Source organism: Nocardiopsis alba DSM 43377, assembly GCF_000341225.1.
Taxonomy (GTDB): domain Bacteria; phylum Actinomycetota; class Actinomycetes; order Streptosporangiales; family Streptosporangiaceae; genus Nocardiopsis; species Nocardiopsis alba.
The window spans coordinates 1-57,289 of the sequence record NZ_ANAC01000031.1 but is presented as its reverse complement, the minus strand read 5'-3'; the positions used below and the strand labels follow the sequence as shown (position 1 = coordinate 57,289).

The window sequence follows — 57,289 nt, the reverse complement described above, 5'->3', positions numbered from 1 at the left end:
CTCAACCGGTCCCTGGCGGACAAGCGGATCTTCCCGGCCGTGGACGTGGACGCCTCCAGCACCCGTAAGGAGGAGATCCTGATGTCGGCCGAGGAGCTGAACGTCGTCTGGAAGCTCCGCCGGGTGCTGCACGCCCTGGACACCCAGCAGGCGATCGAGCTGCTCCTGGACAAGATGAAGGAGTCCAAGAGCAACGCCGAGTTCCTGATGCAGATCCAGAAGACCACGGTGGGCCCCGAGCGCTGATCGGCGCCGCGGCCCCGCCGTGACGGCGGTGTGAACGAACGCGACGGCCCCTTCCCGGGAACGGGAGGGGGCCGTTCCGTATGCGGGGGCTTCGGAGGCGGCGGGGTTTCGAGCGGATATCACCAATGTGTTGCGGATCACATAAAGGGGATGGTGGGGCGGCCCTCGGCGATTTAGGGTCGCGCCACCCGAGTGCACCACCCGTACCAGGGAGCCGTCTGGAATGGACAACCTCGCCCTGCTCAGCCTCCTCGCGCTCACCCCGATCCTCGTGGTCGGTGTCCTCCTCGTCGGGTTCCGCCTGCCCGCCATGTACGCCATGCCCGCCGGGTACGTCGTCGTGGTCGGGATCGCGGTCCTGTTCTGGGGGACCGAATGGAGGGCCGTCGCGGCCTCCACCGTCCAAGGCCTGATCCTCGCCGCGGGCCTGCTCTACATCATCTTCGGCGCCCTGCTCCTGCTCGCCACCCTCAGCGGGAGCGGCGCCATCGCCACCATCCGGGCGACCTTCACCGACATCACCCCCGACCGTCGCATCCAGGCGATCATCATCGGCTGGCTCTTCGGGAGCTTCATCGAAGGGGCCTCCGGCTTCGGTACCCCCGCCGCCGTCGTCGCCCCGCTGATGCTGGCCCTCGGCTTCCCCGCCATGGCCGCCGTGATGGTGGGGCTGGTCATCCAGAGCACCCCGGTCAGCTTCGGAGCCGTGGGGACCCCCGTCCTGGTCGGCGTCTCCGGAGGACTGGAGGGGTCGGAGGCGGTCGCCGAACGGGCCTCCGTCCTCGGCCTCACCCTGCCCGGGTACGTGGACGTCATCGGCCTCCAGACGGTGCTGTTGCACGCCGTGCCCGGAACGCTCGTCCCGCTCTTCATCTGCTGCATGCTCTGTGGCTTCTACGGAGGGGAACGGCGCTTCTCCGACGGGCTCGGCGTCTGGAGGTTCGCCCTCTTCAGCGCCTTCGCCATGACGATCCCCTCGGTCCTGTACAACCACTTCCTCGGCGTCGAGTTCACCAGCCTCCTGGGCGGACTCACCGGACTGGTCATCGTGGTGTTCGCCGCTCGCAGGGGTTTCCTCATGCCGAAGCGGACCTGGGACTTCCCGCCGCGCGAGCGTTGGCTCGACCGCTGGACCGGACGGCTCGAATCCGGCACGGGCGTGGAGGAGACCGCCGGGCGCGGGATGGGACTGTTCCGCGCCTGGGCGCCCTATCTGCTCATCGTCGTCGTACTGGTCTCCACCCGCATGATCACCCCGCTGGAGGAGTGGTTGACCGGCGTGAAGGTGGGTGCCACCGACATCTTCGGGACCTCCGTCGGCCAGACCGTCGAACCCCTCTACTCGCCCGGCGGCGCCTTCATCCTCGTCTGTCTGATCACCTACGGTCTGCATCGGATGCGGCGCCGGGAGATCCTCGTCTCCTGGAAGGTCGCGGGCTCCCAACTGGCGGGGGCCGCCGTGGCCCTGTTGTTCGCGGTCCCCTTGGTCCGGGTCTTCATCAACACCGGCCCCGGGTTCGGCGACACCTCCCTGGAGAGCATGCCGCTGACCCTCGCCGTCGGAGCGGCCGAACTGGGCGGCGCGAACTGGCCGCTCCTGGCCCCGTGGATCGGGGCGCTGGGCGCGTTCGTCGCGGGCAGCAACACCGTCTCCAACCTGATGTTCTCCCTCTTCCAGTTCTCCACCGCCGAGCACATCGGGGTGACCCCCGAGACGGTCGTCGCCACCCAGGCGGTCGGCGGCGCGGCGGGCAACATGATCACCGTGCACAACGTGGTCGCCGCCTCCGCCGTGGTGGGCCTGGCCGGACGCGAGGGCGACCTCATCCGTCAGACGATCATCCCGATGACCTACTACGTGCTCCTCGCGGGAGCGGTGAGCCAGGTCTTCGTCTACGGGTTCGGACCCAACGTCGGGACGGTCGCGCTGGCCCTCGTCCTCGCGGCCCTGGTCGGCCTGGTCCTGTTCATCCGACGTCGGGACGCGGCCCCATCGCGGGCCGCGACGAGGGGCGACGGGGAGGTGCCGGAGGGGAGCCGGGAATAGGTACTGGTCCCGGCATGGTTGTCGGTCTGGCAAACTGGTATCGGGACACGGCCGTCCGCCCGTGAGGGAGAGCAGGCCGGTCCGTTACCTGGATCGCCGCGACACCGGTTCGCGCATGGCCACGACACCGCCCCACCCCTCCGACGGTGGTGCGGTCGTCATGCGTCCGGCGGTCGCGCTCACACAAGGAGACACACATGCAGGCCGACATTCACCCGGAGTACGTCGCCACCGAGGTGACCTGCACCTGCGGGGCCCACTTCATCACGCGCAGCACGCTCACCGGGGGCAAGATCCGCGCCGAGGTGTGCTCCGAGTGCCACCCGTTCTACACCGGCAAGCAGAAGATCCTCGACACCGGTGGTCGGGTCGCCCGCTTCGAGAAGCGCTTCGGCAAGCGCAAGTAGCGCCGCCCTCCCGTCCGGCGGGGCTCCCGCGAGGGACCCCACCGGACGGGACGCACCCCTATCGGGGAGATCGACGCACAGGGCAGACGAGAAGACGGGAATGGGAACGTGAAGCTGGACGACCTACTTGGGGAGTACTACGAGCTGGAACAGCAGCTCGCCGACCCCGAGGTGCACGCCAACCCGGCCGAGGCGCGCAGGCTGGGCAAGCGTTACTCACAGCTCACCCCGATCATCCAGACCTACCGTCAGCTCAAAGAGGTCGAGAACGACATCGACGCCGCGCGTGAGCTCGCGGCCGAGGACTCCTCCTTCGCCGAGGAGGCCGACCGGCTGACCGTCGAGGCCGAGCAGCTCACCGAACGCCTGCGCTTCCTGCTCATCCCGCGCGACCCCGCCGACGACAAGAACCTCATCATGGAGGTCAAGGCCGGCGAGGGCGGCGAGGAGTCCGCCCTGTTCGCCGGGGACCTGGTCCGGATGTACCTGCGCTACGCCGAGCGCCAGGGATGGAAGACCGAGGTCATCGACTCCACCCTCTCCGACCTGGGCGGGTACAAGGACGTCACGATCGCCTTCAAGAACAAGGGCACCCCCGAGCCCGGCTCGGGCGTGTGGCCCCAGCTCAAGTTCGAGGGCGGCGTGCACCGCGTCCAGCGCGTCCCGGTCACCGAGTCGCAGGGCCGCATCCACACCTCCGCGGCCGGCGTGCTCGTCGTGCCCGAGGCCGAGGAGATCGAGATCGAGGTCCACGAGAAGGATCTGCGCATCGACGTCTACCGCTCCTCCGGCCCCGGCGGACAGAGCGTCAACACCACCGACTCCGCGGTCCGGATCACCCACGTGCCGACCGGCATCGTGGCCTCCTGCCAGAACGAGAAGAGCCAGCTCCAGAACAAGGAGCAGGCCATGCGCATCCTCCGGGCCCGTCTCTACGCCGAGGCCCAGGCCAGCGCCGACGCCGAGGCCTCCGCCGAGCGTAAGAGCCAGGTCCGCACCGTGGACCGCTCCGAGCGCGTGCGCACCTACAATTTCCCGGAGAACCGCATCTCCGACCACCGGGTCGGATACAAGGCCTACAACCTCGACCAGGTCCTCGACGGGGAACTGGACGGGGTCATCAAGGCCCTGGTGGACGCGGACACCAAGGAGAGGCTCGAAGCGGCCCAGTCATCATGAACTTCCTACTCGACGAGGTCGCCCGCGCCACGCTCCGGCTCGCGGAGGCGGGCGTGGCCTCACCCCGCACGGACGCCGAGGAGCTCGCGGCGTTCGTGCACGGTGTTCGTCGAGGGGAACTCCACGCGGTGGCCGACGCCGACTTCGACGCCCGTTATTGGGAGTGCGTCTCCCGCCGTGAGGCCCGCGAGCCCCTTCAGCACATCACCGGACGCGCCTACTTCCGCTATCTCGAGCTCCAGGTGGGGCCGGGGGTGTTCGTGCCCCGGCCCGAGACCGAGATCATGGTGGACTGGGCCATCGAGACCCTGCGCGCCATGGACGTGGCCGACCCCCTGGTCGTGGACCTGGGCGCGGGTTCGGGGGCCATCGCGATCTCCATCGCCCAGGAGGTGCCGCGTTCACGCGTGCACACCGTGGAGATCGACCCCGAGGCGCTGAGCTGGACCCGGCGCAACATCGAGTCCGCCGGGCACGGCGACCGGGTGACCGCCCACCAGGGGGACATGCGCGCCGCGCTGCCCGAGCTCGACGGCCGGGTCGACCTGCTCATCAGCAACCCTCCCTACGTGCCCACCCGGGAGGCCGACACCATCCCCCCCGAGGTGCGGGACTACGATCCGGCCCCCGCGCTGTGGTCGGGTGAGGACGGTCTGGACATGATCCGCGACCTGGAGGCGGTCGGTCGCCGGCTCCTGCGTCCCGGCGGATCCATGGCGATCGAACACCACGACGGCCAGGGCATCGACATCCCCCGGCTGTTCCCCGAGGACAAGGGCTGGCGTGACGTCCTCAACCGTAAGGATCTGGCCAGACGCGACCGGTTCGTGGTCATGCGTCGGGCCGACGAGGACGACTGACGGCCCTCGTGTCGCCCTCGGACCACCACCCACATCCCCATCGTCGAACCGACACCCGAGGCCGGTCGACCCGTTCGAGATCGAGGTGAACACAGGGTGAGCCGTATCTACGATTGCGCGGACGAGTCCGCGCGCAAGGACGGCATCGCCGACGCCGCGTCCGCGGTGCGTCGAGGCGAACTCGTGGTACTGCCCACGGACACCGTGTACGGCATCGGCAGCGACGCCTTCAGCCCGAAGGCCGTCGCGCGGTTGCTGGAGACCAAGGGACGAGGGCGGGACATGCCGCCGCCGGTGCTGGTGGGCTCGATCCGGGCCGCCACCGCCCTCATCGACGACCTGGGCAACCACGGCCGTGACCTGATGGAGGAGTTCTGGCCCGGCCCGCTCACCCTGGTGTGCACCGCCACCCCCAGCCTGTCCTGGGATCTGGGCGACACCAAGGGCACCGTGGCCGTGCGCATGCCGATGGATCCGGTGGCCTTGGAGCTGCTCAAGGAGACCGGGCCCATGGCGGTCAGCAGCGCCAACAAGTCCGGGGAGCCGGCCGCCACCACCGCCGGCGAGGCGATCGAACAGCTCGGTGACGAGGACGTCGCGGTCTACCTGGACGGTGGGAGCAACGAGAGCACCGTTCCCTCGACCATCGTCGACCTGACCTACGCGGTTCCCAGGGTCCTGCGCTCCGGCGCCGTGTCGATCGAGCAACTGCGCGCCGTGTGCGGCACCGTCATCGGTGAGCTGCGCAAGGGGCGCACCAAGCCCAAGAAGGACGAGGGGGCCGAGGAGGCCGCCGAGTCCGGGACCGAGGAACAGACCGAGGAGAGCGGCGCGGAGACCTCCCGGGGTCCCGCTTCCGAAACGGAGGCCGAGGGGCCTCGAGGAGACCGCTCAGAGAGCTAGAGGGGCCGGCCCGTGCGGGAGTACGCGCTCACCTTCGTCATCGCCGCCGCGGTGACCTACCTGCTCGTGCCGTTGGTCCGCCGGTTGGCGATCGCCTTCGGCGCGGCACCCCCGGTACGTGAACGTGATGTGCACACCGAGCCCATCCCCAGGTTGGGCGGTCTGGCCATCTATGGAGGCTTCGCGGCCGCGCTGTTGATCTCCGCGCAGCTTCCGCACCTACAGAACGTGTTCGTCGCCAAGACCTGGATCGGTCTGTTGTTGGCCGGCGGGCTCATCACCGTCATCGGGGTCGTCGACGACCGGTGGGGGATGGACCCGCTGAGCAAGCTGGCCGGTCAGGTCGCGGCCGCTGGCATCCTCGTCTGGCAGGGCGTGCAGCTCCTGTGGCTGCCACTGCCGGGCACCCAGTTGTCGTTGGGCCCCTGGCTCGGCGCGATGGTCTCGATCCTGCTCATCGTGGTGACGATCAACGCCGTCAACTTCGCCGACGGGCTGGACGGGTTGGCCGCGGGGATCGTCGGCATCTCCTCCCTGGCCTTCTTCGCGTACTACTACGTGGTCGCGGTCGAGCAGGGGTTCGTGCGTCAGTCCTATCCGGCGATGATCGCGATCATCCTGGCCGGGACCTGTGTCGGTTTCCTCTTCCACAACTTCCACCCGGCCCGTGTGTTCATGGGCGACACCGGGTCGATGCTGTTGGGACTGTTGCTGACCTCCATCACGATCACGGTGACCGGCCAGTTCGACGCGAACACGGCCCGCGAGGAGTTCAACTCCTCCGGTCTGGTCGTCTTCCTGCCCATCGCGCTGCCCCTGCTGGTGATCGCGCTGCCGCTGGCCGACCTGGTCCTGGCGGTCCTGCGCCGGACCCTGGCGGGCAAGTCCCCGTTCGCCCCGGACCGCGGTCACCTGCACCACCGTCTGTTGGACATGGGACACACCCACGCTCGCGCGGTGCTGTTGATGTACCTGTGGGCGGGCATCGTCGCCTTCGCCGCGGTGGCGCTGTCGATCTTCGATTCGGCGTTCATCGTCCTGACGGTGACGGTCCTGGTCGCCACGTGTGCGGTCGGTCTCATCGCGCTGCCCCGACTGCGCCGTCGCGGGCTGCTCCCCTGGGACCGGGAGAAGGGGACGGAACGCTCGAAAGATCACCATCCGTCAACCGATGGATAAATGCCCGATCACGTTGACGACGGAGGTCCCGAGAGGGGGTCCGTATGTGCGCAGGTGTGAAGGCCGGAAAGAGTGTGTGCAAAGTGACACAAGGCCCGAAGCCGTACGAGGGCGGGGCTTTCGCAGGGCGTTAAGGCCGCGTTAAGGAGACCCTGGATTTGGTACCGAAAACCTTGTGATAGCTTTCACGAGCAGGTACCCACTGAACCCCACGGAGCTTCGTCATGCAGGAACACGACGCCCGGATCCTCCGCGGCGCCGCGCTTCCGAGCGCCGCGTGCGGGGTCCTGGCCATCGCGGTCTCGGCCCTTTTCGCGGGTATGGCCGGAGCTCTCGGGTCGGCCCTGGCGGTGGTCATCATCCTCGCCTGTTTCGGTCTGGGGCAGTGGGCGGTCATGATGGTCACCCGGCGGAACAAGGACCTGTTCCTCGCCGCGAACATGCTCGGTTTCGTCGTGAAGATGGCGCTGCTGGGCATTCTGCTGGTGACACTGGGCCGTAGCCCCCTCATCGCCGATCTCAGCAGCAACTCCTTCGTCTACAGCGCGTTGGCGGTGGTGCTGGTCTGGCTGGGTGGGCAGACCTGGGCCACCTCCCGGGCGAAGATCCTCCACGTGGACCCGAGTGAGAGCTCGGAGAGCACGTGATGGGGTGCCCCGCCGCGACCCGTCGAAATGGGCGTAATAACCTGTTCCACGGCAGGCGAACGGCCACCTTCCAGCCAAGCCCCACATGCTATATTCCGGAGCGAGATGAGCAGCGAACCAGCCGAGAAGAAGGGCTCCAGCGCGCCTCCCATGCCGCGAGAGTCCGATGGCTGGGCACTCTTCTCGACTCTGCTCTCGGGTGTGCTCGTGTGGAGCGCGATCGGCTGGGGCGCGGACAGGCTCCTGGGTTTCCAGGCACTCTTCCTGCCCATCGGGGCGGTTCTCGGCATGGCCGGCGCGATCTATCTGATCGTCACCAGGACACGCCACCTCTGAGCCCCCCGCAGTCCCGCGTCGCCCATCTCGCGACGACGCTAGCAGTAACAACCATCAACGAGGCTTTCTTGCGTCACGACGAAAGGATTCGCCGTGAGTGCTGACGTGCGCATTCTCGCGGCCGAACCGGGTTGCCATCTCTTCGGCGACAACGGTTGCGGGTTCCAGGCACCCACCATCAAGATGTTCTTCCCCGAACCTTGGTTCGATGGGATCCCTGGTAGTGCGGGCATCGACCTGTACCTGGTTCTGTTGCTCGTCGCGGTCGGTGCCGTCCTGCTTCTGTGGTCGTGGTTCAGCAAGAAGCTGAGCCTCGTCCCCGGCCGCAGGCAGAGTGTCGGCGAGATGCTGATCCTGTTCATCCGGGACAACATCACCCGCCCGACCATGGGCGCCAAGGGCGACAGCTTCATCCCGTTCCTCACGGCCGTATTCACGCTCATCCTGGCCATGAACTTCACCGGGCTCATCCCCGGCATGATCCCGGTCAACAGCAACCTCGCCTTCACGGCGATGTTCGCTCTCACGATCTACGTGATGACGATCGTCATCGGTGTCCGCAACCAGGGCGGCTGGGGCTACTTCAGCAACCAGCTCTTCCCGCCGGGGATGCCGAAGATCTTCTACATCATCGTCACCCCGATCGAGCTTCTCTCGGTCTTCCTCATCCGCCCGGCGACGCACGCTCTGCGTCTGTTCGCGACCATGTTCGCGGGCAGCCTGCTGCTGGCCGTGTTCGCCTACGGCGGCTGGTACATGCTGAACCTGACGGCGGAGCCGATGCTCGCCGCGGTCTCGGTCCTCTTCTCCGGCGCCGCGCTGATCGGTTACGTCCTCTTCTTCCTCTTCGAGATCCTGATCATGCTGATCCAGGCCTTCGTGTTCACACTGCTCGCGAGCCTCTACATCAGCCAGTCGCTCGAGGCGGCCCACTAGACCCCCTCCCCGTCCCCCCGATCCCGTGATCGGACCGGGCTCGAGGAGTGCTTCAAACCCGTCCACACCGGCGCACTGACCAATTGCGAACCGCAACGCCGGACGTCGAGTAAAGGGAAACACCATGGACATCGCCGCTATCTCCGGCAGCATCAACACCGTCGGCTACGGCATCAGCGTCATCGGCGCCGGTATCGGTGTCGGTATCATCTTCGGTCTCGGCATGCAGGCCATCGCCCGTCAGCCCGAGGCCCGCGGCCCGCTCCAGACCAACATCTACCTGGGTATGGCCCTGGTCGAGGCCCTCGCCATCCTGGGCTTCGTCCTCGCCTTCGCCGTCAACTAAACAGCCATCGCCAACCGTTTTCCGATGGCTACTGACGACGTGAAGGAGGGCTGACCATGTTGCACGAGTTGGCAGCCGAACCAAACATTCTGCGGATCGACTGGGTGAAGTTCACCTTCGGTGTGATCGCGCTCGCCGTGGTCTACTTCTTTGTGGCCCGCAAGGCGGTCCCCAAGGTGATGAAGGTCCTCGACGAGCGTCATGACGCCATCGAGGGCGGCATCGAGCGGGCGAAGAACGCCGAGTCCGAGGCCGAGGAGATCCGCCAGCAGTACCGCGAGAAGCTCGAAGAGGCCCACCGCGAGTACGCGCAGGAGATCGAGAAGGCCAAGGAGCAGCGCGCGGCGATCATCGCCGAGGCTCGCGACGAGGCCCAGGTCGAGGCCAAGCGGATCATCGACGCCGCCAAGGCCCAGATCGAGGCCGACCGCCAGCAGGCGGTGGCCCAGCTCCGCGCCGAGATCGGCACCCTGTCCACCGAGCTCGCGAGCCGCATCGTCGGTGAGACGCTCAGTGACGGCGCCGCCCAGACCCGGGTGGTGGACCGGTTCCTCGAGGAGCTGGAGCAGGACGAGAGCGCGAAGCAAGCCGAGGTGCGCTGATGCGTGGTATCAGCCGCAGCTCCCTGGCCGAGGTGACCCGGCGCCTGGACACGAACGTCCTGGCGTCGGCCGACGCCGCGCAGCACGCGCTCTCGCTCGGTGGCGAACTCTTCGAGGTCGTCACCCTGCTCGGCGGCGAGCACACGCTCCGCCGCTGGCTCGCGGACCAGGCCAACTCCTCCGAGGACAAGACCGCCCTGATCGGTCGCATCCTCGAGGGCAAGGTGTCGCCGTCCACGGTCATCGTGGTCAGCGACGTCGTGGCCCAGCCGTGGTCCACCGCGCGTGACATGCAGGACGCCCTGGAGCGGATGGCGGTCTACGCGACCGTCGCCTCCGTCGAGGGCGGCCGGCTGGACGAGCTCGAGGACGAACTGTTCCGCTTCCAGCGGATCGTCGTCGCCGAGCCGGACCTGCGCGCGGCTCTGACCCGTGACGGTGTCGACCACTCGCACCGGCGCTCGCTGGTCGAGAACCTGCTCTCGGGCAAGGTGAACGCCGCGACGTCGGCCCTGGTCGCCCAGGCGGTCACCAACCCGCGGGGACGTACCCTGGAGCAGGCGCTCGACAACTTCGGCCAGTTGGTGGCCGAGCGCGCGCAGCGCTACATCGCCGTGGTACGCACCGCACACGCTCTGAGCGAGGACCGGCAGGAGCGCCTGCGCGCCCTGTTGAGCCGAAAGTACGGCCGTGACATCCACCTGAACATCGAGGTCGCCCCGGAAATCCTGGGTGGACTCTCCATCCAGGTGGGCGACGAGGTCATCGACGGCACCATCGCCGGGCGCATCGCCGAGGTCCAGCGTCGTCTGGCCGGTTGAACACGCGAATAAACGCAAGGCAAGCACGCACGGCGCCGGCCCGGCGCCATTTGAGAGCAAGGACAACGTAGAGATGGCGGAGCTGACGATCCGGCCGGACGAGATCCGGGACGCGCTACAGCGCTTCGTCCAGTCGTACGAGCCTGATGCCACCCGCGCGGAAGAGGTCGGAACCGTCACCTACTCCGGTGACGGCATCGCCCGCGTCGGTGGCCTTCCCTCGGCGATGGCGAACGAGCTGCTGAAGTTCGAGGACGGCACCCTGGGACTGGCCCAGAACCTTGAGGTCGGCGAGATCGGTGCCGTGGTGCTGGGCGACTTCGACGGCATCGAGGAGGGGCAGAAGGTGCGTCGCACCGGCCAGCTCCTCTCCGTGCCGGTGGGTGACGACTTCCTCGGCCGTGTGGTGGACCCCCTGGGTGCCCCCATCGACGGCAAGGGCGAGATCGCCTCGACCGGCCGCCGCGAGCTGGAGCTCCAGGCGGCGACCGTGATGGAGCGCCAGCCGGTCCACGAGCCCCTTCAGACCGGTATCAAGGCGATCGACACCATGACGCCGATCGGCCGCGGTCAGCGACAGCTGATCATCGGTGACCGGCAGACCGGTAAGACCGCGCTCGGTATCGACTCGATCATCAACCAGAAGGCCAACTGGGAGAGCGGCGACCCCGACAAGCAGGTGCGCTGCATCTACGTCGCGATCGGCCAGAAGGGCTCGACCATCGCCGGTGTGCGTGGCGCCCTCGAAGAGGCCGGCGCGATGGAGTACACCACCATCGTGGCCGCCCCGGCGTCCGACCCGGCGGGCTTCAAGTACCTGGCCCCCTACACCGGTTCGGCCCTGGGCCAGCACTGGATGTACGAGGGCAAGCACGTCCTCATCGTCTTCGACGACCTGACCAAGCAGGCCGAGGCCTACCGCGCGGTCTCCCTCCTTCTGCGCCGCCCGCCGGGCCGTGAGGCCTACCCGGGTGACGTCTTCTACCTCCACTCCCGGCTCCTGGAGCGCTGCGCGAAGCTCTCCGACGAGCTGGGCAAGGGCTCGATGACCGCTCTGCCGATCATCGAGACCAAGGCGGGCGACGTCTCGGCGTACATCCCCACCAACGTCATCTCCATCACCGACGGTCAGGTCTTCCTGAACTCGGACCTGTTCAACCAGGGCCAGCGTCCGGCGATCGACGTCGGTGTCTCCGTCTCCCGTGTGGGTGGCGCGGCGCAGACCAAGGCCACCAAGAAGGTGTCCGGAACCCTGCGTCTGGGCCTGGCCCAGTACCGCGAGCTGGAGGCCTTCTCCGCCTTCGGTTCGGACCTGGACGCCGTCTCCAAGCAGCAGCTGGAGCGCGGTGCCCGGATGATGGAGCTGCTCAAGCAGGGGCAGTACTCGCCGTTCGCCATGGAGAAGACCGTCGTCTCGATCTGGGCCGGTACCACCGGCAAGGTCGACGAGGTCCCGGTCGAGGACGTGCGTCGCTTCGAGGAGGACTTCCTGGCCTACCTCGAGCGCGAGCACAAGGGTGTTCTCGACACCATCCGTGAGACCGGCAAGTTCGAGAGCGAGACCCAGCAGACCCTCGAGACCGCCATCGAGAAGTTCAAGCAGAGCTTCCAGACCTCCGCCGGTACCCTCCTGGGCACCGAGGCCGAGGCCGAGGCACTCTCCGAGGAGAAGGTCGGCCAGGAGACCATCAAGGTCGCCAAGGGCGGGAAGTAACCCATGGGTGCACAGCTTCGCGTCTATCGCCGGAGGATCCGCTCGACGAAGTCGACAGCGAAGATCACCCGCGCGATGGAGCTCATCGCCGCCACGCGTATCACCAAGGCGCAGCGTGCGGCCGAGGCTGCCGGACCCTACGCGCGGGAGATCACGCGGGCCGTCTCGGCCCTGGCCAGCCGGGTGAGCGATCACCCTCTGCTGACCGAGGCCGAGAACCCCACCCGCGCGGCCGTCCTGGTCATCACCAGTGACAAGGGCCTGGCGGGCGCCTTCTCGACCAACGTCCTGAAGGAGGCCGAGTCCCTCACCCGGCTCCTCAAGGAGCAGGGCAAGGAGGTCGTCACCTACATGGTGGGTCGTAAGGGGGTGAACTTCTACAGGTTCCGCGACCGTGAGGTCGAGGCCACGTGGGAGAACATCACCGAGCGTCCGACCTACGCGCACGCTCAGGAGATCGGTTCCGCGCTGATGGAGCGGTTCTCCAAGGACACCGCCGAGGGCGGTGTCGACGAGATCCACGTGATCTCCACCGAGTTCGTCTCGATGCTGACCCAGCGCGCCTCGGCCGTTCGTGCCCTGCCGCTGGAGGTGGAAGAGGTGGACGCCGCGGAGCTGGAAGAGGCTCACGGCGGCCAGGCTCTGCCGTTGTACGAGTTCGAGCCCTCCGCGGAGGACGTCCTGGACCGGCTGCTCCCGCAGTACGTCACCAACAGGATCTACTTCGCCCTCCTCGAGTCCGCCGCCTCCCAGCAGGCGTCCCGTCGCGCGGCGATGAAGGCCGCGACCGACAACGCCGAGGAACTCGCCAAGAAGCTGACGCGTCTGGCCAACCAGGCACGTCAGGCCGAGATCACCAACGAGATCAGTGAGATTGTCGGCGGTGCCGACGCGCTCGCTGCTTCCAGCGCGGGAAGTGAGTAACAGAAGTGACTGCGACAGTTGAAGGGACGACCGGCGCCGGCACCGCCACCGGTCGGATCGCCCGGGTCACCGGGCCGGTCGTCGACGTGGAGTTCCCCGTCGGCTCCATGCCTGCCATCTACAACGCCCTGCACACCGACGTGAAGGTCGGCGGCAAGGAGAAGGTCATCACCCTGGAGGTCGCCCAGCACCTGGGTGACAACCTGGTGCGCGCCATCTCCCTCGCCCCGCAGGACGGCCTGGTCCGTGGCGCCGAGGTGCGCGACACCGGCTCCCCGATCAGCGTCCCCGTCGGCGACGTCGTCAAGGGCCACGTGTTCAACACCCTGGGCCAGCCCCTGGACGTGGACGCGGCCGAGCTCGGCGCGACCGAGTACTGGCCGATCCACCGCAAGGCCCCGTCCTTCGACCAGCTCGAGTCCAAGACCGAGATGATGGTCACGGGCATCAAGGTCATCGACCTGCTCACGCCGTACGTGCGTGGTGGCAAGATCGGCCTGTTCGGTGGCGCGGGTGTGGGCAAGACGGTGCTCATTCAGGAGATGATCACCCGTATCGCCCGTAACTTCGGTGGTGTGTCCGTGTTCGCCGGTGTCGGTGAGCGCACCCGTGAGGGTACGGACCTCTTCCTGGAGATGGACGAGATGGAGGTCCTCCAGGACACCGCTCTCGTCTTCGGCCAGATGGACGAGCCCCCGGGCACCCGTCTGCGCGTGGCGCTGTCCGCTCTGACGATGGCGGAGTACTTCCGCGACGTTCAGAACCAGGACGTGCTCCTGTTCATCGACAACATCTTCCGTTTCACCCAGGCGGGTTCCGAGGTCTCCACGCTGCTGGGCCGTATGCCCTCCGCCGTGGGTTACCAGCCCAACCTGGCCGACGAGATGGGTCTCCTCCAGGAGCGGATCACCTCGACGCGTGGTCACTCGATCACCTCGATGCAGGCGATCTACGTCCCCGCGGACGACTACACCGACCCGGCTCCGGCGACCACCTTCGCCCACCTGGACGCGACGACCGAGCTCTCCCGCCCGATCTCGCAGAAGGGCATCTACCCGGCGGTCGACCCGCTGGCCTCCACCTCCCGGATCCTCGACCCGCAGTACGTGGGCGAGGAGCACTACCAGGTGGCTCAGCGCGTCAAGGAGATCCTGCAGCGCAACAACGACCTGCAGGACCAGATCGCGATCCTCGGTATGGACGAGCTGTCCGAAGAGGACAAGATCATCGTCAACCGGGCCCGCCGGATCGAGCGTTTCCTCTCGCAGAACATGTTCGTCGCCGAGAAGTTCACCGGCAACCCGGGCGTGTTCGTGCCGCTGGAGGAGACCATCGCGTCCTTCAAGGCGCTCTGCGAGGGTGAGTACGACCACCTGCCCGAGCAGGCCTTCCTCGACGTCGGCAACATCGATATGGCCGTCGAGAAGGCCAAGAAGCTGCAGGAAGGCTAGGACTGCGCGTCAGTGTCCCCCCATCGTGAGGTGGAGGGCGACGGGCGGGGCTAGTTCCCAGACGGGGCCGGGTATCGGTTCGTACTCGGCCCCGTCGAACCCACCCGCTAGCCGAGGAGTTTGTGGCAGTGTCGAAGAAGCTTTTCGTCGAGATCGTCTCTCCCGAACGTGAGATTTGGGCGGGCGAGGGCGACATGGTCATCGCGAAGACCGTCGAGGGTGAGATCGGTGTCATGCCCGGGCACGTCCCGGTGCTGTCGCTGCTCGCCGAGGACGCGGTCGTCCGCGTGCTGGGGGCCCGTGAGACCGGAGAGGTCAGGGCCGCCGCCCACGGCGGGTTCGTCTCGGTTTCGGGTGAGGGTCGGATCTCCATCCTCGCCGAGACCGCCGAGCTCGCCGAGGACATCGATGTGAACCGTGCGCGTCAGGCTCTGACGAGCGCGACCGAGGCGGGCGACAGCGCCGCCATCGGGCGCGCCCGCAGCCGTCTGCGCGCCGCAGGCGAGGAAGTCGCCTAACGAACGGGAAGGCGGAACGAGTGGTGGAACTCCTGCCGGGAGCACCGTGGTCGGGATCCCTGTGGTGGGTGATCCTCGCGCTCGTCGCCGCCCTCTCACTGGCGCTCGTCGTCGGTGTGCTGCGACGTCTGGTCCTGGTGCGCAGCGGCGGCGCCATCGAGTGTTACCTGCGGACTCGCGGGGCCAAAGGCCGCCGAGGGGCCTGGCGTGTCGGCTTCGGCCGATACGGCACGGACGACCTCGGCTGGTTCCCCGTCCTCTCGCTCAGACCGCGGCCGACAGTACGACTGTCGCGCCGCGGTCTCGTCGTTGTCGGACGTCGTGAGCCCGGCCCCGGCGACGCGCCCCTCACCCCCGATCTGACCATCCTGGAGATCGGCTGGTACGCCGAGGACGGAAGCGACCCAGAGGAGCCGGTCTACGAGGTCGCCATGGGCGAACGCCAGCTCACCGGCTTCCTGTCCTGGACCGAGTCCATGCCTCCGGGCACTCAGTGGGAGGCCTGAGAAGGTTCACAGTCGTGGACTCATGTGTTTCGATGGCCCCATGAGTACCATCGTCGCTTTCTCAGTGTCCCCACTCGGTACCGGTGAGTCCGTGGCCCCCGCGGTCGCGCGCGCGGTCAAGGTCGTGAGGGACAGCGGGCTGCCCAACGAGACCACTTCCATGTTCACCTCGGTCGAGGGGGAGTGGGACGAGGTCATGGACGTGGTCAAGCGCGCCGTGGAGGCCGCCGGTGAGGGGGCCGGGCGTGTGAGTCTGACCCTCAAGGCCGACATCCGTGAGGGCGTCACCGACGGCCTGCGCGGCAAGGTCGAGGCGGTCGAACGCGAACTCGGAGACCAGGCCTGATCCGCTCCCGGCGGCCGACGTCCTAGCGTTCGCCGCCGGGCCTCCAGAGCACCTCGTCGCCCTCGCGCGCGATGTACCGGCCGAGGATGAACAGCAGGTCGGAGAGCCGATTGAGGTATTGCGCGGTGAGCGGGTTGACGCTGTCACCGTGTTCCTCGATGGCCGCCCAGACGGAGCGTTCGGCCCGACGGACCACGATACGGGCCGTGTGCATCAACGCCACGGTGGGGGAGCCGCCGGGCAGGATGAAGCTGCGCAGCGTCGGCAGGTCCGCGTTGTAGGTGTCGCAGGCCTCCTCCAACCGGGTGACGTACTCCGGAAGCACGCGCAGGGGCGGGAACTCGGGGTCCGCGACGATGGGGGTGGACAGGTCCGCCCCCAGGTCGAAGAGTTCGTTCTGCACGCGGCCCAGGAGGGCGCGGACGTCCTCGGGGAGTTCTCCCATGGCCAGGGCGACGCCGATGGCCGCGTTGGCCTCCTCCGCGTCGGCGTAGCCGATGAGTCTGGTGTCGTTCTTGGAGGTCCTGCTCATGTCGCCGAGCGCCGTCGTGCCGGCGTCACCGGTGCGGGTGTAGATCTTCGACAGCACGACCGGCTTGTCCGTGTCCCGTTTGGTCATGGGGATCAGCCTATGCCCCGGGGGCCGTCCGTTCTCGGAGTGGTGCGTTCCGTCACGGAGGATCACCGTTCGATATCGGATGGTGTTGGTGATGTGTATCACTGATACAGTGAGAGACAAGGGAGCTACGGACAGTAGTTCTCCATGGTGTTCGCGCCGCGACACCCCCGGGCGGAACAGAGGGGGCCGCCCGGGTGGACGGGCGCGGGGGGAGACACCGTACAGGGCGGGTGGCGTGGAACCGGGGGGTTCACGCCACCCGCCCCTCAGTGTGCCGGTGGGCCGGTCGTCCGTCTCGAACGAGAGGACGTGCCGGACGCCGCTCCTCCTACCTCACCCAGGCATCGCCCAGACGGGGCAGATCCACGACGGGCTGCGAGAGCGGGGTGACGCCGTTGACCGGCAGGGTGTTCTCGGCGAGGAACTCGATGCCGTGGGCACCCGCCGCGGACAGCTCGGCGACGGAGTCCATGTTGATGTTCTCCAGGGTGTCCTCGGCCGTGTGGTAGTACGGGTCGAACAGCTCGCCCTCGGTACCGCCGTACCATTCGACCTGCTCGGCGGTCTTGGTGCCGTCGGCCCCGCTGAACAGACCGCCGGAGGGGATACCGGCCTGCATGAAGGCCAGGTAGTCACTGCGTCCGCTCAGTACGCCCGGCTCGCTGACCTGGCCCTGGGAGGCGAAGTAGTCCTCGAAGATCTTGGCGATGGCGCCGGAGCCGGAGGGCGCTCCGCCGGAACCGGGCAGTTCCATCCTGCCGTCGAGGACGAAACGGCCGTAGTTGTGCGAGCCGATCATGTCGAAGTTCAGGTAGAGCGCGATGTCGTCGAGTCGATCCTCGTCGAGGCTCGCGACGTACTCGTTGGAGCCGACCAGGCCGGACTCCTCGGTGCCCCAGAAGGCGAAGCGGACCTTGTTGTTCGGGTCCTCCTGCTGGGCCAGCTGGACGGCGCTCTCCAGGACGAAGGCCGAGCCGCTGCCGTTGTCGTTGATCCCGGGGCCCTCTTCGACACTGTCGAGGTGGGCGCCTACGACAACCACGTTGTCGTCGCTGCCACCGGGGGTGTCGGCGAGGATGCTGTAGGAACGCTCGGTGGTCAGGCTGGTGTCCACCTCGATGTCCAGACGCAGCTCGTCGGCCTGGTCGGCCAGTTCCTCACCGAGGGCGGGGGTGAGCCCGAGGGCGGGGATCTCGGAGCCGGGCTCGACGGTGCCCATGAGCAGCTCGTCCTCGTTGTTGTAGATGAGGGCGGCCGAGGCTCCGGCGTCGGCGGCGTTCTGCACCTTCTCACCGAAGGCGCAGCTTCCGCGCTTCATCAGCGCGATCCGGCCTTCGGGGAAGTCGGCGAACTGCTCGGGGGCGCAACCGCTGTCGTCGGTGTCGGTGGAGACGAGGACGATCTCGCCGTCGCGGACGGAGCCGGAGGCGGAGTAGGACATGGTCTCGAAGTGCTCCCCCTCCCGGTACGGGTTCTCGTCGGGGGCCACACGGGACAGGACGGTGGGGCTCTCGGCCCGCCAGGCCTCGTACTCGTACTCGTGACGGTAGGGCTCGTAGCCGGCCCGCTCCAGACGGTTCTCGACGTACTGGGCGGCGACGTCGTAGCCGGGGGTGCCGCTGGCCCGGTTGCCCCCGTTGTAGGAGGCGATGGTGTCGAGGTTCAGCAGATGGGCCTCGATCGCCTCGGCCGTCACCCGCTCGGAGAGCGGGATCTCGTCGGCGTGGGCCGGGCCGCCGGCGAGGGTGCCGGCGGCCAGTACCAGGGCGGTGAGTCCCGCCGTGGTGGTACGTCGACGTCTGGGGGACGAGCCGGTGAGGGAAGGTCCGGGGTGGCTCGGACGCACGATGCTTCCTCCGCTGAGAAGGGTCCATCTCGCCATGGCGGGGGAATGGACGCAGGGGTGGACGAGGTACCGGAGAAGCCTCGCATTCACCGCGGAGGGCGGCAAGGGAGTCCGAGGGACATTGCCACAATCAGCCACAGGTCTTACGTGGTGATGCACACTGTGATTGGATATTAGGTCCGGAATGGACGGATCGTCTTGATCTTCGAGTCCGATTCCGAGTGCCGGTCGTGAGGACTACTTCTCACCCTGGTAGCGGCGAGGCCGATACTTGATCCCCACCCCGCCCATCAACGCGAGACCGCGGATGTGCACGATCGGAGCCTCCGGATCCACGACGCTGGGCGGAGCTCCCTCCTCGATCCCGAAGCCGCCCATGATCGGCAGCCCGTGCACGCGGATCTGGATGTCGTCGGGCACGATGATCCCGACCCCGCCCATGGTCGCGCAGATCCAGATGGTGGTCTCACGATGGGTGAACCGGGCCTCGCGCAGGTCGATGTCGACGCCGCCCATCACCGCGGAGGTGTAGAAGTTCTTCGGAAGAACCCAGTCCCCGGAACGGTCGGCGCCGCCCACGAAGGCCACGGCCAACGAACTGGTGGAGGAGCCGTTCACGACCCGTCCCGCCCCGTACACGGGGCGCGGCGAACGGAAGTCGGCGGGGACGGGGGCGGAACCGGAGGCGGAGGTGGTGTCCGGCAGATCCTTGGTGAGCGGCACCAGCTCACCGAGGGTCTTGGCCCGGTAGACCGCGTCGAGGCGCTCTCCGTGCTCGTCGGGGTCCAGGCGGCCTTCGGCCAGTCCCTCGCGCAGACGGTGCGCGACGGCGTCGCGGTCGGCGTCGGAGGCCCGGATCAGGTGGTTCGGGTCATCGCTGGGGGTGATCTCGCTCATCGGCTTCATCATATGACGATTCTTCCGTGGAAAACGGCCTGGAGAACCCCGGGAAATCCCTGAGAGTGCCCTGATTTCGGGGTTTCCTAACGCTCCGGAAGCAGTCCGCGTCGGAGAGCCCGGGTCACGGCCGAGGTGCGGTCTCCCACACCCAGTTTCTCGTAGATGCGCATCAGATGCGTCTTCACCGTGGTGGCGCTGATGTGCAGGGTGCGCCCGATCACCGCGTTGGTGTGCCCGTCGGCGGCCAGGCGCAGCACCTCCACCTCCCGAGGGGAGAGCGAGGGGCCCTCCGGTTCGGAACGTCGACGCACCCCGGTCAGCAGCTTCCCCGCCAGGTGTCCGCTGAGCACGGTCTCGCCGCGCGCCGCCGACCGGACCGCCTCCGCCAACTCCCCCCGAGGGGTGTCCTTGAGCAGGTAGCCCGTGGCGCCGGCCTCGACCGCGCGCAGGATGTCGGTGTCGGTGTCGTAGGTGGTGAGGACGAGCACATGGACACCGGGGTGCGCGGCGCGGATCCGTTCGGTGGCCTCGACGCCGTCGCCGCCGGGCATCCTCAGGTCCATCAGGATCACGTCCGGGGCCAGCTCGGCGGCGCGGACCACGGCCTCGGGTCCGGAACCGGCGTCTCCGACGATGTCCAGGTCCGGCTCGGTGCTGAGCATGCCTCGGATGCCCTCGCGGACCACGGGGTGGTCGTCCACCAACAGGACTCTGATCATGATGTCGAGGTCTCCTCGCTCGGAATGGTCAGACGGACGGTGGTGCCCTGCCCGGGAACGCTTTCGAGGTCGAGCGTCCCACCGACCGACTCGGCCCGGTGCCGCATGTTCGCGAGCCCGTTGCCGTGGCCGGGGAGGGCGGTGTCGAAGCCGCGTCCGTTGTCGGAGACGCTCAGGGAGACACCGACGTCGGTGTAGGCCAGACAGACCCCGGTCCGGTCCGCGTCCGCGTGCTTGCGGACGTTGGCCAGGGCCTCCTGCGCCGTGCGCAGCAGACACACCTGGAGGTCGTTGGGGAGCTCCTCGGGGGTCCCCGTCACGGTGGGGGTCACCTCGATGCCCAGCTCCCTGCCCAGCCGCCCGCAGATCCGGGTCAGGGCCGAGCCCAGGTCGCCGCCCTCCACCCCGACCGCCTGACGGGCGGCCACCATCGCCCGCGCCTCCGCCAGGTTCTCCGCCGCGGTCTCGCGCATGAGCACCAGGTGACGGCGGGCGGTGTCGGGGTCGGTGTCCATCTCCGACTCGACCGCCTGGGCCAGGGTGATGATGCTGGTGAACCCTTGGGCGAGGGTGTCGTGCATCTCCCGGGCCAGACGTTCCCGTTCGGCCATCGCCCCCGCCTGTTCTGAGAGGCGGGTGGCCTCCTCTCGGCTGTGCTGGAGCTGTTCGATGAGGGAATAGCGCTCATAGCTCTGCTCCACGATCCGCTCGAACCAGCTCCCGAACCAGAACGCGAAGGCCAGCAACGTGCCGTTGATCAGGAGGGAGATCCCGACGTCCCCCCATTCCTGTCGGCCGAGCAGACCGGACCACAGGGTCGGGACGATCAGGATCATCCCCACGGTGGGCACGGCGAGCATGCTCCCCAGGGTCATGAAGGCCAACGGGGAGAGCGCGATGAGGAGGAAGGTCAGGGCCGGGTTCAGGATCACCGCCGGCAGGGTCGGCAGGAGCAGCAGGAGCGCCACAGGAAAGGGACCGACCCAGGAGGGCTCGGCCCCGCCGGTCTGGAAGTACCGCCGGACCAGGGCGTAGTGGAGGGCGATGACGGCGAGCATGAGCCCCGCGGTCGCCCACCGCCACCGTTCCGGACCGGTCAGCAGAGCCAGCACCGTCATGGCGAGCATCGTCCCGGTGAAGTACAGGTCCCACCAGAGGCCCACGTCCCAGGCGTGCCGTTCCGGAGGGGCCGAGAGCGGGTCGTGTTCCCCCTCCCGGTCTGGCACGGTGCCGTGTTCCGGGGCCTGTGCGGTCATGGTGGTCAGCCGTCCTTCCGGGTCTTCCAACGGAACGTCGCCAGGGTCACGACCAAGCCCACCACACACCAGGCGCCCAGCGCGATGGCGACCATGTGGAGGTCCCAGGCCCCGTTGCGTTCCATCTCGGCCATGGCGTCGGGGAAGAAACCGGCGCGCATGCCCTGGGCCATCCACAGCAGCGGGAAGAGGGAGGCGCCGGTCAGCACCCAGTCCGGCAGGGCCATGACAGGGACGAAGATGCCCGAGGTGAACTGAAGGACGAGGAAGGGCACGACGACCACGGCGGAGGCGGCCTGGGCCGAGCGGGCCAGCGAGCTGACGGCGATCCCCAGAAGGGCGCAGCCGACGGTGCCGAGAGCGAACACCCAGACGATGGTCGCCCACGAGGAGGCGTCGGTGGGCAGGGAGGCGTCGAAGAACAGCGCCGCGACGCCCAGCAGCAGGATCAGCTGCCCCGACGCGAGGAACATGATGAGGACGGTCTTGCCGATGAAGTAGGAGCTCGGCGGCATCGGGGTACCGCGCACACGACGCAGCGCCCCGTGGTCGCGTTCGGCGGCGATCGCGGTGCCCAGCGTCTGGAAGCTCACCGACATCAGCCCCATGGCGATGATCCCGGGCAGGTAGTAGTCGACGGCGGGCATCCCCATGTCGAACATGCCGTCGAAGATCGCCGCGAACATGATCAGGATGAGTGTCGGCAGGGAGAAGGTGAAGACCACGCTCTCCCACTCGCGGCCGAAGGATCGGATCTCCATCCATCCCCGGGACAGGCCGATGCGAAGCGCTCCCACGGGACGGCCGCGCGGAATGTCGGCCACCGTCCCCTCGGTGCGGGGGACGGCGGTGGTCTCGGTCGTGGGGGTGCTCATACCGCGGTCTCCTCGGGCACGTGGGCGTCCTCGATCATCCCGAGGTAGATCTCCTCGAGGGTGGGGCGGTGCACGCTCAGCTCCGGGATCTCCCCGGGGAAGCGCGCGCTCAGCTCGGCGACGGTCCGGGTGGGCTCCTCGGTCCGGACCTCCCGACGCGCACCCTCCTCCGACCAGGCCACCGTGGCCTGCGCGGAGGCGCGCCCGCCCAGGGAGGCGGGGGTGTCCAGGGCCCTGATCCGGCCGGCGGCGATCACGCACACCCGGTCGGCGAGGAACTCGGCCTCCTCCAGATAATGGGTGGTGAGGACGATGGTGGTGCCCTCTCGGGCCAGCCCCTGGATCAGCTCCCAGAACTCGCGTCGGGCCCGGGGGTCGAAACCGGTGGTGGGCTCGTCGAGGAAGAGCAGTTCGGGACGGCCGATGATGCCGAGGGCCACGTCCAGGCGGCGGCGCTGACCTCCGGAGAGGGAGTCCGGCATGGCCTTGGCCTTCTCGGCCAGTCCGACCATCTCCACGACCTCGTCCGGGTCGTGGGCGAGCGGGTAGTAGCCCGCGAAGTGTCGCACCACGTCGCGCACCGGCAGCTTGGGGACCATGGTCTCCTTCTGCCACACGATCCCGATCCGGGCGCGCCAGTCCGCGCCGGCCGTGCCGGGGTCCCGGCCCAGGACCCGGGCGGAGCCTCCGGTCCGGGTACGGAAGCCCTCCAGGATCTCGACCGTGGTGGTCTTGCCCGCTCCGTTGGGACCGAGGAAGGAGAAGACCTCTCCTCGGGGGACGCTCAGATCGATGCCGGCGACCGCGTCGTTGTCGCCGTAGCGTTTGGTGAGGCCTTCGACCTCGATGACTGTTCCGCTCATGCCCCCAGGATTCCGGGCCCGGGGCACGGTGGGTATCCGTCGGGGAGACCGACCGTTGTCCTCCGATCGGAGGACGCCCGGGGGCGTGCGGACACGTCGGGGTCGCACACCCCCGCCGAAGGGGTCGGGGTCAGAACAGTCGGAGCGTGTCGGGCTCGATGCCGCGCAGTTCGTCGTAGTCCAGGACGACGCACGCGATACCGCGGTCCTCGGCCAGGACCCGGGCCTGCGGCTTGATCTCCTGGGCGGCGAACACGCCCGTCACGGGGGCCAGGGAGGGGTCCCGGTTGAGGAGTTCGAGGTAACGGGTGAGCTGTTCGACCCCGTCGATCTCACCGCGACGCTTGAGCTCGACGGCGACGGTCCTGTTCTCGCCGTCACGGCACAGGATGTCGACCGGGCCGATCGCCGTGGGGTATTCGCGCCGAATGAGCGTGTAGCCCTCGCCGAGCGTGGTGATGTGCTCGGCCAACAGCTCCTGGAGGTGGGCCTCGACCCCGTCCTTCTGGAGGCCGGGGTCCTTGCCGAGCTCGTGCGAGGAGTCGTGCATGATCTCCTCCATCGTCAGCACGAGCTTCTCACCGGACTTGCTGTGGGTGACCGTCCAGACGTCGGGTCCGTCCTGGACGATCTCCTCGCGCAGCTTGCACGGGGGGTTCATCCAGTTCAGGGGTTTGAAGGCCCGGTCGTCGGCGTGGATGGACACGCTTCCGTCGGCCTTGATGAGGATCAGACGGGGGGCCATGGGCAGGTGGGCGGTGAGCCGGCCGGCATAGTCGACGCTGCACCGCGCGATGACGAGACGCACGGGAGGTCACGTTACCTCCTCCGGTGGGATCCCGGCGACGGTTCCCCGGACAGAGACGATCTAGGCTGACCGGATGCTCGTGCGGAATCGTTGGGTGGTCCTGTCCATCGGCATGGTCGCGCAGGTGGCCGGGGTCTCGGCGATCTTCGGGATCCCGGTCGTCCTGCCGAGCCTGCGCGAGGACTTCGGGGTGAGCACGGCCCAGGCGGGGATCCTCGCCGGACTTCCGTCGTTCGGGCTGCTGCTCACCCTCCTCCTCTGGGGCGTGGTGATCGATCGGGTGGGCGAACGCACCACCATGGTGATCAGCCTGGTGTCGACGACGGTCACGCTCGCACTGTTGTGGGTCGCGCCCGGCCTGTGGGGGGTGGCGGCGATTCTGACGCTCCTGGGCGCGGTCGGCGGCCCGGTCAACGCGGCCAGCGGTCGTCTGGTCCTCACCTGGTTCTCGGTGGAGGAACGCGGGCTGGCGATGGGGATCCGCCAGTCGGGGCTTCCCCTGGGGGTGGGACTGGCGGCGCTGGTCCTGCCCCGGGCGGCCGAGGCGTGGGGGTTCGTGGGGGCGATGTCGCTTCCCGGGATCCTCGCGCTCCTCGCCGTCCCGCTCGTGGCCGCGGTGCCCGCGTCACCGCCGCGACCGCCCGCGACCATGACGGACCGAGGACCGACGCGAGAGGGGCCCGAGGCGTCTTCGGAGACGGAGACCGGTTCTCCCTACCGTCGGTGGCCGATCTGGCGTGTGCACGGTGTGAGCATGCTCCTGGGCGTCCCTCAGATCACCCTCATGACCTACGCCGCGCTCTACCTGGTGCAGGAACAGGGCTGGAGTCCTCCCGCCGCCGGTGTGATGGTCGCGGTCGCACAGGTGCCCGGTGCGGTGGGCCGTCTGGTCCTGGGCGCGGTCTCCGACCGCGACGGGGAGAGGATGCGTCCCGTCCGTCTCCTCGCGATCGTCGCCACCGTCGCCCTGCTCCTGCTGACGCTTCTGCCCGCATCGTTGCCCTGGAGCGCCCTGGTGCTGCTCCCGCTCTGCCTGGTCCTGACGATGTGGCACAACGGGCTCACCTTCACCTCGGTGGCGGAGATCGCGGGCACCTCTTGGGCCGGGCGGGCCCTGGCGGTCCAGAACTGGCTCCAGGCGGTCAGTACCACCCTCACCCCTCTGCTCATGGCGGTGGTGATCACGTTCGCCGGTCTTCCCTGGGTGTTCGCGGTGAGCGCGTTGTTCGCGGCCGCCGCGGTCGCCGTCGTCCCCGTCGGGCGCCGGAACGGAAGGGGGAACGTGTGATCCGACGGCGGTGGAGTCCCGGTCCCCGTGCGCGACGTGGGGGGACCGGGCGTCTAAGGTGGGGCTCATGGTGCAGGAATTTGACAAGGTCGGCGTCGTTGGACTGGGCACGATGGGTGCGGGCATCGCTGAGGTGTTCGCCCGAGCGGGCTTCAACGTCGTCGGGGTCGAGATCGACCAGGCCGCCCTCGACCGCGGCCGGGGCCACGTGGACAAGTCCCTCACACGGGCGGTCGACAAGGGCAAGATCACCGAGGACGAGCGCGCCGCTATCGACGCCCGCCTCACGTTCAGCACGTCCCGGGAGGACCTCTCGGACGTGGACTTCGTCGTCGAGGCCGTCCCCGAACGCATGGACATCAAGCGTGACGTGTTCGGCGACCTCGACCGGATCTGCGCTCCCGGCACGATCCTGGCGACCAACACCTCGTCGCTGTCGGTCACCGAGATCGCCGCGCTGACCGACCGTCCCGAGAAGGTCGTCGGTCTGCACTTCTTCAACCCGGCCCCGGTCATGAAGCTGGCCGAGGTCGTCACCACCGTCTCCACCAGCGCCGAGACCGTCGATGTCGTCACCGAGGTGGCCAAGCGCGTCGGTAAGACGCCCATCACCATCGCCGACCGCGGCGGGTTCGTGGCCAACGCCCTCCTGGTGCCCTACATCAACGACGCGATCCGCCTCTACGAGCGCCGGATCGCCACCCGCGAGGAGATCGACGAGGCGGTCAAGAAGGCCGCCGGTCTCCCGATGGGCCCGCTCACCCTGGCCGACCTGGTCGGGCTCGACGTGTGCCTGGCCGTCATGGACGTGCTCTGGAACGAGTTCCACGACCCGCGTTACTCGGCCTCCCCGCTGCTGCGCCGGATGGTCGCCGCCGGCCGCCTGGGGCGCAAGACCGGTGGCGGTTTCTACACCTCCGCCGACGACGCCCCCGAGCCGCTCCCCACCGGCCGTCTCGCGGAGATGGTGCGCGAGGAGGAGTCCCTCGACCTCGGCGAGATGCTCATCGCCCCGCAGATCGACGACGCCCTGCGCATGATCGGCGACGGGTACGCCTCCGCCAAGGACGTCGACACCGCCATGCGGTTCGGTTGCGGCTACCCGAAGGGCCCCTCCGAGTTGCTGGAGGAGCGCGGCGCCGAATCCGTGATCACCACACTGGTCGCCATGTCGGAGTACGGCCTCACCACGATCGCCGTGCCCGCCCCGCTGCTCATGGACATGCTGCCCGACGTCGACGAGTCCGACTCGCACGGCGGCGGAGGCTGCGCCTGCCAGGGACACTAGGTCCTCGGACCGGACCCGGGCGCCGGTGGGACGCGATCCCGCCGGCGCCCGATCGATGTCCGGAGGACCACACTGGCCGGGGCCGCCGAGGTCACGCTCCCGGCGGCCGGGGCGCGGCGGTGGGCACTGGTGCTCCTCTCCTACCCTTGAAGGGTGAGTCCGCGCCGTAACAGTTCACGCCGTAAGTCCGCCCGAGGCCGCAAAGACGCCTCCGGTCCCGCCGACGAGGACGCCCTCATGCTGCGCATAACCGGGGGCCAGCGTCGAGAGACCGGGCCCGACGGCGAGTACGTCATACGCAGCATCCCCGGCGCGGCCGCCACCAAGACCTATCGTTGCCCGGGCTGTGCCCAGGAGATCCCCACCGGGATGGCGCACGTGGTCGCCTGGCGCCCCTACGGCGACGGCGAGGACCGACGGCACTGGCACTCCTCCTGCTGGGAACGGCGCTCGCGACGTTCGCCCCGGGCACCCCGTCACTGATCCCCGCACTGAAGAGAAGAGCCATGGAGATCCGAGCCACCACGGTGCTGCCCGCCGAGCGCCGCCCCATCACACTGCACACCGCCGACGGGCTGGAGCTGGTCGGTGAGCTGGCGATGCCCGAGGGCGGGCGCCCCGACGCCACCCTCGTGTGCCTGCACCCGCTGCCCACGGCCGAGGGCATGATGGACAGCCACGTTCTGCGCAAGGCCTCGTTCCGTCTGCCGGCCCTGGCCAACGTCGCGGTACTGCGCTTCAACACCCGAGGCACGACCTCACGTCACGGCACCAGCCAGGGCGAGTTCGGCGAGGGCGAGACCGAGCGGTTCGACGTCCACGCCGCCATCGAGTTCACCGAGTTCGAGGAACTTCCGAACCCGTGGCTGCTGGGCTGGTCCTTCGGAACCGAACTGGCGCTCAAGTGGGGTTGCGACCCCCAGGTGATGGGCGCCCTCCTGCTGTCTCCGCCGCTGCACCGTGCCGGAGAGGCCGACATGAAGGTCTGGGCGGACTCGGGCAAGCCGGTGGTGGCGCTGGTGCCCGAACACGACGACTACCTCAAGCCCGACGAGGCCCGGTGGCGTTTCGCGCCCCTCACCCAGGCGGAGATCATCGCGGTCGACGGGGCCAAGCACCTGTGGGTGGGGGAGCCGTACGTGCGTCGGGTCCTCGACGAGATCGTCCGTCGGGTCAACCCGAAGGCCTACCCGCTGCCCACCGAGTGGGACGGCCCTTGGGAGAAGGACGTCGTCTGACCCTTCCCGGAGCCCGGGCACCCTCGACGAGGGTCTCCCCGACCCGGTACGCCGAAGGGCCCGGCACCCCACGCGGGGTGCCGGGCCCTTCGATGTGTCGGAGGGACACCGCCGGGGCGGCCGTGCCTACTCCTGCCACCAGTCCTCGTCGTCGGAGCCCTTGCCCGAGTGCGCGGGCTGCTTCGGCTCCTCGGCGGCCGGGGCCGGAGCGGCGGGGGCCGCCGGAGCGGACTCCTGCTGGATGGCCGCGGGGGCGGCCGGGGCGGCCGCGGCCGGAGCGGCACCGCCACCGAGCAGCTGACGGAGCTGCTGAAGGTGCGACTGGATGCTGTCGCGCTGGCGGTTGAGCTCGTCGACCTCCTTGTTGGCGGCGGTCATGATCCGGTTGGCCTCGGACTTGGCGTCGTTGAGCTGGTGCTCGGCCTTGGACTTGGCGTCGGCCTCGATCTGGGCGGCGTTCTTCTTGGCGTTGCCCAGGAGCTGCTTGGCGTGGTTCTCGGCCTCGCGGCGGGTCTGCTCGGCCTGCTGGCTGGCCTTGGTGGCGCGGTCCTCGGCGCTGCGGGCCCGCTCCTCGGCCTCGTTGACCATCTGCTGGGTGGCGGCCTGAGCGGCGGCCAGACGCTCGGCGTCCTGACGCTCGACCTCGGCACGGCGGTCGGCCAGCTGGAGCTCGAACTGGTCCTCGGCCTCGGTGCGGCGGGCCTCGGACTCGGCGTAGGCGCGCTCGGCGTTCTTGCGCAGCTCCTCGGCCTGGCTCTTGGCGGCCTGGATGGTCTCGTCGCGCTCGCGCTTGGCGGCGGCACGGGCCTGGGCGCACTCGCGCTCGGTGGTGGTGCGCAGCTTGGCGATCTCGCCCTCGAAGGTCGCGCGCTTCTCGGCGATCTCGTGGTCGACGGCGGAGCGCTTCTTCTGCACCTCGCGCTCGGTGGTGGAGGCCAGCTCGTCGGCCTCACGGCGGGCGGTGGTGGTGATCTCCTCCGCCTCGGACTCGGCGGACTGACGCTGCTCGTCGGCCTCGCGCTGGGCGAGGGTGCGCACCTCGGTGGCCTCGGACTCGGCGGCGGCGCGCATCTCGGCGGCCTCGATCTTGGCGGCCGAGCGGATGTCGTTGGCGTCGATCTGGGCGCTCTGGACCAGCTCGTTGGCCTGCTCCTCGGCCAGACGCAGCAGCTCCTCGATCCGCGAGCCCAGGCCGGAGTAGGAGGGGCGCTCGCGCTCCTGGAGCTGACGGTCCTTGGCCGCGAGCTCGGAGTTGAGCTTCTCGACCTTCTTGTTGGCCTGCTTGACCTCGTTGCGGAGGCCGGCCGCGTAGTCGTCTACCTGGGTGCGGTCATAGCCACGCAGCACCACGTCGAATTCTTGAGGGGTGTTGTCTTCGTCGAAGATGTTGTTGAGCTGGGTGTCAATGTTGTTTGACGACATGTGGCGGAATCCTGAACGGGTGCGAGACGGCTACTTGCGAACTGCCGGAGGCGGCGGGAGGGCGGCTGCACGCCCCTGGTGGACGGGCGGGTGAGTCCGGGACGTGAGAGCCGGGATACGGGCGGTCGATACGACGGTAGGACCCTGATCGCCTCCAATGGGTCGCCCCCGTGTGATGACATCGGTGGGCGCGACCGACCCGGTTCACGACCGGACCGCGGGACACGGATCGACGCCGGAGGAAAGACATCCGGCGGCTAGCCGACTTTATCAAGCACAGGCCCCTGGGGGAGGGGGTTTCGGGTAACTTCCGGTGGGGTCGAAGGTCAACCACGCCTATAGTGTGCAAGATGTGATCCGTCCGGAATGATCTCGTGACGTGGAGAGACCGTTCGACGGCTCAGCGTGTCCTCAATGTGCGCTCTGTACCAATTCGGTGAGGACACCCCCACAGTCCTTCGGGTGGAGGAAGACGATCCGGGAACCGGCGGTCCCCGTACGGGGCTCGGAGTCCAGTACCCGGACCCCGCGCTCACCGATCCCGGCGGCGCTCGCGGCGACGTCGCCCGTGCCGAAGGCCAGGTGGTGCACGCCCTCGCCGTTCCGGGCCAGGAACTTCGCCACCGGAGAGTCCTCCCGGGTCGGTTCCAGGAGTTGCAGATACGTGGCGCCGCCGTCGTCGGTGCCGTTGATCCGGAGCATCGCCTCCCGCACGCCCTGCTCCTCGTTCACCTCTTCGTGCTCCACCTCGAAGCCGTACGTGCTCCGATAGAACTCGATCGAGGCGTCGAGGTCCCGGCAGGCGATGCCGACGTGGTCCAGTCGTGTCAGGCCGGAGAACGGGCCGGTGGGGCTGGGTGCGTTGCTCACGGGGCGAACCTCCCGAACGTCGATGAGGGCTGTGTGGGTATCGTTGCAGACCAGGTGCGTCACCCATCACTTGGAGGCCAGTTAAGATGCCCGGTTCCGTCATCGTCGGTGGGGCACGGACCCCCACCGGCCGACTCCTCGGCTCCCTCGCCGGGTTCTCCGCCGCAGACCTGGGCGGTTTCGCGATCAAGGCCGCCCTGGAGCGCGCCGGTATCAGTGGTGATCAGGTCGGCTACGTCGTCATGGGGCAGGTGCTCCAGGCCGGCGCGGGCCAGATCCCCTCACGCCAGGCCGCGGTCAAGGCCGGCATCCCCATGGACGTCCCGTCGGTGACCATCAACAAGGTGTGCCTGTCCGGTCTGGACGCCATCGCCCTGGCCGACCAGCTCATCGCCGCCGGTGAGTTCGACATCGTGGTCGCGGGCGGCATGGAGTCCATGACCAACGCCCCGCACCTGCTCCCCAAGTCCCGCAAGGGCTACAAGTACGGCTCCATCGAGGTCATCGACGCGACCGCGCACGACGGCCTCACCGACGCCTTCGAAGGCGACTCCATGGGCGCCTCCACCGAGCGGCACAACGGGAAGCTCGGCATCCTGCGTCCCGAACAGGACGCCTTCGCCGCCCGTTCCCACCAGCGCGCCGCCGCCGCGGCGGAGAAGGGCCTCTTCGACGAGGAGATCGTCCCCGTCGAGATCCCCCAACGCAAGGGCGACCCGATCGTGTTCTCGCGCGACGAGGGTGTCCGCCCGGACACCACGGAGGAGAGCCTGGGCCGGCTCCGCCCCGCCTTCGACCGTGAGGGCACCATCACGGCGGGCTCCTCCTCGCAGATCTCCGACGGTGCCGCCGCGGTGGTCGTGATGAGCCGGGCCAAGGCCGAGGAGCTGGGCGTGCCCGTCCTCGCCGAGATCGGCGCGCACGGGAACGTCGCCGGCCCGGACAACTCGCTGCACTCCCAGCCCTCCAACGCCATCAAGCACGCCCTGACCAAGGCGGGCCGCTCGGTGGAGGACCTGGACCTCATCGAGATCAACGAGGCGTTCGCCGCGGTCGGCATCCAGTCCACCAAGGACCTGGGCGTCTCCGAGGAGATCGTCAACGTCAACGGCGGCGCCATCGCGATCGGTCACCCGATCGGCGCCTCGGGGGCTCGCATCGCCCTGCACCTGATCCACGAACTGCGCCGTCGTGGCGGCGGCCTCGGTGCCGCGGCCCTGTGCGGCGGCGGTGGCCAGGGCGACGCCCTGCTGTTCTCGGTGCCCGCCGAGTAGCCGCCGAACACCCGAGTACGACCCCGGCCGCCCGGGCAGAGGCGGCCGGGACCGAGCAGCACCCACCAACCGAGAAGAACACCGTGCCTCCGGGAGACCCCCGGAGGGGCACGACGCACCTGAACCCACGGGGCGGGGGCCATGAGCCCCCGCCCCGAGCGGTCGAGTCGAGGAGTCACATGAACGCCCCCGAGTTGGTCGAACGGGTCCACGGCGGTGACCGCAGGGCGCTGGCCCGCGCGATCACCCTGGTGGAGAACGGCGCCGAGGAGTTGCGTCCCATCATGGCGGGGCTGGCGCCCCACACCGGTCGGGCCCGGGTGGTGGGCTTCACCGGTTCCCCGGGGGTGGGCAAGTCCACCACCACCAACGCCGTGGTGCGTGCGGTGCGCGCCCAGGGCAGGACGGTCGCCGTGCTCGCGGTGGACCCCTCCTCGCCCTTCACCGGCGGCGCCCTGCTGGGCGACCGGGTCCGTATGCAGGAGCACGCCACCGACCCGGGCGTCTACATCCGTTCCATGGCCAACCGCGGTCACCTGGGCGGGCTGTCGTGGGCGACCCCGCACGCGCTCCGGGTCCTGGACGCGGCCGGGTTCGACGTCATCCTGGTGGAGACCGTGGGCGTGGGCCAGGCGGAGGTCGACATCGCGGGCCAGGCGGACACCACGGTGGTCCTGTGCGCGCCGGGTATGGGCGACTCGGTCCAGGCGGCCAAGGCCGGTGTCCTGGAGGTGGCGGACGTGTTCGCGATCAACAAGGCCGACCGGGACGGGGCCAGGGTGACCCTGCGCGAACTCCGCCAGATGATCGCGATGAAGGACCGTACCGACGAGGAGTGGAAGCCGCCGATCGTCATGACGGTGGCCGCCGAGGACAAGGGCGTCGACGAGCTGTGGGAGCGGATCGACGGACACTTCGCCCACCTGGAGTCCTCCGGGGAGCTCGCCGCGCGCCGGAGCGCCCGAGCCCGTGACGAGGTCCAGGCGATCGTGCTGGACCTGCTGCGCTCCCGTCTGGGCGGGGTGGAGACCGACGGCGGTCTGGACTCCCTGGCCCGCGAGGTGGCCTCCGGAGAGCGCGACCCCTACGGCGCGGCCGACCTGTTGCTCAAGGAGCTGGGCGCGACCTCCGGCCTCTGAGGGGGCCGGGACACAAGGCGGACGGGGCGGACCGTCGCACGTCGGTCCACCCCGCCCCGGCGGCGGTGCTCCCCGGATCAGAGCACCGACGCCGTTCTCTCCCGTCCGCCCCGAAGGCCGGACGGAGGTCTTTCCTACCGGCCCAACGCCGCGTCGATCGCGGTGATGAGGTTTCCGTCGGCGTCGTCGCCGTCGATGGACCAGATCATGACGCCGCCGAGGCCGTTGTCCATGGCCCACGTGGTCTTCTGGTCCATGGAGATCTCGTCGTCGTAGGTCCAGAAGGTCTCGCCGTCGTAGAGCCAGGCGGTGCCCAGGTCGTCGTCACGGTGCACCTCGAAACCGGACAGCTCCTTGAGCGCCTTCCAGTCCTCGGTCCCGTCGGCGTAGAGGCCGGGGGCGGGGCCCGAGGCGGACTGGAAGAGTCCGTCTCCGGCGGGTCCGGGTTCGACGCCGGTCCATCCCTGTCCGTAGAAGGGCACGCCCAGGACGATCTTCTCCGGGTCGACGCCGCGCTCCAGGTAGGCCTCCACGTTGGTGAGGGTGGAGATCACCTCGCCCGGGTCGTTCGGGTCGGGCAGCAGGTTGGACTGGTGGTTGGTGGTCGTCTCCCAGGTGCCGTGGTAGTCGTAGCCCTGGACCGTGATGAAGTCGAAGTCCGGCATGATCTCGTCCAGCTCGTAGCCGCTGTCCAGACGCCAGGCGCCGGCGGGCATGAACGAGCTGAGTTCGAAGTGACGGCCGGTCTCCTCGCCGAGGGCGTCGAGCTGCTCGCGGAACTCCCGGACCAGGGCGGTGAAGTTCTCCCTGTCCTCGGGGCGCACCGTGTTGTGCGGGTTGCCCTCGGAGCCGGGCCACTCCCAGTCCAGGTCGATGCCGTCGAAGATCCCGTAGGCCGCGCCCTCGCCGCCGGCGCCGTCGATGACGGGCAGGTCGCCGCGCAGGTACAGGTCGACGCAGGAGGAGACCATGCGTTCGCGGGACTCGGGGGTGAGCGCCGCGTCGGAGAAGTGCTCCGACCAGTTCCAGCCGCCCAGGGAGATGCTGACGACCAGCTCCGGGTAGAGCTCCTTCAACTTCCTGAGCTGGTTGAAGTTGCCGCGCAGCGGCTGGCCGGGGCCGTCGGGGGCTCCGTCGACGCTCTCGGAGGCGGGGACGACGCGACCGTAGTCGGCGAGCGCGTCGCCGTCCTCGGGGTCGTTGGTCATGAAGCACTCACCGTCGGAGCCCACGTTGCCGAAGGCGTAGTTGATGTGGGTGAGCTTGTCCGCGCTGCCCGAGTCGATGAGGTCGCGGACGTGGTAGTCGCGCTCCTTCACCCCCCATTGGGTGAAGTAGGCGACGCTGAGCTCGTCGTGCTCGGGGCCCTGGGAAGAGGTGCCCGCGCAGTTCGCGCCGTTGATGGAGCAGTCGAGCAGGTGGGTGTTGCCGCCCTCGTGGACGCCGTTGAAGCCGAAGACGTAGCTCCCTCCGGCGGGGACGACGGCGCCCCAGCGCGGCGGCGTGACGGTGTAGCCCTCCTCGGCGGTGCCCTCGACGGTGGCGTTCCACAGTTCGTGCACCCGGCCGCCCTCGGGCAGTTCGAATTCGAGGGTCCAGTCGGTGAGGTCCGCGCCGGAGGCGTTGTGGACGGTGATCTCTCCGCTGTAGCCGGTGTTCCAGCGGGCGGACTCGACGTAGGTCACGGTGAGGTCGCCGGTGTCGACCGTCTCGGCCGCGACGGGAGGGGCGGCCAGGGCGAGCGGTGCCGCCAGCACTGCCGCGGCGGGTACCGCGAGGGTCTTCCTGAGTCGTCGTGCGCTCACGTCGGGGGTCTCCTGGAGGGGGCGGAGTCAGGCGCCGGGCCCGGGGGTGGGCCCTACTGACGTGGGGGGATAAATTTTTAGGAAACTTAACTAATAATTACCGGCGGCGTCAACGCCCCGTGAGGAAGTTTCTGGGGGAGCGGCCGAGGCCGCCGGGCGGACGACGGATCTTTCGAGTTGACGGACCAGACCAGTGCCCGCGGGGACATTGTCCCCTTGTGGCCACGGCGACCCATTGACTCCTCGCTTCGGGGGAGATAAAAGGCCCCGGCCGTGCGGCCGGGGCCCGTAACGGTGCGAGAAGGCTCTAACGGAGCGCCGCGTCCACCGCCGTGATGAGGCTGCCGGAGGCGTCGTCGCCGTCGATGGACCAGATCATGACGCCGCCGAGGCCGTTGTCCACGGCCCACGTGGTCTTCTGACCCATGGAGACCTCGTCATCGTAGGTCCAGAGGGTGTTCCCGTCGTAGAGCCAGGCGGTGCCCAGGTCGTCGTCACGGTACAGATCGAACCCGGGCAGGTCCTTGATCACCTTCCAGTCCTCGATGCCGTCCTCGTAACTCCCCGGGGCCGGACCCGTCGAGGGCTGGAAGAGGCCGTCTCCCTCCGGGCCGGGCGCGACGCCGGTCCACCCGCGGCCGTAGAAGGGCAGCCCGAGCACCATGTCCGAGGGGTCCACCCCGCGGTCGAGGTAGGCCTGGACGGTGGTCTCGGTGGAGAAGACGTTCGCCCCGGTGTCCCTCGGGTCCGGCAGCAGGTTGGACTGGTGGTTGGTCGTGTCCTCCCAGGCTCCGTGGTAGTCGTAGCCCTGGACCGTGATGAAGTCGAAGTCCGGCATGAGTCGGTCCATCTCGAAGCCCAGGTCGATCTTCTCGGGGTCGGCCGGCAGGAAGGCGGTCAGCTCGAACCCGCGCCCGGTCTCGGCCTCCAGGGCGTCGAGCTGCTCGCGGAACTCCCGGACCAGGGCGGTGAAGTTCTCCTTGTCCTCGGGGCGCACGGTGTTGTGCTCGTGCCCCTCGGAGCCGGGCCATTCCCAGTCCAGGTCGATGCCGTCGAAGATCCCCGCCGCGGAGCCGGGGCCGCCGGCGCCGTCGAAGATCGGCAGGTTGCCGCGCAGGTACAGGTCGATGCAGGAGGAGACCATGCGTTCACGGGACTCGGGGGTGAGCGCCGCGTCGGAGAAGTGCTCCGACCAGGTCCAGCCGCCGAGGGAGAGGTTGACCTTCAGGTCGGGGTGGATCTCCTTCAACTTCCTGAGCTGGTTGAAGTTGCCGCGCAGGTCCTGACTCCACTGGTCGGCGACCCCGTCCACGCTCTCGGCGGCGGTGAAGGAGCGGCCGTAGTCGGCCCAGGCGTCGCCCTGGCCGGCCTGGTTGGCCATGAAGCACTCGCCACCCGCGTTGACGTTGCCGAACGCGTAGTTGATGTGGGTGAGCTTCTCGGCGCTGCCCGAGGTCTCCAGATCGTTCACGAGGTAGCCGCGATCGTAGATCCCCCACTGGGTGAAGTAGGCGACCCGCAGGTCCTCGGCCGGCAGGGAGGGCCCGCCGTCGTCCGCCTCCGTTGTGACCTGGACGGCGCCGCTCTCGGGCCCCCGGTTGCCGGAGGTGTCATAGGCGCGGACGGTGAAGGAGTAGGAGGTCTCCGGGTTCAGGCCCGCCACGGTGGCGGAGAGGGTGTCGGCGTCGACGGCGCGGACCACCCCGCCCTCGGAGAGGATCTCGTACCCGGCCACGGCGACGTCGTCGGTGGCCTCGCCCCACGAGAGCGACACACTGGTCGCCGTGGTCCCGGTGACGGTCAGGCCCTCGGGTGCGGTGGGCGGTTCCCCGTCGGGTTCGCCGGAGCCGCCGGAGCAGGGTGAGCCGTCGATCAGACAGTTCTCGGGGGTCGTCTCTCCTCCGGAGTGGACGCCGTTCCAGCCGATCGAGTAACCGCTTCCGGCGGGGACGACGGCGCCCCACGAGGGCGGCCTGAGGGTGTGGACGCCGCCGGAGACGGACAGGGTCGCGTTCCAGGCGGTGGTGATGGAGGTGCCCGCGGGGAGGGTGAACTCCACGGTCCAGTCGTCGAGAGCGGCCGCGGAGGCGTTCTCGATGGTCAGCTGTCCGGCGTAACCGTTGTCCCAGCGGCTGGTCTCGACGTAGGTCACGGTGACGTCGGAGGACTCGGCCGCGGCCGGGGTGGGTGCCAGTGCGAGGGGGAGGGCGAGGGCGGCGGCCGCCAGGACCGCGAGCCGTCGTCGGAGGGGTCGTGCTCTCATGTCGATGTTCTCCTGCGCTGTGGGGGAGAAAGGGGGGATGGTGGCCGAGCCGAAGGGCCGGGCCGTGAGAGAACGGGGCGACGGAGGAGGGGAGGGGCACGGGCGTGCGCGGAGGAGGGGGAAGAGTGCATCATCGCGCCTGTGACGTGGGCCATTAAATTATTAGGAAACTTAACTATCCGTTTTTGGGTCGTCAATGAGCCCAAGGCGACTTTCTTCGTGTTCCCGGCTCGGAACCCGGGGAGCGACCGGCTTTGTCGAGTTGGCGGACCGGACCACCCGTTTCCGAGGCCGCGTCCCCTTGTGGCCACGTTCGGGCCGTTGACGAGGGGGAGCGTCCGGGGTAGGGCGGAACGGCGGGTTCCGGGGGTGGGAGGAAGGCCTAGAGTGACGGCGTGGGAAACCCTTTGAACCTTCCGTTCGACCCGATCGAACGCGCTCATGACAACTGGAGCCAGAGATGGGGGGCCTCGCCCGCGATGGCGGCGGTCACCTCCCTCATGAGGGCGCAGCAGATCCTCATCGGGGAACTGGACGGCGCGCTCAAGCCCTTCGGTCTGACCTTCGCCCGCTACGAGGCGCTGGTCCTGCTCACCTTCAGCAACTCCGGAGCCCTTCCGCTCGGCAAGATCGGCGAGCGGCTCATGGTGCATCCGACCAGCGTCACCAACACCATCGACCGGTTGGAGGGGCAGGGGCTGGTGCTCCGCCGCCCCAACCCCAGCGACGGTCGCGGTGTGCTCGCGGAGATCACCGAGTCGGGGCGCCGGGTCACCGAGGAGGCCACCCGGGCCCTGCTCGACATGGAGTTCGGGTTGGGCTGCTACTCCGACGAGGAGCTCTGGAACATGCACGAGATGTTCGTGCGGCTCCGGGTGGACTTCGGTGACTTCCCGGCGCCGGTCGCCGAGGGGGCGCGTCCGTCCTGACGGTGCGTCACCGTCCCCGGCCATGGCGGTCACGGCGGCGGGGGCGGCGCCCCGCGCTGCTGTACATCATTAGTTGGACGTCCTACTATCTTGGTATGGCGACAACCACAGGCGACCCCACCGGCGGTGGCGGAGCACAGGAGATCGAGGCCGGCCGCGATCGCTGGCAGCGCCGCTACGACTCCGCCCGCAAACGTGACGCCGACTTCACGACCCTGTCCGGACGGACCCTCGAACCCGTCTACGGGCCCCGCCCGGGCGCCGAGGTGCCCGGTTTCGAGCGGATCGGCTGGCCCGGTGAGTACCCCTACACCCGAGGGCTCTACCCCACCGGTTACCGAGGCCGTGCCTGGACCATCCGCCAGTTCGCCGGCTTCGGTAACGCGCAGCAGACCAACGAGCGTTACAAGATGATCCTCGCCTCCGGCGGCGGCGGACTCTCGGTGGCCTTCGACATGCCCACCCTCATGGGCCACGACTCCGACTCCCCGCACGCCCTCGGCGAGGTCGGCCACTGTGGCGTGGCGATCGACTCGGTCGCCGACATGGACCTGCTCTTCGACGGGATCCCGCTCGGCGAGACCACCACCTCCATGACCATCAGTGGACCGGCCATCCCCGCCTTCTGCATGTACCTGGTGGCCGCCGAACGCCAGGGCGTCGACATCGGCACCCTCAACGGCACGCTCCAGACCGACATCTTCAAGGAGTACATCGCTCAGAAGGAGTGGCTGTACCCGCCGGAACCCCATCTGCGCCTCATCGGCGACCTGATGGAGTACTGCGCCGAGAACATCCCCGCCTTCAAGCCGCTCTCCGTCTCCGGCTACCACATCCGCGAGGCCGGGGCCACCGCCGCCCAGGAACTGGCCTACACGCTGGCCGACGGGTTCGGCTACGTCGAACTCGGCCTGTCCCGAGGGCTGGACATCGACCGGTTCGCCCCGGGGCTGTCCTTCTTCTTCGACGCCCACATCGACTTCTTCGAGGAGATCGCCAAGTTCCGCGCCGCCCGCCGTATCTGGGCCCGCTGGATCCGCGACGTCTACGGAGCGAAGACCGAGAAGGCCCAGTGGCTGCGGTTCCACACCCAGACCGCCGGGGTCTCCCTCACGGCCCAGCAGCCCTACAACAACGTGGTGCGCACCGCCGTCGAGGCTCTCGCAGCGGTCCTGGGCGGCACCAACTCTCTGCACACCAACGCCCTCGACGAGACGCTCGCCCTGCCCACCGAACAGTCCGCCGAGATCGCCCTGCGCACCCAGCAGGTCCTCATGGAGGAGACCGGGGTCGTCAACGTCGCCGATCCCCTCGGCGGCTCCTGGTACCTGGAGGCCCTCACCGACGAGATCGAGGCCGAGGCCGAGCGCATCTTCGAACACATCCGGTACATGGGCGGCGGTGACGACGTCGAACACCCCATCGGCCCGATGACCTCCGGCATCCTCGCCGGTATCGACAACGGCTACTTCAGCTCCGAGATCGCCGAGTCCGCCTTCCAGTACCAGCAGGCCCTGGAGAAGGGCGACAAGCGCATCGTCGGCGTCAACTGCCACACCAACACCGTCTCCGGTGAACTCGACATCCTCAAGATCAGCCACGAGGTCGAGCACGAGCAGAAGCGCGTCCTCGCCGAACGCAAGGCCGGACGTGACCGCGAGGCGGTCGACGGCGCCCTCGCCCGCCTCCTCGAAGGGGTTCGGGCCGGCGACGGCAACCTCATCCCGCTCATCATGGACGCGGCCCGCGCCGAGGCCACCCTGGGCGAGATCTGCGGCACCATGGGCGAGGAGTTCGGTACCTATACCGAGGATCCCCGCTTCTAGCGCCGGTCGGTCCGGGGAGGTACGGGGTCTCCGTACCTCCCCGGAATACGGCAGGATAGAGGTATGCAGCCTTCGGACTTTTCACCGAACAGTGCGGTCGACCTCGCGGCGCGTAAGGCGGCCTTGGAACGCGAGGCCAAGCAGCGTGCCGACGAGTCGGCCGGTCGCACGAACCCCTACGCCGTCAACGTCGACGAGGCCAACTTCCAACAGGTCCTGGAGCAATCGCTGTCCGCTCCGGTCGTGCTGGCGGTCCTGGCCGGCTGGTCCGAGCAGTCCAAGCAGGTCGAGACCGCCCTCGACCGGCTCTCCAAGAGCTCCGGTGGCAACTGGATCCTGGGCAAGATCGACAGCGAGGCCAGCCCACAGCTGGTCCAGGCGCTCCGTGTCCAGGGAGCCCCGACCATCATCATCGCCATCCAGGGTCAGGTCATGCCCCTGATGCAGGGGCCCGCCACCGAGGAGCAGCTCCGCGACGGACTCTCCCAGGTCTTCGGGGCCCTCGCCCAGCAGGGCATGCTGCCCCCCGGCCACCCCGGCACGGTCGACGGCGACCCCTCGGCCCTGCCGGAGGAGGACGAGCAGGTCCCCGAGCCTCAGGCCGACCCGATCGCCGCGCGGGCCAGGGAGTTCCTGGACCAAGGGGACTTCGAGGGCGCGGCCGGCGTCTTCGAGAAGGCTCTGGAAGAGGACCCGAAGAACGCCGAGATCAAGGCTCAGATCGCCCAGATCCGGCTGATCGGTCGTCTTCAGAACGTGGACGGGCCCGCCGTGCGTGAGGAGGCGGAGAAGGACCCCGCGAACGTGGACGCCCAGATCACCGTCGCCGACATCGACCTGTACGGCGGTGACTACGAGGCGGCGTTCGACCGTCTGATCGCCACGGTCAAGCGCACCACCGACGATGATCGGAACAAGGTCCGAGAGCACCTGCTCTCCCTGTTCGACCTCCTTCCCCCGGGCGACCCGAGGGTCGGCGCGGCCCGCCGCAGGCTGACCTCGGCTCTGTTCTGACGGGAGCGTAGGTCCGATCGTTCACGACCCCTCGGGGTGAGAGCCTTCCTCACCCCGAGGGGTCGATCCGTCCGCGCGGCCGACCGAGATGTTGGTGGATGGAAACCCGCTGGTTATCTGCTGTCTTTCCTGCCCAAGAGTGATAAATCGTCACGTATTTACTGTTTTGAAGACGGGTGGGGTGGTGGTCGCCTCACCGGGTAGGAGAGCAACGACAGCGGCCCGCGGCAGGCGCGGTCCGCGTGGTGATCGGGCAGGTGTCCCATGGTGACGAACGACGGGAACGGCCCCGTGGTCACGATCTCGGCCACCTATGGGGCGGGCGGAAGCGTGATCGGTCCGGCCGTGGCGGCCGCCTTGGAGCTCCCCTTCCTCGATCGGGCGATCCCGACGGTCGTGGCCTCGCGGATCGGTTGTTCCTTCGCCGAGGCGCTCAAGCGCGACGACCGTTCCGCGGGCGGCTTCGAACGTCTTCTCGCCGGCGCGGCCCGGCTGCCCACGGTCACCTTCGGCAGCGTCGACACCCCGTACGTGGGGGCCACGGACGCCGAAGGGCGACTCCTCTACGACCACGAGTTCGTGGAGCAGACCGAGCGCGTCATCCAGGACGTCGCCCGCACGGGCGGCGTGATCCTCGGCCGGGCGGCCGCGGTGGTCCTGGCCGAGCGCCCGGGTGCTCTGCACGTCCGCCTGGACGGTGACCGCGAGGCCCGGTTGCTCCAGGCCCGACGGCTGTGGGAGGACGGGAACGGGGAGGGCCTCTCGGTCGGTGCCCGGGAGGAGGGGCCTCCCACGGAACGCCTCTTGGACGACAACGACCGGGCCCGGTCCGCCTACGTCCGCCGCTTCTACCGGGCCGACGCCGCCGATCCGGCCCACTACCACCTGGTGATCGACTCCACGGCGCTGTCCACGGGGGCCTGCGCCGATCTGGTGGTGCGCGCGGCCACCGATCGGGTGGCGAGGTTCGCGGGGTAAACCCTTGCGGAATAGTCGGGAATTTATGCGATTTTTTCCGATGGCGGTAATTGTCACCTTGTGCTGACGTCACTCCCTTGACTCGGGTAAGGTGAGGCGACTCGGTTGTGGGATCCCGGCCAGCCCCCGGCCGTCAGCCGAGCCCGCGTTCAGAACACCCGATCATCGGGCGTTCTCGGCGGGATGCGCCACCGTCACGGGACCGGCGCGCGGACGCCGACGACAACCCGACGGGCGGGCCACGGAGTGCAGGCCGTCCCCGGACCCGGGGTGACAGTCGGCCGGTACGTCCACGGGAGGGGCCGCCGGTGCGCCCCGCGGACGCATGACACCAGCAAAAGCCAAGGAGCAATACGTGGCCACCCTTCCCAGCGTTTCGTACTCCATCACCGTCCGCCTCGAATTGGACGCCGGAGGCAGCGCGGTCGGCAGCCTCACCAACGCGGTCGAGCAGGTCGGCGGCATGATCACCGCTCTGGACGTGGCGGCCGCTGGACACGAGCGCATCCGCATCGACGTCACCTGCGCGGCCCGCGATACCGAGCACGCCCAGGCCATCGTCGACGCCCTCGGCTCGGTCGACGGGGTCACGGTCCACAAGGTCAGTGACCGCACCTTCCTGATGCACCTCGGCGGCAAGATCGAGATGAAGTCCAAGGTGCCGCTGCGCAACCGCGACGAACTCTCCATGGCCTACACGCCGGGTGTCGCCCGCGTCTCCCAGGCGATCGCGGCCAACAAGGACGACGCCCGCCGCCTGACCATCAAGCGCAACAGCGTCGCCGTGGTCACCGACGGCTCCGCGGTCCTGGGCCTGGGCAACATCGGCCCCGAGGCCGCCATGCCCGTCATGGAGGGTAAAGCGGCCCTGTTCAAACGCTTCGCCGACATCGACGCCTGGCCGATCGCCCTGGACACCCAGGACGTCGACGAGATCGTCCGCACCGTGCAGCTGCTCGCCCCCGGCTTCGGCGGCATCAACCTGGAGGACATCTCGGCCCCGCGTTGCTTCGAGGTCGAGGCCCGCCTGCGCGAGCTCCTGGACATCCCGGTCTTCCACGACGACCAGCACGGCACCGCCATCGTCGTCCTGGCCGCCCTGCGCAACGCCCTGCGCGTGGTCAACAAGAAGCTGTCCGAGGTGCGGATCGCCATGTCCGGCGCGGGCGCCGCGGGCACCGCGATCCTCAAGCTGCTCATGCACGCGGGCGCGCGCGACATCATCGTCAGCGACGTGCACGGAGCCGTGCACGCGGGTCGCGAGAACCTGGACAGCAACCTCCAGTGGATCGCGGAGAACACCAACCCCACCGGTTACAGCGGTGACCTCAAGGGCGCCGTCGCCGGCGCGGACGTGTTCATCGGAGTCTCGGCCCCGAACCTGCTCTCCGGCGAGGACATCGCCGAGATGAACGAGGACTCGATCATCTTCGCGCTGGCCAACCCCGACCCCGAGGTCGACCCGGACGTCGCCCACCTGCACGCCGCCGTCGTCGCGACCGGTCGTAGCGACTACCCGAACCAGATCAACAACGTCCTGGTGTTCCCGGGCTTCTTCCGCGGTCTCCTGGACGCCCAGAGCCACAACGTCACCTCCGACATGATGGTCGCCGCCGCGAAGGCCCTCGCCGACGTGGTCACCGACGACGAGCTGGGCCCGAACTACATCATCCCGAGCGTCTTCCACTCGGACCTCTCCAACCACGTGGCCAACGCGGTGCGCGAGGTCGCCCAGCGCGGCGTCGCCGACCAGGACTGATCCCGTACCCGTCCTTCGAGGAGAAGGGGCCTCCCACGCCCCTCTTTTCGGGTAGAGGTGGAGCATGGACCAGTCGACACTGACCGGGCGCCTTCTGGTGGCCGCGCCCCTGCTCCAGGAGGACTCCTTCCGCCGTTCGGTGGTGTTCATCGTCGATGACGCCACCGACGGCGCCCTCGGGGTGATCCTCAACCGTCCGCTGGAACTGCCCGTGGACGAGGTCATGAAGGGCTGGGGAGACCACGCCGGCTCTCCCGCGGTGATGTTCTCCGGCGGCCCGGTGGGTACCGACTCCGGTATAGCGCTGGGGAGGGCCGCACCCGACGAGGCCCCTCCCGGCTGGGTCCCGTTGGAGGCCCCGGGCGGGCGGAGCGTTCTGGACGGTGTGGGCGTGGTGGATCTGGACGCGCCCCCCGAGGTGCTCGGCCCCTCCCTGAGCGGGCTTCGCGTCTTCGCCGGCTACGCCGGTTGGGGGCCGGGACAGTTGGCCGGGGAGATCGAGGAGGGTGCCTGGTTCGTGGTCGACGCCCACCTCGGCGACCTCTTCGGGGAGACGCCCGAGGGGTTGTGGCCGCGGGTGCTGCGTCGTCAAGGGGGTCGTCTGGCGCTGCTGTCGACCTATCCGGACGATCCCACGATGAACTGACGGGTTCCACGTGACGAGATGAGACGGATCGCGGCACCCTATACCGTGGACAACAGACGTTGAAAGGTGTGAGGACGATGTCGATGGACGTCCTGAACAAGGTGCTTCCGGACAGTGAGACCCGGCCGGATGTCTCGCACGACGATGGTGACCGTGAGCGGTTCGCCCACTACGTGCAGAAGGACAAGATCACCCAGAGCGCGGTGACCGGCGACCCGGTGATCGCCCTGTGCGGCAAGGTCTGGGTGCCCAACCGCGACCCGAAGAAGTTCCCCGTGTGCCCGGAGTGCAAGAAGGCCTACGAGGAGATGATGAAGTAATCGCGGTCCCCGTGATCGCGAACGAGGGGCCTTGACCCACCCTCACGGGTGAGCCAGGGCCTTCGTCGTGTCCGAGAAGGGCGTTCGTCGAGGTCGTTCCCTCGGGAGCCCGTTCCGCTCCGTTTCCGGGACGGCCGTGGACGAGAGCGGACGGTCCCCGCGTTCTCGTGCGTTTCGGGGCGCGTCGCCGCGTACGCCCCTCGTGTGACGGTACTCTCCGGAGGAACAGGTAGCCGGGCAGGGCGCCCCCACACCCCGTGTCCACCGTGCCGTCGCCCGGCGCCGTGTATCCGACATGAGGTCGAAGTCCTGCCGCATCCGCGTTCGGGGGTCCCGCTCCTCGTCCCCCTCCGGTCACCCGGATGCACGAAAGCGTCCACGGGAGTAGGTCGTATTGGTGTCCAGAACTGAACGGCAGTCGCTAGACGAGCCCCGTCCCGGGAACGAAGGGCGCCGCCCCCGCCCGTCACGCGGTGGAAGACGGCGCGCCCCTCGACGCAGGGCCACGGGCGCAGACGTGGCCCGCGGGTTCGTCAGGTTCTTCGGCGAGATCCTTCTGACCGCCGGCCTGCTCATGCTCTTCTACGCGTCCTATGAGGTGTACGGCTCTCAATGGGAGACCGATCGCGAGCAGCAGCAGTTGGCGGACGGCCTCGACGACGCCTGGTCCGAGGAGCGGGGGCCCGACTCCGAGCCGCTCCCGGGGAGCGCGGACAGTCGTCTGTACGTCCCGAGCCTCGACCTGGACTGGGTGGTGGTCAACGGCACCGAGCCCGACGACATCCGGTACAGCCCGGGCCGCTACACCCAGTTCGACAGCTCCCCCGGGGGACTGGGCAACTACGGCATCGCCGCGCACCGCACCCCCGGCCTGTTCTGGGACCTGGACCTGCTCGCCGAGGGCGACGTCATGGTCCTGGAGGACGGCGAGAACTTCTACACCTACGAGGTCTTCCGTGAGGAGACCGTCCTGCCCGAGGACTTCTGGGTGGTCACCCCCGACCCCTTCGAAGAGGCCTCCGAGGAGGACCCCGCACGCGCGCTGCTCACCCTCACCACCTGCGCGCCCAAGCTCAACAACACCCATCGACTCATCGTCTGGGCCGAGTTGACCGAGACCACGCCCAAGTCCGACGGCATGCCGGACTCCATCGCGCACATGGCGCCGGAAGCCTAGGAGGGGGACGCGAATGTACGGTCTGATCTGGCGGATTCTGCCGGGCCCTTGGATCTCGAAGTTCATCATGGCGCTGGGCCTGTTGGCGGGGGCCGCGGCCCTGTTGTGGTTCTTCGCCTTCCCGGCGATCTCCCCGCACATGCCCTTCAACGACGGCGCGGTGGACACGTCGAGCTTCGGTGGCGAAGAGCCGGCCGGAACACCCGAGGAGGGTGTTCCCGCGGACGGAGGGCTTCCCGGGACCGAGGACGGGGCCGGGGCCGAGGAGGCCCCGGTGTCGGAGGAGGGGCTTTAACGGAGAATCTCGGAGCGGCGCGGTGCGAGGGGCACCGTGCCGCTCGTCGTGGGTCGGTGAGATGGTGGTCGGCTGTGCGGGGCACCACGCTCGGTGCTCCCGGCGTGGTGCCCGACGGCCGCTAATCTCGAGCAGGTGAGTAACGGGGGACAGGACGCATGACGGTGACGCAGACCACGATGGAGGACCGCCTGAGCGGCCTTCGGGCCTGGCAGCGGGAGGCCTTCGAGGAGTACTTCCGGAGGCAGCCGCGCGACTTCCTCGCGGTGGCCACGCCGGGCGCGGGCAAGACCACCTTCGCCCTCACCCTGGCGAGCGAGCTGTTGCAGAGGCACGCGGTACGGGCCATCACCATCGTGTGTCCCACCGAGCACCTGAAGAAGCAGTGGGCCGAGGCCGCCGCCCGTTTCGGTATCGCCATCGATCCGGACTTCAAGAACGGGCAGGGGGCGCTGGGGCGTCAGTACATCGGTGTGGCCGTCACCTACGCCCAGGTCGCCGCGCATCCGATGCTGCACCGCAACCGCACCGAGGCCCGCAAGACCCTGGTGATCTTCGACGAGGTGCACCACGCGGGGGACGCCCTCTCCTGGGGCGACGCGGTCCGTGAATCCTTCGACCCGGCCACCCGCCGTCTGTCGCTGACCGGCACCCCCTTCCGCTCCGACATCAACCCCATCCCGTTCGTGGACTACGTCCAGGACGGGGCCGGGGTGCGGCGCTGTTCGTGGGACTACAGCTACGGTTACGCGCCGGCGCTGGAGGACGGGGTGGTGCGGCCGGTCATCTTCATGGCCTACTCCGGAGAGATGCGCTGGCGGACCCGGGCCGGTGACGAGCTCGCGGCCAGGTTGGGCGAGCCCCTGACCCAGGACGCCCTCTCCCAGGCCTGGCGGGCGGCGCTCGACCCCAAGGGCGACTGGATCAAGAAGGTGCTCCAGGCGGCCGACCGGCGTCTGACCGAGGTGCGCAAGACGCATCCGGACGCGGGCGGCCTGGTCATCGCCAGCGACCACGAGAACGCCCGGGCCTATTCGCGCATCCTGCGTCAGATCACCGGCAAGGGCGCCACGGTGGTGCTCTCCGACGACCCGACCGCCTCCAAGAAGATCTCCCGGTTCGCCGCGGGCGACGACCGGTGGATGGTCGCGGTGCGCATGGTCTCCGAGGGTGTGGACGTGCCCCGCCTGATGGTGGGTGTGTACGCGACCTCGACGAGCACGCCGTTGTTCTTCGCCCAGGCGATCGGTCGCTTCGTGCGCGTGCGCAAGAGAGGAGAGGTCGCCTCGGTCTTCCTGCCCTCGGTCCCCACGCTCCTGGAGTACGCGGGGGAGATGGAGCGCGAGCGCGATCACGTCCTGGACAAGACCCCCTCCGACGACGAGTACCCGGAGGAGGACCTTCTCCGGGAGGCCAACAAGAAGAAGGACTCTCCGGACGCGGGGGAGGAGCTCCCCTTCGAGACGATGGAGTCCGCGGCCGAGTTCGACCGCGCGCTCTACGACGGTCTGGAGTACGGCGGTGGCGCGGCCGGCTCCAGTGAGGAGGAGGACTTCCTCGGGTTGCCGGGGCTGCTCGAACCCGACCAGGTCTCGCAGTTGTTGCGCAAGCGCAAGGCGGACATCCGGGCGAGTGAGCTCAAGGCCAAGGCCAGGCGGGAGAGCGAACCCGAGGAGGAGTCGGGTCCCACGCATGAGGTCCTGGCCGAGTTGCGTCGAGAGCTCAGCGGCCTGGTGGGGGCCTGGCACCACCGGACGGGTAAGCCGCACGGGGTGATCCACAACGAACTGCGGCGCGCCTGTGGCGGGCCGCCGGTCGCGCAGGCCAGCCCGCCTCAGATCCGGGAGAGGATCGCCAAGCTCCGTGCCTGGGCCGTAGGGCAGAAATAGTCACTGATCGGTCGAATCGGGCAAATACTTCGCAAGACCGCGTTGGATTCGACTTCTTTGCGTTCTGTCATAACTACAGTCCGTGAGGTGATTGGACGAAGCTCTCGCGGCGGCTCAGCCGCGCTCTGGTCCGGCCTGTCCCTGTGCGCGCTCGCGTTGACCGGCCTGGTGGTGGGCACACCGCCCGATCCGACCGTGTCATCGACCGGCGCGGAGCCCGAAAGGACGGGGGCGGTCGCGCAGGCCGCCCACTGTCCGCCCGGGACGGAGCCCGTCTCCGAGTCGACCGCCGCGATGCGTGTGGCCGACCCGGGGGTGGGCGCCGAGGGGGAGGTGGAGGTCACCCCCGAACAGGCGGCCGAGTACGAGGAACGCCTCCGTGAGGCATTGGGTCCCTCACGGGACCGGCAGATCGCGCCGCCCTACACGGTTCCGGTGGTCGTGCACGTCATCTCCGCCGAGGACGGCAGCGGGAACGTCACCGACGCCCGCGTCCGCGAGCAGATCGACGTCATGAACCGGGCCTACCGGGGCGACTACGCGCAGGGGTCGGAGGGCACCGACACCGGTTTCCGGTTCGAACTCTCCGATGTCACCCGGAGCGTGAACGACGACTGGTTCCACCGGTTCAGGCAGTACGACGACACGATCCGCTCCCAACTGCGTCAAGGGGGACCCGAGACGCTGAACATCTACACCGCCGACCTGGGCAGCGGACTGCTCGGCTACTCGACCTTCCCGCAGGACTATCGGGCGGCACCGGAACGGGACGGGGTCGCGATCGCCCACGACACCCTTCCGGGCGGCGATCGTGACCGCTTCAACGAGGGGCACACCGGCACCCACGAGGTCGGTCACTGGCTGGGGCTGTTCCACACGTTCCAGAACGGGTGCGAGAGCCCGGGGGACTACGTGGACGACACCCCCTACGAGCGCGAGGCCGCCTCCGGCTGTCCGGTGGGACGCGACACCTGCCCCGACCGGCCCGGCAAGGACCCGGTCACCAACTTCATGAACTACAGCGACGACGCCTGCATGACCCACTTCACCCAGGGGCAGGCCGTTCGCATGGCCGAGCACTGGACCGCCTTCCGCGGCGGCTCCGCCCGGGCCTGATCGGGCACACCGCTCGAAGGACGGCGCCTCGCACCCCGCGAGGCGCCGTCCTCACGTCGGGGCTCACCCTTCGGCGTCCACGGAGGTCTCCCGGGCCGTCGAAGGGCTCCGGTCCCGCGCCCGCCCGCGTACGAGGATCGTGCCGACCACGATCATGGCCGCGGCCGGGAGAGGACGAGGCCCGCGCGGCGGCGCTGGTCGAGCTCATCGGCGGGCGGAAAAAGGGTGGATGACGCCGATAGGCTTGGCCCATGGCAGCCAACACCTACCTGACCGGGATCAAGCCCACCGGTGACTTCCACCTGGGCAACTACATCGGCGCGATCAAGCCGGCCCTCGCCGCCGCCGCGGCCGAGGCGTCCGAGACGTTCTACTTCATCGCGGACTACCACGCGCTCAACATCATCAAGGACGCGGACGAGCTCCGGCACAGTATCCGGTCGGGCGCTGCCACCTGGCTGGCCTGTGGGCTCGACCCCGAGCGCACCGTCATCTACCGCCAGTCCAGCATCCCCGAGACCTTCGAGCTCACCACCATCCTGAGCACCCTCACCCCCAAGGGGCTCATGAACCGCGCGCACGCCTACAAGGCCGCACGCGACCGCAACACCGAGGCCGGCAACACCGACCTCGACGCCGGGATCAACATGGGGCTGTACAACTACCCCATCCTCATGGCCGCCGACATCCTCATCATGGAGGGGGAGCGTGTCCCCGTCGGCCGTGACCAGTCCCAGCACATCGAGTACACCGCCGATCTGGCCGGATACTTCAACCACCGCTACGGGGACTCCTACGCTTTCCCGATCCCCAAGGGCGTCATCGACGACAGTGACGCGAGCATCCTGCCCGGCACCGACGGTCGCAAGATGAGCAAGTCCTACGACAACCACATTCCCCTCTTCCTGCCGGAGAAGAGGCTCCGCAAGGCCATCAACCGGATCCCCACCGACTCGACCCCCGTCGAGGACCCCAAGGACCCGGACTCCTCGATCCCCTTCCAGCTGCTCACCCACTTCGCCGACGCCGCCAAGGTCGCCGAGGTGCGGGAACGTCTGGAGGCCGGCGGTATGGGCTGGGGCGACCTCAAGAAGGAGTTGTTCGAGGCGGTGAACGCCGAGCTCGGCCCCAAGCGCGAGCGCTACGAGGAGCTCATGGCCTCCAAGACCGAACTCGACGAGATCCTCGACTCCGGCACCGAGCGCGCCCGCTCGCGGGCCCGCCGTGTGCTGAGCGACGTCCGCTCCGCCATCGGCATCGACTGATCACCCGGCCCGACCTCGACGAATATCGATGGCACCCTCCCCGGACCCTTCGTTAGGGTTCGGGGAATGGAACTCGGAGTCACCGCCCCGGAACGTCGGGGTCGGAGCACACTGGCCGACGGACGCTCTCTCGGATGGAGCGAGTGGGGCGCGCCAGACGGCGTGCCCGTCCTGCTGTGTCCGGGCGCGGCCACGAGCGGCCGTCTCGGATTCGGTACGCACCTGCTCGCCGAACTCGGTGTACGCCTGGTGGCCGTGGACCGGCCCGGACTGGGAGCCTCCTCCCCGCGGCCGGGGCGGAGCCTCGCCGACTTCGCCGACGACGTGCGCGAGCTCCGTTCCCTGCGCGACCTGAACGGTACGGCGGTCGTCGGGAACTCCCAGGGAGCACCGTTCGCCCTGGCCTGCGCGGCCTCGGGCGCGGCCGACGCGCTCGCCCTGGTCTCGGCCGCCGACGAGGTGGCCGCCCCCGTTTTCGCCGACGTGCTCCCCCCGGGGCCGCGCGACATGGTCGCCCTGGCCGCCTCCGCCCCCGACCGGGCCGAGGCGCTCTTCGCGGAGTTCGACCCCGCGGCCATGGAGGAGATGGTCCTGGCGGGAAGCGCCGAGTCCGACCGGGAGGTCTACGAGGCCCCGATGTTCGCCGACGCCTATCGGAGTGCGATGACCGAGGCTTTCGTCCAAGGCGGCGCGGGTTACGCGAGGGACACCGTGTTGGCCATGAGCCCCTGGAACCTGGACCTCTCCGCGATCACCGTCCCGGTCGACGTCTGGTACGGAGAGCAGGACGCGTCCCACTCCCCGGACCTCGGTGCGACGCTCACCGAGCGTGTACCCGGGGCCGTGCGCCATGTCGTTCCCGGGATCGGCGGCGCCGTCCTGTGGACCCACGCCGAGTCGATCCTGCGCACCCTGCTCGAACGGCGGGCCGCGTCCCGGGGATGACCCCGGGCGGTGGGACCACGAACGGCCGTGCCCCGAGGGACACGGCCGTTCACGAGGACGGGCTCCGCGCTCAGCCGACCGGCGGCCGGCCCTCCAGGGCCACGCCCGCGTCGCGCAGTCGCTCCAGCGCGGTCTCCACGCCGGCGCCGGACACCCCCGAGGTCAGCTCCAACAACACCCGGGTGCGGAAGCCCTCCTCGGCGGCGTCCATCGCGGTGGCACGTACACAGTGGTCCGTGGCGATCCCCACCACGTCCACCTCGTCCACGCCGTGGTCGCGCAACCACGCCGCCAGCGTCGTCTCGCCGTCCGAAGCGGTGCCCTCGAAACCGCTGTAGGCGGCCGAGTACATCCCCTTGCTGAAGACCTCCTCGGCCACCGAGGAGTCGAATTCGGGGTGGAACTCCGCCCCGGGGGTGCCCGCCTCACAGTGACGCGGCCAGCTGTCCACGAAGTCGGGGTTCTCGGAGAAGTGGTCCCCGGGGTCGATGTGGTGGTCGCGGGTGGCCACCACGTGGTCGTAGCCACCGGTGCGGGCGTACTCGGTGACGGCGGCCGCGGTGCGTGCTCCACCGTTCACCCCGAGGCTTCCCCCCTCACAGAAGTCGTTCTGTAGATCCACCACGATGAGTGCTCTGGTCATGTCGGGACACCTCGTCCTTCTCGGAACGTCGGTCTGTGGTTCACGGGTCAGAGGAAGATCGTCGGGAGGGCGGTGTCCCCTCGGGAGGTGCGCAGCGCCTCCTCGGGAAGCTCGGCCACGGTCGCGCGGTGACGCTCGCGGGCGTCCTGGACCGTCTCGCGCCCCACGATCTCGCCGTCGGCCACGAGAGGACGCAGCAGAGGTCGTCCTCCGACCACCCGGCCCGGGTCGTGGGGGTACACCTCCTCGGTCGTCGCGATCCCCTTCTCGTCCAGTCGGCGGACCGCCCACTTGCGACCGCCCCGGCTGGGCTTGCCGACCGAACGCTTCGCGACCGGCTCCAAGGGGGCGTCGTGGTCCAGGCCGCGCGCGCGTGCGACCAGCTTGTACACCAGGGACACGGTCGGCGCCCCGGAACCCGTCACCAGTGAAGTACCCACTCCGTAACCGTCCACGGGTGCCACCGCCAGGGCGCGGATCGAGTGTTCGTCCAGGTCGCCGGTGACCAGGATCCGGGTCTCGGTGGCGCCGAGACCGTCCAGTTGGGCACGGACCCGGGTGGCGGTCGTGGACAGGTCTCCGGAGTCGATGCGCACGGCGCCCAGGCCGGGGCCGGCCAGCTCCACCGCGTGTCGCACCGCCCGTTCGACGTCGTAGGTGTCCACGAGCAGGGTGGTCCCCGTGCCCATGGACTCCAGCTGGGTCTCGAAGGCGTGTCGTTCGCTGTCGTGCAGCAGGGTGAAGGCGTGCGCGGCCGTCCCGCCGGTCGGCACCCCGTAGGTGCGCCCCGCCTCCAGGTTGGAGGAGGTGGCGAACCCGGCCACGTAGGCGGCGCGGGCGGCGGCCACGGCGGAGCGCTCGTGGGTGCGGCGCGACCCCATCTCGATGAGGGGGCGGTCGCCCGCGGCCACCGACATCCGGCTGGCCGCGGAGGCGATCGCGCTGTCGTGGTTGTACACCGACAGCGCGAGTGTCTCCAGGATCACGGCTTCGGCGAAGGTGGCCTCCACCACAAGGATCGGTGATCCCGGGAAATAGGCATCGCCCTCGCCGTAGCCCCACACGTTCCCCGAGAAGCGGTACTCCGCGAGCCAGTTCAGGGTGGCCTCGTCCACGACCTCGTTCTCGGCCAGGAAGTCCAGTTCCTCCGGGCCGAAGCGGAAGCGCTCCAGTAGGTCCAGGAAGCGTCCGGTGCCCGCCACGACCCCGTATCGGCGGCCTTCCGGCAGGCGTCGGGCGAACATCTCGAACACCGACCGGCGTGCGGCGGCTCCGCTGTGGAGGGCCCCCTGGAGCATCGTCAGTTCGTAGTGGTCGGTGAGCAGCGCGCTGCTGCTGTCCTCGCTCATAGGGGCGAGCCTATGCGTTGCGGAGTGACGGTCGGCGGTCGCCCCACCAGGGTCGGGGCCCCGTCCGGAGGAGAGGCGGACGCAACAATACCCACTTGGTTGGTAGAAAAGAGTGCGCGGGTACCCTGGAGCCATGCTGAGGATTGACCGCTCGATCTACGACCAGATCGTCGCCCACGCCCGCCGCGATCACCCCGACGAGGCGTGCGGTGTCGTCGCCGGACCCGAGGGGTCCGACCGCCCGGAGCGGTTCATCGAGATGCTCAACGCCGAACGGTCGCCGACCTTCTACCGCTTCGATTCGCTCGAACAGCTCAAGGTCTGGCGCGGGATGGACGACCGCGACGAGGAACCCGTCGTGATCTACCACTCCCACACCGCGACCGAGGCCTATCCCTCGCGTACCGACATCTCCTACGCCTCCGAGCCCAACGCGCACTACGTCCTGGTCTCCACCAGGGAGGCCGACACCGTCGAGTTCCGCTCCTACCGGATCGTCGATGGCGAGGTCACCGAGGAGCCGGTGGAGATCGTCGGGACCGACGCCCGCCCGTAACGCCCCCGGCAGGTCCACCGCCCGGAATGACGGCGGTGGGACACCTGTTGGACATGAACGCACAACAACGACCGTCATACGGAGTCACCTTCATGGCCATCGAGGTCCGCATCCCCACCATCCTGCGCAACCTGACCGACGACGCCAAGGTCGTCGAGGGCAAGGGCGACACGCTCGCCGAGCTCTTCACCGACCTGGACAGCCGTTACCCCGGGATCGGCGCCCGCATCGTGGAGAACGGCAAGCTGCGCCGTTTCATCAACGTCTATCTCAACGACGAGGACGTCCGCTTCGTCGGTGGTCTGGAGGCCGAACTCAAGGACGGCGACAACGTGACCGTCCTGCCGGCGGTCGCCGGCGGAAGCCTCTAGGGACGCCATGCGCTACGACTCCCTACTCGACTCCCTCGGCGGCACACCGCTCGTCGGTCTGCCGCGGCTGTCACCCTCGCCCGAGGTCCGGCTGTGGGCGAAGCTGGAGGATCGCAACCCCACCGGTTCGATCAAGGACCGCGCCGCGTTCTTCATGATCGAGCAGGCGGAGAAGGACGGCCTGCTCTTTCCGGGGTGCACGATCCTGGAGCCGACGTCGGGGAACACCGGTATCTCCCTGGCCATGGTCGCCAAGCTGCGCGGCTACCGCATGGTCTGCGTGATGCCGGAGAACACCTCGGCCGAGCGTAAACAGCTCCTCGCCATGTGGGGCGCCGAGGTCCACTTCTCCGACGCGGCCGGCGGCTCCAACGAGGCCGTCCGCGTCGCCAAGGAGATGGCCGAGGCCCACCCCGACTGGGTGATGCTCTACCAGTACGGCAACCCGGCCAACGCCCGGGCCCACTACGAGACCACCGGGCCCGAGCTGCTGGCCGACCTCCCGGAGATCACCCACTTCGTGGCGGGGTTGGGCACCACGGGCACCCTCATGGGGGTGGGCCGCTACCTGCGCGAGCACAAGCCCGACGTGCGGATCGTGGCGGCCGAGCCCCGCTACGGCGAGCTGGTCTACGGTCTGCGCAACATCGACGAGGGGTTCGTTCCCGAGCTCTACGACGAGTCCCTGCTCACGACCCGTTTCTCCGTGCCCGCCGACGCCGCCCTCAAACGGACCCGGGAACTCCTGGATCAGGAGGGCATCTTCGCGGGGGTCTCCACCGGAGGAGCCCTGCACGCCGCTCTGGGGATGGCCCGCAAGGCGGAACGGGAGGGGCGCTCCGCCGACATCGCGTTCGTCATCGCCGACGCCGGATGGAAGTACCTGTCCACCGGCGCCTACGAGGGCACCCTCGAAGAGGCCGAGGAACGGCTGGAGGGGCAGCTCTGGGCCTGAGGCCGAGAGAGCACCCGACACGGGGCCGGTCGCGTCGCGCGACCGGCCTTCGTCGTGCCCGGAAGTCCCACGAGAGGTCTCGTTCACCCGAACCGGTCATGTCTGAGTGTGGGGGAGTGTCCTGAACTCGGACCAAGCAAAACGGTCATATGTGATCATTTGGTGTGAAAAATTCACACGTGATGCACGTCGCCTGAGATGCAGGACACATTTTGTACCACCCGGGCGGCCATTGGGGTACACCCGTAACAACGGGACATCCGCAGAACCAGCCGCCATCCGCCCTCCCCGAGCACTCCGACGGGGCCCGGAAGCAGCGCGGCCGACCGAGAAGGCGACGACGACGTGCGACTCACGATTATCGGGTCCTCCGGGAGCTTCCCCGGTCCGGACAGCCCGGCCTCCTGCTACCTGGTCGAGGTCGACGGTTTCCGGCTGCTGCTGGATCTGGGCAACGGAGCCCTGGGCGCCCTCCAACGTCATGTGGACCTCTACTCCGTCGACGCCGTCTACCTCAGCCACATGCACACCGACCACTGCGCCGACATGTGCGCCTACTGGGTCGCCCGCATGTACGCGCCCGACGGCACCAAACCGCGCATCCCCGTCTACGGGCCCCGAGGGGTGGCCGACCGCCTGGCCGAGATCTACGGCCTGGACCCCGAACCCGGGATGACCGAGGTCTTCGACTTTCACGAACTCACCCCGGGCGAATTCTCGATCGGTCCGATGACCGCGCGCGTGGACCGGGTCAACCACCCCGTCGACGCCTTCGGGATCCGCCTCGAACACGACGGCGTCAGCCTCGCCTACTCCGGCGACACCGGTTCCTGCGACTCCCTGGTCGCACTGGCCCGCGACGTCGACCTGTTCCTCTGCGAGGCCGCCTTCCACGACCATACGGAACACCCCAAGGACATGCACCTCACCGGGAGCGAGGCCGGCGAGCACGCGAACCGGGCCGGAGCGCGCAAGCTCCTGCTCACCCACCTGGTCCCGTGGAACGACGACGACATCACCCTGGCCGAGGCCCGCTCCACCTTCGACGGCGCCATCGAACTGGCGCGAGGCGGACAGGTGCACCGGGTCGGCGCCTGAGCGGCGCGGGCCCCGGTCCGGATATACGCTCGTACCCATGGCCCGACCTGACGGACGCGTTCCGACCCAACTCCGCCCTGTGAACATCACCCGCAACTGGCTCCGCCAGGCGGAAGGATCCGCACTCATCGAGTTCGGAGACACCCGAGTGCTCTGCGCCGCCACCGTCGAGGACGGTGTGCCCCGCTGGCGTCGAGGGACCGGCGAAGGGTGGGTCACCGCCGAATACGCGATGCTCCCGCGCGCCACCGACACCCGAGGCGCCCGAGAGTCGGTCCGCGGCAAGATCGGCGGCCGCACCCACGAGATCTCCCGACTCATCGGCCGTTCGCTGCGCGCCGTGGTCGACTTCAAGGCGATGGGCGAGCACACCATCACCCTCGACTGCGACGTGCTCCAGGCGGACGGCGGCACCCGTACGGCGGCGATCACCGGTGCCTACGTCGCCCTCGCCGACGCGATGAAGTACCTGCGCAAGAAGCGCAAGCTCAAGAACAACCCCCTCACCGGCTCGCTCTCCGCGGTGAGCGTCGGCGTCGTCCAGGGCCAGCCCCGGCTGGACCTGAACTACCTGGAGGACTCCGTCGCCGATACCGACATGAACGTCGTGATCACCGGGGACGGAAGGTTCATCGAGATCCAGGGCACCGCCGAGGGGCAGGGGGCGGCCTTCGACCGCGCCCTGCTCGACAAGCTCCTCGACCTGGCCACCACCGGGTGCGAGGAACTGTCCGGTATCCAGAAGAAGGCCCTGGCGGAGTAGGGGGAGAGACCGTGAAACTCGTCCTGGCCACGCGCAACGCCAAGAAGGTGCCGGAGATGCGCGCCATCCTCGCCGACGCGGGGGTGACGGCCGAGGTCCTGGCCTTGGACTCCTTTCCCGACGCGCCCGAGGTCCCCGAGACCGAGGCCACCTTCGTCGGCAACGCCCGGCTCAAGGCCCGGGCGATCGCCGCGCACACCGGGCTGCCGGCGGTCGCCGACGATTCCGGTCTGAGCGTCGACGAACTGCGGGGGATGCCCGGTGTCCTCTCCGCCCGCTGGGCGGGGCGCTTCGGTGAAGGGGACCAGGACCGGGCCAACCTGGACCTGGTGCTGGATCAGCTGGCCGACACCCCCGACGAGCGTCGAGGGGCGGAGTTCGTCTGCGCGGCCGTGCTGGTGATGCCCGACGGCACCGAGCGGGAGACCGAGGGCGTGCTCCGCGGGAGCCTGGTGAGGGAGCGTCGAGGAGAGAACGGGTTCGGCTACGACCCGGTCTTTGTCCCCGAAGGGGAGGAGCGCACCACCTCGGAGCTGTCCCCGGAGGAGAAGAACGCCATCAGCCACCGGGGGATCGCCTTCCGAGCACTCGCCCGTGAGCTGGCGACACTGGTCTGAATCGTTCCATCCGGGGGCGACGCGGAGCTCACTCCACGTCGCCCCCGGGGCGTTCCACGGTCCTGAGAAAAATCCGCCGGATCGTGTTTGACGGGTTCGCCGTCGGGCAGGATGACTGTCGAACGACCAGTGAGCGCATGCGACCTCGGTACTCGTGAGACCGGAGGAAGCGGGGGCGCCGTACCGCGTCAGCGCGCGGGACGTCCGGGCACGACGGGGTTCTCCTCCAGGGGTTCGGGCGGATTTGACGTCTCCGAACCGGTTGCCTAGACTCACCGAGTCGCTGCGGAACGGTGAGCGGTCTTCGATGATCGACTCGGACCCGGGCCGCGCTCTT

At 68.9% G+C, this 57,289-nt stretch carries 58 protein-coding genes (1 of these 58 cut by a window edge); 44 read left to right on the top strand and 14 right to left on the bottom strand.

The genetic code is table 11. From position 1 onward, the window contains the following. From rho to D451_RS0124660, 19 genes are all read left to right on the top strand, one after another. On the top strand, positions 1–246 hold the 3' end of the coding sequence (gene rho / locus D451_RS0124750) for a transcription termination factor Rho (RefSeq protein ID WP_014909632.1). Its footprint begins 1,737 nt before the window's first position; the window shows 246 of its 1,983 coding nt (coding positions 1,738–1,983); its start codon lies off the left edge, out of view; it ends in the stop codon at positions 244–246. Positions 247–469: 223 nt separating this feature from the next. Then, a complete protein-coding gene (locus D451_RS0124745; protein ID WP_017536386.1) occupies positions 470–2,293 on the top strand; it encodes an L-lactate permease in 1,824 nt (607 codons plus the stop codon). 197 nt (positions 2,294–2,490) lie between these two features. After that, positions 2,491–2,700: a 50S ribosomal protein L31 gene (rpmE, locus tag D451_RS0124740; protein ID WP_014912523.1), complete on the top strand. Its 210-nt coding sequence runs from the start codon at positions 2,491–2,493 to the stop codon at positions 2,698–2,700. A gap of 108 nt (positions 2,701–2,808) precedes the next feature. Beyond that, positions 2,809–3,879, top strand: coding sequence for a peptide chain release factor 1 (gene prfA, locus D451_RS0124735; RefSeq protein WP_014911216.1), 1,071 nt, complete (start codon positions 2,809–2,811; stop codon positions 3,877–3,879). Beyond that, positions 3,876–4,739 (top strand): peptide chain release factor N(5)-glutamine methyltransferase, encoded by an 864-nt coding sequence (prmC, locus tag D451_RS0124730; RefSeq protein ID WP_014912582.1) that lies wholly within the window; start codon positions 3,876–3,878, stop codon positions 4,737–4,739. Before prfA ends, prmC begins: the two co-directional genes overlap by 4 nt. Positions 4,740–4,835: 96 nt before the next feature. Then, on the top strand, positions 4,836–5,642 hold the full coding sequence (locus D451_RS0124725) for an L-threonylcarbamoyladenylate synthase (protein WP_014911858.1): 807 nt from the start codon (positions 4,836–4,838) through the stop codon (positions 5,640–5,642). 12 nt (positions 5,643–5,654) lie between these two features. After that, positions 5,655–6,821, top strand: a complete 1,167-nt coding sequence (locus D451_RS0124720) for an MraY family glycosyltransferase (RefSeq protein ID WP_017536385.1) — start codon at positions 5,655–5,657, stop codon at positions 6,819–6,821. Positions 6,822–7,045: 224 nt separating this feature from the next. After that, a complete protein-coding gene (locus tag D451_RS0124715) occupies positions 7,046–7,468 on the top strand; it encodes a hypothetical protein (RefSeq protein WP_014911135.1) in 423 nt (140 codons plus the stop codon). A 105-nt stretch (positions 7,469–7,573) separates the two neighbouring features. After that, complete coding sequence (locus D451_RS27545; RefSeq protein WP_026125345.1) at positions 7,574–7,804, top strand: AtpZ/AtpI family protein; 231 nt, start codon at positions 7,574–7,576, stop codon at positions 7,802–7,804. A gap of 105 nt (positions 7,805–7,909) precedes the next feature. After that, the gene (atpB, locus tag D451_RS0124705; protein WP_014908986.1) at positions 7,910–8,740 is read left to right on the top strand and encodes a F0F1 ATP synthase subunit A; all 831 of its coding nucleotides are present in this window, start codon (positions 7,910–7,912) and stop codon (positions 8,738–8,740) included. A gap of 124 nt (positions 8,741–8,864) precedes the next feature. Then, positions 8,865–9,086 carry an ATP synthase F0 subunit C gene (gene atpE, locus D451_RS0124700; RefSeq protein WP_014911606.1) on the top strand — a complete coding sequence of 74 codons (222 nt, stop codon included), beginning with the start codon at positions 8,865–8,867 and terminating at the stop codon, positions 9,084–9,086. A 56-nt stretch (positions 9,087–9,142) separates the two neighbouring features. Continuing rightward, positions 9,143–9,688 (top strand): F0F1 ATP synthase subunit B, encoded by a 546-nt coding sequence (locus tag D451_RS0124695; RefSeq protein WP_017536383.1) that lies wholly within the window; start codon positions 9,143–9,145, stop codon positions 9,686–9,688. After that, complete coding sequence (locus tag D451_RS0124690) at positions 9,688–10,509, top strand: F0F1 ATP synthase subunit delta (RefSeq protein ID WP_014908194.1); 822 nt, start codon at positions 9,688–9,690, stop codon at positions 10,507–10,509. The genes D451_RS0124695 and D451_RS0124690 overlap by 1 nt, the downstream gene beginning before the upstream one ends. A 73-nt stretch (positions 10,510–10,582) precedes the next feature. Beyond that, the gene (atpA, locus tag D451_RS0124685) at positions 10,583–12,223 is read left to right on the top strand and encodes a F0F1 ATP synthase subunit alpha (protein WP_014910078.1); all 1,641 of its coding nucleotides are present in this window, start codon (positions 10,583–10,585) and stop codon (positions 12,221–12,223) included. A gap of 3 nt (positions 12,224–12,226) precedes the next feature. After that, positions 12,227–13,147 (top strand): F0F1 ATP synthase subunit gamma, encoded by a 921-nt coding sequence (locus D451_RS0124680; RefSeq protein ID WP_026125344.1) that lies wholly within the window; start codon positions 12,227–12,229, stop codon positions 13,145–13,147. A gap of 5 nt (positions 13,148–13,152) precedes the next feature. Then, positions 13,153–14,598 carry a F0F1 ATP synthase subunit beta gene (atpD, locus tag D451_RS0124675; protein ID WP_014911428.1) on the top strand — a complete coding sequence of 482 codons (1,446 nt, stop codon included), beginning with the start codon at positions 13,153–13,155 and terminating at the stop codon, positions 14,596–14,598. Between the two features lie 128 nt (positions 14,599–14,726). Continuing rightward, complete coding sequence (locus tag D451_RS0124670; RefSeq protein WP_014912009.1) at positions 14,727–15,116, top strand: F0F1 ATP synthase subunit epsilon; 390 nt, start codon at positions 14,727–14,729, stop codon at positions 15,114–15,116. A gap of 20 nt (positions 15,117–15,136) precedes the next feature. Further along, a complete protein-coding gene (locus tag D451_RS0124665; RefSeq protein ID WP_017536382.1) occupies positions 15,137–15,622 on the top strand; it encodes a DUF2550 domain-containing protein in 486 nt (161 codons plus the stop codon). A gap of 40 nt (positions 15,623–15,662) precedes the next feature. Next, positions 15,663–15,968: an MTH1187 family thiamine-binding protein gene (locus D451_RS0124660; protein ID WP_020379975.1), complete on the top strand. Its 306-nt coding sequence runs from the start codon at positions 15,663–15,665 to the stop codon at positions 15,966–15,968. A 22-nt stretch (positions 15,969–15,990) separates the two neighbouring features. On the opposite strand, the gene D451_RS0124655 is transcribed toward D451_RS0124660, so the two are convergent. From D451_RS0124655 to nucS, 8 genes are all read right to left on the bottom strand, one after another. Continuing rightward, positions 15,991–16,587, bottom strand: a complete 597-nt coding sequence (locus D451_RS0124655) for a cob(I)yrinic acid a,c-diamide adenosyltransferase (RefSeq protein WP_017536381.1) — start codon at positions 16,585–16,587, stop codon at positions 15,991–15,993. Between the two features lie 328 nt (positions 16,588–16,915). Next, positions 16,916–18,433, bottom strand: a complete 1,518-nt coding sequence (locus D451_RS0124650; protein WP_017536380.1) for a M28 family peptidase — start codon at positions 18,431–18,433, stop codon at positions 16,916–16,918. 237 nt (positions 18,434–18,670) lie between these two features. Beyond that, positions 18,671–19,342 carry a DUF1707 SHOCT-like domain-containing protein gene (locus tag D451_RS0124645; RefSeq protein ID WP_014908248.1) on the bottom strand — a complete coding sequence of 224 codons (672 nt, stop codon included), beginning with the start codon at positions 19,340–19,342 and terminating at the stop codon, positions 18,671–18,673. A gap of 74 nt (positions 19,343–19,416) precedes the next feature. Then, a complete protein-coding gene (locus D451_RS0124640) occupies positions 19,417–20,052 on the bottom strand; it encodes a response regulator (protein WP_014908502.1) in 636 nt (211 codons plus the stop codon). Further along, positions 20,049–21,338, bottom strand: a complete 1,290-nt coding sequence (locus D451_RS0124635) for a sensor histidine kinase (protein WP_017536379.1) — start codon at positions 21,336–21,338, stop codon at positions 20,049–20,051. Before D451_RS0124635 ends, D451_RS0124640 begins: the two co-directional genes overlap by 4 nt. Next, complete coding sequence (locus tag D451_RS0124630) at positions 21,314–22,183, bottom strand: ABC transporter permease (protein ID WP_017536378.1); 870 nt, start codon at positions 22,181–22,183, stop codon at positions 21,314–21,316. The genes D451_RS0124635 and D451_RS0124630 overlap by 25 nt, the downstream gene beginning before the upstream one ends. After that, a complete protein-coding gene (locus tag D451_RS0124625; RefSeq protein WP_017536377.1) occupies positions 22,180–23,046 on the bottom strand; it encodes an ABC transporter ATP-binding protein in 867 nt (288 codons plus the stop codon). Before D451_RS0124625 ends, D451_RS0124630 begins: the two co-directional genes overlap by 4 nt. 130 nt (positions 23,047–23,176) lie before the next feature. Beyond that, positions 23,177–23,854: an endonuclease NucS gene (gene nucS / locus D451_RS0124620; protein WP_017536376.1), complete on the bottom strand. Its 678-nt coding sequence runs from the start codon at positions 23,852–23,854 to the stop codon at positions 23,177–23,179. A gap of 73 nt (positions 23,855–23,927) precedes the next feature. Between nucS and D451_RS0124615 the strand changes: the two genes are divergently transcribed. From D451_RS0124615 to D451_RS0124600, 4 genes are all read left to right on the top strand, one after another. Next, a complete protein-coding gene (locus D451_RS0124615; protein ID WP_014911192.1) occupies positions 23,928–25,142 on the top strand; it encodes an MFS transporter in 1,215 nt (404 codons plus the stop codon). A 67-nt stretch (positions 25,143–25,209) separates the two neighbouring features. Beyond that, on the top strand, positions 25,210–26,430 hold the full coding sequence (locus D451_RS0124610) for a 3-hydroxyacyl-CoA dehydrogenase (RefSeq protein WP_017536375.1): 1,221 nt from the start codon (positions 25,210–25,212) through the stop codon (positions 26,428–26,430). A 153-nt stretch (positions 26,431–26,583) separates the two neighbouring features. Continuing rightward, positions 26,584–26,913, top strand: coding sequence for an ATP/GTP-binding protein (locus D451_RS0124605; protein ID WP_193789633.1), 330 nt, complete (start codon positions 26,584–26,586; stop codon positions 26,911–26,913). 23 nt (positions 26,914–26,936) lie between these two features. Next, a complete protein-coding gene (locus D451_RS0124600) occupies positions 26,937–27,668 on the top strand; it encodes an alpha/beta hydrolase (protein ID WP_017536373.1) in 732 nt (243 codons plus the stop codon). Between the two features lie 126 nt (positions 27,669–27,794). On the opposite strand, the gene D451_RS0124595 is transcribed toward D451_RS0124600, so the two are convergent. Together D451_RS0124595 and mce are read right to left on the bottom strand one after the other, a co-directional pair. Then, positions 27,795–29,090, bottom strand: a complete 1,296-nt coding sequence (locus tag D451_RS0124595; RefSeq protein WP_014910537.1) for a DivIVA domain-containing protein — start codon at positions 29,088–29,090, stop codon at positions 27,795–27,797. A gap of 411 nt (positions 29,091–29,501) precedes the next feature. Beyond that, the gene (mce, locus tag D451_RS0124590) at positions 29,502–29,960 is read right to left on the bottom strand and encodes a methylmalonyl-CoA epimerase (protein WP_014911239.1); all 459 of its coding nucleotides are present in this window, start codon (positions 29,958–29,960) and stop codon (positions 29,502–29,504) included. 86 nt (positions 29,961–30,046) lie between these two features. On the opposite strand from mce, the gene D451_RS0124585 reads away from it, so the two are divergent. Further along, positions 30,047–31,234, top strand: a complete 1,188-nt coding sequence (locus D451_RS0124585; RefSeq protein WP_017536372.1) for an acetyl-CoA C-acetyltransferase — start codon at positions 30,047–30,049, stop codon at positions 31,232–31,234. Between the two features lie 179 nt (positions 31,235–31,413). Then, positions 31,414–32,373 carry a methylmalonyl Co-A mutase-associated GTPase MeaB gene (meaB, locus tag D451_RS0124580; protein ID WP_014909551.1) on the top strand — a complete coding sequence of 320 codons (960 nt, stop codon included), beginning with the start codon at positions 31,414–31,416 and terminating at the stop codon, positions 32,371–32,373. A 134-nt stretch (positions 32,374–32,507) separates the two neighbouring features. On the opposite strand, the gene D451_RS0124575 is transcribed toward meaB, so the two are convergent. Both D451_RS0124575 and D451_RS0124570 read right to left on the bottom strand, forming a co-directional pair. Further along, positions 32,508–34,178, bottom strand: a complete 1,671-nt coding sequence (locus D451_RS0124575; protein ID WP_026125342.1) for a glycosyl hydrolase family 18 protein — start codon at positions 34,176–34,178, stop codon at positions 32,508–32,510. 307 nt (positions 34,179–34,485) lie between these two features. Beyond that, positions 34,486–36,441, bottom strand: a complete 1,956-nt coding sequence (locus D451_RS0124570) for a glycoside hydrolase family 18 chitinase (protein ID WP_017536371.1) — start codon at positions 36,439–36,441, stop codon at positions 34,486–34,488. A gap of 407 nt (positions 36,442–36,848) precedes the next feature. On the opposite strand from D451_RS0124570, the gene D451_RS0124565 reads away from it, so the two are divergent. From D451_RS0124565 to D451_RS0124505, 13 genes are all read left to right on the top strand, one after another. Then, entirely contained in the window at positions 36,849–37,370 is a 522-nt protein-coding gene (locus tag D451_RS0124565; protein ID WP_026125341.1) for a MarR family transcriptional regulator, read from the top strand. 95 nt (positions 37,371–37,465) lie between these two features. Then, entirely contained in the window at positions 37,466–39,196 is a 1,731-nt protein-coding gene (locus tag D451_RS0124560; protein ID WP_014908982.1) for an acyl-CoA mutase large subunit family protein, read from the top strand. Between the two features lie 63 nt (positions 39,197–39,259). Next, positions 39,260–40,210: a tetratricopeptide repeat protein gene (locus D451_RS0124555; RefSeq protein ID WP_014908334.1), complete on the top strand. Its 951-nt coding sequence runs from the start codon at positions 39,260–39,262 to the stop codon at positions 40,208–40,210. A gap of 264 nt (positions 40,211–40,474) precedes the next feature. Beyond that, positions 40,475–41,188, top strand: coding sequence for a cytidylate kinase-like family protein (locus tag D451_RS0124550; protein ID WP_017536370.1), 714 nt, complete (start codon positions 40,475–40,477; stop codon positions 41,186–41,188). 355 nt (positions 41,189–41,543) lie between these two features. Further along, positions 41,544–42,947, top strand: coding sequence for an NAD-dependent malic enzyme (locus D451_RS0124545; protein WP_014913352.1), 1,404 nt, complete (start codon positions 41,544–41,546; stop codon positions 42,945–42,947). A 64-nt stretch (positions 42,948–43,011) separates the two neighbouring features. Continuing rightward, positions 43,012–43,593, top strand: a complete 582-nt coding sequence (locus tag D451_RS0124540) for a YqgE/AlgH family protein (RefSeq protein WP_014909303.1) — start codon at positions 43,012–43,014, stop codon at positions 43,591–43,593. Between the two features lie 77 nt (positions 43,594–43,670). Beyond that, positions 43,671–43,913 carry a DUF3039 domain-containing protein gene (locus D451_RS0124535; protein WP_014909169.1) on the top strand — a complete coding sequence of 81 codons (243 nt, stop codon included), beginning with the start codon at positions 43,671–43,673 and terminating at the stop codon, positions 43,911–43,913. 394 nt (positions 43,914–44,307) lie between these two features. Continuing rightward, positions 44,308–45,090, top strand: coding sequence for a class E sortase (locus D451_RS0124530; RefSeq protein ID WP_193789632.1), 783 nt, complete (start codon positions 44,308–44,310; stop codon positions 45,088–45,090). A 13-nt stretch (positions 45,091–45,103) separates the two neighbouring features. Next, positions 45,104–45,385, top strand: coding sequence for a hypothetical protein (locus tag D451_RS0124525; RefSeq protein ID WP_017536369.1), 282 nt, complete (start codon positions 45,104–45,106; stop codon positions 45,383–45,385). A gap of 158 nt (positions 45,386–45,543) precedes the next feature. Then, on the top strand, positions 45,544–47,274 hold the full coding sequence (locus D451_RS0124520) for a DEAD/DEAH box helicase (RefSeq protein WP_026125340.1): 1,731 nt from the start codon (positions 45,544–45,546) through the stop codon (positions 47,272–47,274). Positions 47,275–47,361: 87 nt separating this feature from the next. After that, a complete protein-coding gene (locus D451_RS0124515) occupies positions 47,362–48,390 on the top strand; it encodes a M43 family zinc metalloprotease (protein WP_169336184.1) in 1,029 nt (342 codons plus the stop codon). A 251-nt stretch (positions 48,391–48,641) separates the two neighbouring features. Beyond that, positions 48,642–49,655, top strand: a complete 1,014-nt coding sequence (locus tag D451_RS0124510) for a tryptophan--tRNA ligase (RefSeq protein ID WP_014913460.1) — start codon at positions 48,642–48,644, stop codon at positions 49,653–49,655. Positions 49,656–49,721: 66 nt separating this feature from the next. After that, complete coding sequence (locus D451_RS0124505) at positions 49,722–50,600, top strand: alpha/beta fold hydrolase (RefSeq protein WP_014909588.1); 879 nt, start codon at positions 49,722–49,724, stop codon at positions 50,598–50,600. 70 nt (positions 50,601–50,670) lie between these two features. Here D451_RS0124505 and D451_RS0124500 read toward each other — a convergent pair whose 3' ends face one another. Both D451_RS0124500 and D451_RS0124495 read right to left on the bottom strand, forming a co-directional pair. Continuing rightward, entirely contained in the window at positions 50,671–51,243 is a 573-nt protein-coding gene (locus D451_RS0124500) for a nicotinamidase (RefSeq protein WP_017536367.1), read from the bottom strand. A 47-nt stretch (positions 51,244–51,290) separates the two neighbouring features. Next, positions 51,291–52,592 (bottom strand): nicotinate phosphoribosyltransferase, encoded by a 1,302-nt coding sequence (locus tag D451_RS0124495; protein ID WP_017536366.1) that lies wholly within the window; start codon positions 52,590–52,592, stop codon positions 51,291–51,293. A 133-nt stretch (positions 52,593–52,725) separates the two neighbouring features. Between D451_RS0124495 and D451_RS0124490 the strand changes: the two genes are divergently transcribed. The 6 genes from D451_RS0124490 (at position 52,726) to rdgB (ending at position 56,952) form a co-directional block, all read left to right on the top strand. Further along, the gene (locus D451_RS0124490) at positions 52,726–53,148 is read left to right on the top strand and encodes a Mov34/MPN/PAD-1 family protein (protein ID WP_014908175.1); all 423 of its coding nucleotides are present in this window, start codon (positions 52,726–52,728) and stop codon (positions 53,146–53,148) included. 92 nt (positions 53,149–53,240) lie between these two features. Continuing rightward, positions 53,241–53,519: a MoaD family protein gene (locus tag D451_RS0124485; RefSeq protein ID WP_014911846.1), complete on the top strand. Its 279-nt coding sequence runs from the start codon at positions 53,241–53,243 to the stop codon at positions 53,517–53,519. A gap of 7 nt (positions 53,520–53,526) precedes the next feature. Next, the gene (locus D451_RS0124480; protein ID WP_014909286.1) at positions 53,527–54,474 is read left to right on the top strand and encodes a PLP-dependent cysteine synthase family protein; all 948 of its coding nucleotides are present in this window, start codon (positions 53,527–53,529) and stop codon (positions 54,472–54,474) included. A 345-nt stretch (positions 54,475–54,819) separates the two neighbouring features. Further along, a complete protein-coding gene (locus D451_RS0124475) occupies positions 54,820–55,572 on the top strand; it encodes an MBL fold metallo-hydrolase (RefSeq protein WP_017536365.1) in 753 nt (250 codons plus the stop codon). A gap of 79 nt (positions 55,573–55,651) precedes the next feature. Next, positions 55,652–56,335 (top strand): ribonuclease PH, encoded by a 684-nt coding sequence (gene rph / locus D451_RS0124470; protein WP_014912090.1) that lies wholly within the window; start codon positions 55,652–55,654, stop codon positions 56,333–56,335. 11 nt (positions 56,336–56,346) lie between these two features. After that, a complete protein-coding gene (rdgB, locus tag D451_RS0124465; RefSeq protein ID WP_017536364.1) occupies positions 56,347–56,952 on the top strand; it encodes an RdgB/HAM1 family non-canonical purine NTP pyrophosphatase in 606 nt (201 codons plus the stop codon). The last annotated feature ends 337 nt before the right edge of the window (positions 56,953–57,289 follow it).

Bases quoted from the DNA above. Each gene is read 5' to 3' on its own strand.
- D451_RS0124570 (WP_017536371.1), bottom strand. From the start codon at position 36,441: ATGAGAGCACGACCCCTCCGACGACGGCTCGCGGTCCTGGCGGCCGCC.
- D451_RS0124625 (WP_017536377.1), bottom strand. From the start codon at position 23,046: ATGAGCGGAACAGTCATCGAGGTCGAAGGCCTCACCAAACGCTACGGC.
- D451_RS0124560 (WP_014908982.1), top strand. From the start codon at position 37,466: ATGGCGACAACCACAGGCGACCCCACCGGCGGTGGCGGAGCACAGGAG.
- D451_RS0124480 (WP_014909286.1), top strand. From the start codon at position 53,527: ATGCGCTACGACTCCCTACTCGACTCCCTCGGCGGCACACCGCTCGTC.
- D451_RS0124490 (WP_014908175.1), top strand. From the start codon at position 52,726: ATGCTGAGGATTGACCGCTCGATCTACGACCAGATCGTCGCCCACGCC.
- D451_RS27545 (WP_026125345.1), top strand. From the start codon at position 7,574: ATGAGCAGCGAACCAGCCGAGAAGAAGGGCTCCAGCGCGCCTCCCATG.
- D451_RS0124600 (WP_017536373.1), top strand. From the start codon at position 26,937: ATGGAGATCCGAGCCACCACGGTGCTGCCCGCCGAGCGCCGCCCCATC.
- D451_RS0124520 (WP_026125340.1), top strand. From the start codon at position 45,544: ATGACGGTGACGCAGACCACGATGGAGGACCGCCTGAGCGGCCTTCGG.
- D451_RS0124510 (WP_014913460.1), top strand. From the start codon at position 48,642: ATGGCAGCCAACACCTACCTGACCGGGATCAAGCCCACCGGTGACTTC.
- D451_RS0124585 (WP_017536372.1), top strand. From the start codon at position 30,047: ATGCCCGGTTCCGTCATCGTCGGTGGGGCACGGACCCCCACCGGCCGA.
- D451_RS0124550 (WP_017536370.1), top strand. From the start codon at position 40,475: ATGGTGACGAACGACGGGAACGGCCCCGTGGTCACGATCTCGGCCACC.
- D451_RS0124695 (WP_017536383.1), top strand. From the start codon at position 9,143: ATGTTGCACGAGTTGGCAGCCGAACCAAACATTCTGCGGATCGACTGG.
- D451_RS0124640 (WP_014908502.1), bottom strand. From the start codon at position 20,052: ATGATCAGAGTCCTGTTGGTGGACGACCACCCCGTGGTCCGCGAGGGC.
- D451_RS0124715 (WP_014911135.1), top strand. From the start codon at position 7,046: ATGCAGGAACACGACGCCCGGATCCTCCGCGGCGCCGCGCTTCCGAGC.
- D451_RS0124690 (WP_014908194.1), top strand. From the start codon at position 9,688: ATGCGTGGTATCAGCCGCAGCTCCCTGGCCGAGGTGACCCGGCGCCTG.
- D451_RS0124505 (WP_014909588.1), top strand. From the start codon at position 49,722: ATGGAACTCGGAGTCACCGCCCCGGAACGTCGGGGTCGGAGCACACTG.
- D451_RS0124645 (WP_014908248.1), bottom strand. From the start codon at position 19,342: ATGATGAAGCCGATGAGCGAGATCACCCCCAGCGATGACCCGAACCAC.
- D451_RS0124555 (WP_014908334.1), top strand. From the start codon at position 39,260: ATGCAGCCTTCGGACTTTTCACCGAACAGTGCGGTCGACCTCGCGGCG.
- D451_RS0124615 (WP_014911192.1), top strand. From the start codon at position 23,928: ATGCTCGTGCGGAATCGTTGGGTGGTCCTGTCCATCGGCATGGTCGCG.
- D451_RS0124495 (WP_017536366.1), bottom strand. From the start codon at position 52,592: ATGAGCGAGGACAGCAGCAGCGCGCTGCTCACCGACCACTACGAACTG.
- D451_RS0124630 (WP_017536378.1), bottom strand. From the start codon at position 22,183: ATGAGCACCCCCACGACCGAGACCACCGCCGTCCCCCGCACCGAGGGG.
- D451_RS0124595 (WP_014910537.1), bottom strand. From the start codon at position 29,090: ATGTCGTCAAACAACATTGACACCCAGCTCAACAACATCTTCGACGAA.
- rpmE (WP_014912523.1), top strand. From the start codon at position 2,491: ATGCAGGCCGACATTCACCCGGAGTACGTCGCCACCGAGGTGACCTGC.
- atpE (WP_014911606.1), top strand. From the start codon at position 8,865: ATGGACATCGCCGCTATCTCCGGCAGCATCAACACCGTCGGCTACGGC.
- meaB (WP_014909551.1), top strand. From the start codon at position 31,414: ATGAACGCCCCCGAGTTGGTCGAACGGGTCCACGGCGGTGACCGCAGG.
- D451_RS0124680 (WP_026125344.1), top strand. From the start codon at position 12,227: ATGGGTGCACAGCTTCGCGTCTATCGCCGGAGGATCCGCTCGACGAAG.
- D451_RS0124500 (WP_017536367.1), bottom strand. From the start codon at position 51,243: ATGACCAGAGCACTCATCGTGGTGGATCTACAGAACGACTTCTGTGAG.
- D451_RS0124610 (WP_017536375.1), top strand. From the start codon at position 25,210: ATGGTGCAGGAATTTGACAAGGTCGGCGTCGTTGGACTGGGCACGATG.
- atpA (WP_014910078.1), top strand. From the start codon at position 10,583: ATGGCGGAGCTGACGATCCGGCCGGACGAGATCCGGGACGCGCTACAG.
- D451_RS0124745 (WP_017536386.1), top strand. From the start codon at position 470: ATGGACAACCTCGCCCTGCTCAGCCTCCTCGCGCTCACCCCGATCCTC.
- D451_RS0124655 (WP_017536381.1), bottom strand. From the start codon at position 16,587: ATGACCAAACGGGACACGGACAAGCCGGTCGTGCTGTCGAAGATCTAC.
- prmC (WP_014912582.1), top strand. From the start codon at position 3,876: ATGAACTTCCTACTCGACGAGGTCGCCCGCGCCACGCTCCGGCTCGCG.
- D451_RS0124540 (WP_014909303.1), top strand. From the start codon at position 43,012: ATGGACCAGTCGACACTGACCGGGCGCCTTCTGGTGGCCGCGCCCCTG.
- D451_RS0124525 (WP_017536369.1), top strand. From the start codon at position 45,104: ATGTACGGTCTGATCTGGCGGATTCTGCCGGGCCCTTGGATCTCGAAG.
- D451_RS0124485 (WP_014911846.1), top strand. From the start codon at position 53,241: ATGGCCATCGAGGTCCGCATCCCCACCATCCTGCGCAACCTGACCGAC.
- D451_RS0124660 (WP_020379975.1), top strand. From the start codon at position 15,663: ATGAGTACCATCGTCGCTTTCTCAGTGTCCCCACTCGGTACCGGTGAG.
- D451_RS0124535 (WP_014909169.1), top strand. From the start codon at position 43,671: ATGTCGATGGACGTCCTGAACAAGGTGCTTCCGGACAGTGAGACCCGG.